This window comes from Micromonospora sp. Llam0, from assembly GCF_003751085.1.
Lineage (GTDB): Bacteria > Actinomycetota > Actinomycetes > Mycobacteriales > Micromonosporaceae > Micromonospora_E.
Genome location: NZ_RJJY01000002.1, coordinates 790,762 through 842,828, shown reverse-complemented (window position 1 = coordinate 842,828; position 52,067 = coordinate 790,762). Strand labels below are relative to the sequence as shown.

The following is a 52,067-nucleotide window of genomic DNA, read 5'->3' as shown; positions in this document are numbered from 1 at the left end:
TCCACCCTCGGCACCCGGTCCGGCGACAGATGACGCCAGTCCGCCAGCACGACGACATCGGCCTCCCCCGCAGCGAGCATGCGGACGACGTCGGGCCACCCTGTAGCGCCATCGTCGACCACGAGACTGATGACGCGGTACTCGGACTCCTCTGCATGATCAACACAGATCCGCTGCCACTCGAGAGCGTCGTCACCAGAGCGTACGTAGATGACGGCCCTCAGCTGCTGTTCGTCCCCCATCACGGGAGGTTGATCGACGGGGCAGGCGAAGATCAAGACTTGACGTGCCCGATTGCGCAGATGACGCCCGGTCAGGCCAGCACATGGCGAGGATTTGCCCCGCAGTGCCGGGCGAGCGCTGCTGCGGCGGCCCGGCCGGTGTGGAACGGGCCGAGCCGGTCTGATTCGCCCAGCTTGTCCAGCCGTGCGGCTGTCCACCCGCCGAGCAGCCGCCCCGGCCCCGACCACAGGTACCCGAGCAGTACGCCGTCGCACGCCACCACCCACCTGGTGGCCGGCTGGTTGACGGCCGCGTACCGCAGCCCTGGGTGGGACATGACGGCGGCCAGCGCCTCGGCCGCCAGCATCCTCGCGTCAGCGTCGTCGACGGCGGCCGAGGCCTCCGCCAGGACCGCCACAATGGCGTCACGATCCACTCTGCTCACCTCCCAGTCCTGATCGGCAGATCGCCGTACTCATACCGCACCCGTCGAGCGTCCGATACCACCTGCAACGCTTCCACCGCCTGGCCGGTGACGTCACGCGTCGTGCGCCACAGCTCCAGGACCCAGCCGACCGCCACCAGGCCGAGCGCGGTCCGTTCAGCCTCCGACGCGGGCCTGGCCGACAGCTCCTCGCTCGCGGTCGCCGGGCGCACGCCAGCAGCCATCATCGCCGCGTACACACCGCCAACGACCTTCCCTGGCTCTGCCAGCACCGTCCCGGCGACCAGAGTCGACGGCATCCACGACTCGTGTACCTGGACCACGTGGCCGTCCGCCAGATGCCGCCGGCGGCGGAGCACCATCGACGTACCGGCCGGCACCTCGAGCCGCGCGGCCACCTGCGCCGGCGCCGGCACGGACTCGACCGCCACCAACTCCACCGATCCGGTGACGCCCTGATCGGCACAGGCCGTCTCCCACGGGCCCAGGTGCGCCCGGGTCCGGCCCGGATCGGTCACCGCCGCGTACCGGGTGAGCGCCAGCCGGACGGGTGGTGTGGCGACGCGCGTGCCGGCGGCCCGAGCCGACTCCAGCACCCCGGCTGCACGCAGCTCGGCCAGGGCGCGACGGACGGTCTCGCGGCTCACGCCGTACGACTCGGCCAGTTCGTGTTCCGTGGGGATGCGGCTGCCGGGTGGGTGGTCACCCCTCGCGATCGCCTCGCGGAGGTCCGCTGCGATCTCCCGATAGCCCGCCATGCGCCCAGTTTAGGCGTACGCAAAGCCTTGACGTCGCGTCGTTACTGCGGTCACACTCAGTCCATCTTTGCGTACGCAAAGATGGCCGGCCCGGTCCTGATCGGCATCCAGCGCGCGGATCCGCGGGGCCGGGCCACCCCGGATCGGCGGCGGTCCGGCCGGGTTCCCCCGTGCTCGCCGGGCCGCCGCCCCCGCTGACTCGAGGAGCGCGAAGATGATCGGGAAGTGGTTCCTCCGCGTCGATGCCGTGGTCGACGTCGTCCGTCCGGTGCCCGGCCGCCGCCGGTACGCCGACCAGCCCGCCCGGCCGACCGACACCCGGCCAGCGACCCGCACCGACCGCGGCGACCAGCGCGGCGGCAACGGCGGCCGCACCATCCTGCCGTGACCGGCACGCCCAGCCCGGCCGGCCCGGCCGCAGAGCCGGCGCACACCCCGCACCGCCCGTCGTGGACGTGCGCGGTCTGCGCGCCCGACACCCCATGGCCCTGCCCACCCGCACGCACCCAGCTAGCAGAGGCGTACGCCGGCGAGCCGATCGCGTTGTCGGTCGACGTCGGCGAAATGCTGACCGTCGCGGCCGGCGAGGCCGGTATCACCGACCCCGCCGAACTGTACGAACGGTTCGTGGCCTGGACGTGGATCTCAGCGGGAGTCGCCCCGTGACCGCGATGGACGACGGACCGATCACCGACCAGGACCGCGACGACGCGGCCGCCAGCGCCGTGCACGCACACGCCGCCGGGTGCCGGTGCCACCTCGAATGCCCCGGCACCGACGCCTGCCCGCAGCTCGCGTGGGCCCGCACCCGCCGGGCCGTATCCCGATGGCGCCTGGTGCGTCGCTCGATATGACCGGTCCGATGGACGACGCCAGGGCGGCAAGGATCCTCGCCATCCACCACGGACCGCCGCCACCGGTCTGGCCACGCTGCCCGGCCTGCCAGCCCGGCGGATGCCCCGACCTGATCCGCGCTGTGCAGTGGCGCGCCGACCGCCGAGACGCGCTCCTCGACGCCGATATACGCCAGCACCCACTGTTCAACTGGCAGCGGGTGCTGTGGACGACGCTGCGGTCCCGGCCTTGGCGATGTACCCGCGTCTCATCCCCGTAACGGTGGGTGTCGCCTGCCCGACGGTCCGATGGCGTGCTGCGGCCGCCGCTGGCACCGTGATCGCGCCCGCCCGTACCCCGACGGCCCCGCCCCGGCCGGCTACAGCGGGCCTACCCCCACGAGACCGAGGAGACGACGTGCGTAACAAGATGCTGATAGCGGCCATCGCGATCGCGGCGGTCACCGCTCTGGGCTGCGGTGCCGGCTCTGATGAGGACGCGGCCACGCCGGCGCCGACGTCGGCAACGGCCGACGACAGCCTTGCCTCCGCCGCTGCGGCCGCCGGTATCCCGCCAACCCCATCGCCCGAGGATTGGGCTGCCTACATCAGCGCTCTGATGGACATCAACCCGGACATCGTCGGCGACAAGGACGAGAAGACGATCGTCGACCGTGGCCGGAGCCAGTGCCAGTCGATCGGCAACGGCGAGGCAGACGAGGCAAAGCTCGTCCAGCTCACGAACTTGCGGTTCTCGGCGCCGGGGTATCCGGACGGGTTCGGGGAGGAGACCGCCACCCAGATCCTGGCTGTGGTGCGGCAGTTCATCTGTCCCGACTTCTGAGCAGAGACAGAGACACAGTGAAGCGGCCCCGCACCGGACTCGGTGCGGGGCCGCTGCTGCGTGCGGGGTCAGCGTCCAGGCGGGACCTCGTGTCGGGGTGCGGACGCCAGCCACGGCGCGTACGCGCGGAGCCAGGCGTCGACGCCAGGGATGGCCATGACCCGGGTGATGGCGCCGGTGACCGCGACGACGCCGGCGACTGCCGGCACGGTGTCGATCCCGGCCTCGCTCGCGGCGAGCGGGATCAGCGGCAGCGCGGCGATCGTCGCGGCGACGGCGGTCCGGAGGGTGGCCCGCCACGGGTGGCGGGACTGGGTGGTAACTGCGGTGGGCACGAGGTTCTCCTCTCTCGCCGGTCTACGCCGGCGATGGGCGGGCAAGGGTGAGTTGCGCGGTCAGGTCTTCGACCTGGCCGCGCAGCTGCACGATGGTGGCGTCCCGGGCGGCTAGGACCTCCCGGAGCCGGTCCCGGTCGCCCTGCGTCCGGCGCAGCTCGTCCGCCAGGCCCGCCTCAGCGGTCGCCAGTTGCGCCAGCCGTGACTCCAGCTCGGTCACCCGCTGGCGAAGCCTCTCCTCTTCAGCACTGGTGAGCCGCAACGCCTCACGCAGGTCGGTGATCTGGCTCCGGGCCCGGTCCAGCGCGTCTCGCAGGTCACTTGTCAGCTGCTGGTAGACGTCCTGGCTGATCCGGGTCGTCTCGGCCTGCAGGTGCTTCGCCTGGGCGGCGGCGTGCTGGGCCTGGGCCTGGCGGAGCCGGCGGCCGACCATTGCGCCGGCGGCCGGCCCGCCGACCGCGGCGCCGAGCACTGCGGCGCCGGCGCCGACCAGCGCGGTGAGTAGGCCTGGGTCCATCAGTTGGTGGCGAGCAGGGCCCGGCCGAGCGCGGCGGCGCGTTCCTCGCCGAGGACCGCGACCAGGGCGGTCGCCGCTTCCTCCGGCGGCCGGGCGCCGAGCCCGGTCAGCACGCCGGACACGATCGCGTCCTCGTCGACCCAGTCCCGGCCGACTGCGGTCCGCAGTTCGGCCCGCAGCGCGGCGATGTCACCGACTGCCCTGGCGGCGTCGGCAGCGGCGTTGCGCGCAGCTGTGTGCAACGCCGGGCCATTCTTCGGGTAGATCCAGCCGTTGACGGCGACCGCGATCTCCCGCACGTCGTCTTTGCTAATGGCCATGGTCGCGTCCCTTCTCTGCAGCGCGTCAACCCGCGCCCTGAACTGGGTCATGTCGATCCCGTGAGGGTCCGACTTTGTGGACGTCTGCCCTTTAGGCGGCGGCCACGGCTGGTGCTCGCGGTGTGCCGCCACCATCCGCGCCGCCACCTGCAGGCGGCCGGAGATCGCGGCCACCCCCCGCTGGTAGCTGTCCAGCTGCACCTGCGGCCAGGGCTCGCCACGGTTGTTGTTCCCCGCCTCCACCCCGAACAGCTCGGCGTTGCCGAGGCCCTTGCACGGCCCTGCCCAGCCGGTAAGCGCGTGGTTGCAGCGGCCGGAGGCGACCACCCACCACACGCCGTCGCGGGCCAGGTAGGTCTGCGCGATCGGCGGCGGCGCTGTCGCTGAGCCGTTGAGTAGAACCCGGACCTCGTCCTCGGCGCGGGCCCCGGTGCCGCCGGCGGTGGCGTGGCAGATGACGCCCCGGATAGGCCCCCAGCTGGATGAGCCGCGATCGCGCCAGCCGTCGACCTCGCGGACGGTCAGCCCGGCACTGCGCAGCACCTCGGGCAGCCAGAGCAGTCGCATGTCAGGACACCTCCGGATAGTCGTCGTCCCAGCCGGCTGCGTAGGCGAGAAGCCCGCCGACCAGTCCGACCAGCGCGGCGGCGGCGAGCACGATGAGCAGAGCCATGTCATTCCTCTCTACAGTGGCCGGCGGTAGTGGACGTACAGCGCCGATGCCGCCTGGTTGGTGCCGGATTGCACGTCGAGCGGGGTGGCGGTGGCTTGCCGGACGCGGACCTCGACGTAGTCGCCGGTCTCCATGCGCAGCAACGGCGCGCGCGCCACCGACAACGCCGTGTCCGACGTCGCCGGCCAGATGACCTCCCGCGAGCCGAGCACGGACACGCCGTTGAGCCACAGCCACGACAGGCGGCGGTCGGCGACGTACGGCTCCCACATGATGTGGCCGGCGACCTCGTACCAGCCGTCGACCTGGCACGTGTATCGGGTCGGCTCGCCGGAGTCCCAGCCGCCGTGCGTGTCCAGCTCCGCCACGTCCCATTCGACGCTCGTATCAGTGGACGCCAGGATCTCCTGCGCGGACGACTTCCGCAGGACGGCGGCCGGCGGGTCGACCAGGGTCGCCAGGTCGTCGCCGGTGACGATCTGGCCGTCGGCGATGGTCATCGGGCGAGCCTCCACGGCGCTACGGGCCGGACCGGTGATCCGGCCAGGATGGTCTTCTCGACCCCGTTGACCGGGGTGGCCGCGATGGTGAACGTCTGCCGGCCCGGCTCGGACAGTTCGGCGTCGTCGATGTAGGTCAGCACCCCCGACGTGGGGGTGCCGGTCAACCGGACCCGACCGGAGACCCGCGCGGCCGACGCTGGCGGGGACGAGGTCGCGCCGAGCTGGGTCCACGTGTCGGCGATGACACCGGCCGTCACCGTGGTGGTGCCCAGCAGACCGCCGCCGTCGTCGTACCACAAGATCTGCATGTCGATGACGCGCGTCGACGCGCACCGCACCCACGCCGACCAGGTCCACGGGTACGCGCCGTCCAGGGCGTGCACCGGGATGACGTCGGTGGCGGCGATCGCCTCGGCGCTGACCCCGTCGGGAGTCAGCAGCAGCGACGCCGACCCGGTGTGCGCCTGCGCGGTCGACCGGCCGACGGTGCCGCCGGTGCCGGACCAGCCCGACGCGTCAACCTCGAACGTCCCGTTGGGGTTGACGGGACCGGCCTGGGCGCAGCTGGTGGCGGTCAACCTGACCCCGGACACCAGCAACTCCATCGGGAAGTCCGCCGGCCGGACGGTCCACAGCGACCGGTTCCCGGCGGCCCTCGCCACCGGCAGCGCGGTGTCGACCCCGGCGTCAACGTCGGCGGTGGTCACCGATCCGCGGGTGCCCGTGCGCGTCGTTGACGCCAGTACACCGACCCGGTACAACGCGCCGGGGCTCGTCGACCACGTGATCCGCAGCGACGACAGGTCGAACTCCTCCGCGTAGCCCTCGACGATCTGCTCGACCGGGTCCGGCGGCAGCCCGAACGCGTCCAGGCCCCGCAGCTGGACCAGGTCACCGACGTCGACGGCGGCGGCCGCGTCGCGGGCGGTGTCGTCCCACGCCTGCGACGTCAGGTCCACCGGGATCTGCGGGAACCGGGTCTCGTCGATCGTGCCGGCCGACAGCATCCACCACGCCGCCGACTCCAGCTCGGCCGCGTCGGCGACGTTACGGTCCAACTCGACCGGCATCCGGCCGACCCCGTCCGGATCATCGGTCGGATCCTGCACGTTCAGCGCACCCTCCTCCTGGACGATGCGTGTCTCGTCGCCGGCCGGGGTCCGCAGGGTGACGTCGTTGACGATCAGCTTGTCATCGTCGACCGGCGTCAACGGCGCCGCCAACCGGCCCGACCCATGCGCCAGCACCAACGGCGTCTGGTTGTACAGGGTGGACCGTAGCCGCATCACCAGCGCCCGGGTGCCGCGCGCCTCGGTGAGGATCGCGTCGTCCGCGTCCGCGCACTCCTGCAGCAGCTCCAGCACCGACAGCCGACGCTGCGGGCCCATCGGCGCCGACGACGCGGCGTCACCGATCAGCGTGTAGCCGGGCACCGACTCCTCGGCGCAGAGCCGCTCGAACCGGTCCCCGGCGGTCTCGCCGGCGTGGCCGGTGGCAGCTGACACGGTGTCCGAGGTGCCCGGGACCGGTGACCAGATCGCGACGTGCCCCAACGACGGCATCAGGTCGTCGCCGTTCTCCCTCTCACGCGGGTTGAGCACCCACTCCGTGACCTGCCCCACCGTGCCGGCAAGCGTGTCGCTGAAGCTGGCGACGGTCGCGGCCAGCAGGCCGTCCACCCAGACTCGGATCCTGATGGTGCCGCCGTCCTGATCGCCGTCGACCCGGTAGTGGTGCGGCAGCCCGTCGGCGATCGTGAACGCGGACCAGCCCGACCCGTACGACGTCGACATCCGGCCGTAGAAGATCGTCATGCCCGACGCGGCCACGTTGGCCTCGTAGCGCATCGTCTCCTCGGACGGATGATCCGTGAACGCGTCGGTCGTCTCCCACCAGATCGGCGTCCGGGAGTCGGCCTGGTCCCGGGGCTGGGTCATCACCCACTCGACACGCCACCCGGACTCGCCCGCCGGCTGAGGCACCAGGCCCCGCAGAGTGCCGCCCCGGGACAGATCCACCACCGGCGCGGACCCCGGCCCGACATCACCGGTGCCGAACTCCGGCAGCCCGGCCGGAGGCAACGGCTCACCAGTGAACGGCGCCTCAAACCGGGAGTAGCCGAACGGCCGCGCCGGCGGGCACCCAGGAATCGGTGACCGGGCCAGCGGCGCCCCCGCCGGATCCTCCAACGGCCAATAACCGGCCGGCCCGGTCGCCGGGATCGCACGCCGCAACGCGGACTGCAGCGGCGCGGCCGACACCGTATGCCGCAGCCCGTACGCGGTCACCTCCACCCACCGCACAGACGCGGTCAGATCCCACTGCGCCGGCCACTCCAGCACATCGCCGACGAACCGCACCGGCGCGCTGGTCAGCTGCGGCACGGTGACCCGGACCGGCACCCGCCGACCGATCACCCCGAACAAGTCGGAGCGCGGATTGCGCCGCGAGTAGCGGCCCACCACCCCGGGCGCGACCAGCGACGCACCGTTGTTGATCATCAGGGTGCAGGTCGCCGCATCCGGCTCGCCGCCCTCGTTCTGCGTGCCCCGGGTGATCCGCACCTTCCGCTTGTTGAACACATCCGCGCTGATGTCATGCCACTCGCCGGCGTAGAACAGCTCGGTCACCGGCGTGTACCGGGTGCTCACCGAGCACCCCGCTGCCCGAACGCCAACTGCACGTTGCCGCGGCCCTTGATCCGCACCAGCTCGCGGATGATCTCCAACAGCAGGGCCATCAACCGGCTGCCGTCGCCCTCGAACAGGACCGTCGTGTCCCCGCCGCCGCCGTCCAGGTCGCGGGCACCGCGTGGCAACGGCACCACCGCCTCGTCGTACCGGCCCTCACCGATCACCGCCAGCCGGCCACCCGGCGTCGCCGGCACGATCCCACCATCGGCCAGGTACGGGATGTTCGGCGTCGACAGAGTCACCGACGGGATGTCCAGTCCGAGGACCGACCCGCCACCCAACGTCAAGCTGAAGTTGTTCCACCGGGCGATCAGCCAATTCAGCGCCGACCGGAACGCCGTCTTCAGCCCGTCGAACATGCCCCGCGCGGCCCTCGACAGTTTCCCGGGCAGTCCTTTGAAGAATGCAACGAACCGGTCGATCCTCGACTGGATCTCGTTCCACATCGCGACCGCGATCCGGCCGACACCCTTCCAGAAGCCGGAGAAGATGCCCCACCACGTTTTGAACAAGGCGATGAAGAACTTCCCGATCGTGATCCAAACGGTGGAGAAGACCGTCCACCACAGCTTGGCGAGGGTGATCACGGTGTCGAACAGCCACGTCCAGCCGGTGACGATCCAGTCGACCGCCCACTTCACGACCGCGACGATCGCTTTCCAGATGACCGACCACAGGTCCTGAAAAAACGTCGTCTGCGTGGCGATCCACACGATCGCTGCGACCAGCAGAGCGACACCGGCGATGATCAGCAGGATGGGGCCGAGGGTCGTCGCCATGACGATGCCCCACGCGGTTTGTACCGCCGTCCAAATCTTGACGGCGAGTACGACGATCCCGATCGCGGCGGCGAGGATGCCGAGGCCGGTCGCCAACGGAACCACCCAGTCGCTGTTGCGCTGCAACCAGCCGAAGGTGGCTTCGATGTACGGCACGGCATCGGCCAGCGTGGTGACCAGGGCCAGTTCGGCCTTCCGGCGGAAGTTGTCGAGTCGCTGGCTGGCCGAGCCCTCCAGCGCGGCGCCGGCCGAGTCGCTCGCCCCGGCCACGTTCTCCAGGCCGTCACCCACCGACGCCATCGACTGCAGAAACTGCGGGATGTCCGACTTGTTGAGGTCCTCCAACGGCGCGCCGAACAGCGCGATCGCCTGCTCTGCCTGCTTGGTCGGGTCCTTGATGGACGCCAGTCCGCCGACGATCTTCTGAAACGCGGCCTGGGCGCGGTCACCACCGGCCAACAGGTCGTTGGACATCTTGTGCGCGTCGAGCCCAATTGACTCGTACGCGGTCTTCGTCGAGTCGGACATCTCGGTGGCCAGGAGCGTCATCTCTTTGATGGCGTCGCCGGTCTTGTCCAGACCCCACTTGCCCTTGGTCGCGGCGTCGGTCAGCAGCGCGAACGTCTGCTCACCGGTGAACCCGACCGACCGGAAGAACTGGCTGTACTCGTCGGCGACCTCCAACACGTCCGGCACCAGTGCCTCCGGTACGCGCCGGCTCGCCGCGGTGATGAGGTCCAGGGCGTGGGTCGCGTCCCGCGCCAGCCCGGACCCGATCAGCGTGGATGCGTACTGCGCGGCGGCTGCGACGTCGACGCCCCACGCCGTCGCGTACGCCTGGGTCCGTACGGTTAGGTCCTCCAGCTTCGCGGCGTCCCCGTCCGGCACCAGTCCGGACGACAGCACGGCCCTGGTCGCGGCCATCGCGTCGGCAGCGCTGGCCGCGAAGCCTCTCCCGTAGACCTCGCCGGCGACATCACCCACCTTCGCCGCGAGCACCGGATCACCCAGCCGGGCCTCCAGCTGTGCGCGGGCCCGGTCCAGGTCCATCGCGCCGGCGATGCCGACGGCGAGGGTGGCGCCGATCGCGACCGCGCCGATCGCGGCGGATTTCTTGACCGCCTGCCACGTCCTGCTGAACGTGGACTTGATCGCTTTGGTGCCTTTCTCAACGCCGTCTGCGTCGACGCCGATCTTGACCATGAGGTCCGCCAGAGTCGCCACCCGGGTCACCTCCTCGTCGACGCGTACGGCCGCCCATCTGGGCGTTGAGTTGTTTGATCAGCCGCAGGTGGTCGTGCTCGTCCTGCGGGCCGGTTTCCATCTCGGGGCGGTCCCATTCCGGGATGAAGTCCTCCGGCCGGTACCGCTTCCCGCGTTTGCCCCGGTTCGAGTTCGCGATGGTCGACGCCACGATGGCGGCTTGGATGTCGCCGCGGGCCGGGCCGAGCGGCCCGGTCACCCGCTCGTACGCCATCCAGCCGCTGATCTCGCGGGAGTCCATCGCCGCGAGCATCACCCCGACCGGCAGACCCAGAGCGAGCGCTAGTCGGTAGCGGAACTGTCGCTCTGGGCGCTGTCGAAATCCGCCGTGAGCTCGTCGACGTCGTCGTCGGACAGGCCCGCGATCCGCTGGCAGGCGTCGTAGATCCGGTCCAACGGCTTCGCGTTCTTCCTGCTCAACGCCGAGATGTCGTCCTCAGTGAACATCTTCCGCCCGGCGTCGTCGACCGCACACAACACGATCAATTTGGCTCTCGCGTTGCGCATGTTGACCTTGCGGTCCCGGCCCCGCTGCTGCAGCAGCGACTGCTCGAAGCTGTCCCGCTCGGCACCGGAGATGGACCGGATGCGGACGGTGCCGCCCCACTCCGGCACGGGCACCTCGTCGAAGGTGCGGTCAGTCGCGCCGAGGATCTGGTCACGGCTCAGGAAAGTCATCGGTGGTCAGCTCCCGGTCGGGGTGAGGGTCGGCTTGCCGCTGATCTTGACGGTCAGACTGCGGCCCATCTTGTCGTCGTACGGGAACTCGTCGCCTAGCTCGGTGAGGATGGCGGCGAAGTCCCACGTGTGTTCGTCGGCCGTGTCGGGCAGGATCACGATCTGGTAGTTGCGCGGGTCGACGTCGTCGAAGTCGTCGTCCAGGTCGTGCGTGGTCTCGGTGGGGTCGTAGTTGATCTCCAACGACACCTCGCCGCCGTCCTTGAGGCTGCCGACGAACTGCATCCACCCGCCGGGCGAATCGTGGGCGGTGACGTCGATCGTCTCCCGGGACCGAGCCGGCCCGCTGATCGACGTGACGTTGGCGATCGCGGCGAACGCCTCGGTCGGCGTCGCCCCGTCCCCGCGCTTGAACTGCGTGCCGAACGCGTCGACTCCGCTCATGACTCCTCCTGCGATGTGATGATCCGGAACCGGATCACGTGATGACGCACCTGCGGATCCGTTGTCGGCACCGCCTGGTCGAACTCATTGCGGATGCTGACCACCCGGTGCCCGGCCGGATGCAGCTCACGTGGCCGGTGGTCCAGCAGCACCCCGATCCGCCGGGCGATCGCCTGCCCGTCGGCGTTGCCCCGGGCCTCGGTCCACACGTGCACGGTGACGGTGATGTTCCGGCCGAACCCGCCATGGTCGTTGTCCGGGATGGACAGGTGGTCGCCGATCCGCACGTACGGCTTCGACGCCGGCTCGGGGACCTGGTCCCACACGCCGGTGACCATGCCCATCAGCACGTTGTCGCCGGTCAGCCGGGCGTGGATCGCGGCCTGCACCGGGTGGATCGGCGACTGCGACCCGTCCCCGGGTGCGGCCTGCACGTCGACGGCGGCCGCCGCGTACGCGGACAGCCCGCCGGCGTCGGTGACCCGGGCCAGGATCGCCTTCACGCCGGACGTGGCGTAGGTGTGGTTCAGGGTGGGCGTCGACCCCGATGACGTCTCGCCGTCGCCCCAGTCCGCCCGGTAGGTGGCGTCGTCCAGGCCGTCCGGGTCGGTCGCGGTGATCGTCACCTCGACCTGCAGACCGTCCGCCGCCACGTCCACCGCGGTGATCGTCGGCGCCGTCCCCGACGCCACACCAAGGTCGTACGCGACGTCGACGCCGTACCAGTTCCCGACCGACAGCGACGGGAACGATCCCGGGTTTTCGTTGTAGACGCCGTTCGGCACCGCAGCGCTGGACAGCGTCGTCACGGCGCCGTCGGCCGACACCACGGCGTCGTCCAGGGCGTCAACGAGCACCCCGTAATTCCCACCCGTCGAGTAGGACACCACGTACTGTTCGCCGGCGAGACGTTCGACCGGCGACGACAGCTCATGCGTCGACCAGCCCACCGGGAGACTGGTCGGCATCACCGCCGAGGCGAGGAGCACCCCGCTCGTGGTCCAGATCTTGCCGACCCGGCCCGGAAAGTCGATCTCGTTCGCACCGGCCCACACCCGCACGTGCGTCAGGGTGATCGGCTCGGACGCCTGCTGCCTGCTGCCGAGCTCGTAATCGGCCGGGTCAGCGGCCTCCTGCGGGTCGGCACCGGACCAGCCGACCGCCATCAGCGGGCCAGCTTCCGCAGCGACACGCCCGTCGCCTGCTTCACCCGGGCCGGGAACCGCCGCCGGGCGCGTTCGGCCGCCGGCTGCGCGAACGGCTGTTCCGGGGTGTCCTCGGTGCCGTGCTCGACGAACGTCGCATGCCGGGCCGTGGCCACCGCCCGGCCGGTCAGCCCGCCGGCGTCGATCTCCTCCTGCACCGACTCGGCCAGGGCGCCGGTGTCCCGCGGTGCGCCCTCACGCATGTCGTCGGCCGTCTCCCGGGTCTCGGCGGCGACCGCCCGCCGGGCGCCTTCCTGTACAGCGGCCGGCATCCGGTCCAGGCGGCGGCCGAGCAGATCCATCCCGGCGACCTGCACCGTCGTGTCACGCGCCACCCGCATCCCCCTCCGGTGATTCGAGTTCGGCGGCCGCGGACCGCAGCGCCTGCGCCAGCACACGGCGCAGCAGTCCGCCGTCGGCGGCCGCGGCCACCTCGTAGGGGTCGACGGTCACCGTGCCGATCTCGGTTTCCGCCGACCCGCCGATCCGGATGTAGACCGGCAACGACACCGACGCCATCAGCGGCGGCCCGTTCTGGGCGCCGTCAGGTGGCGGCGGATGGCGGCCAGGTCGGCGGCGATGGCCAGCAGCGACCACGCCACCGACCCGGCCGGGTCCGACCCGTTCGCGCACTCCTCGGCCCGCACCCGGGCCTGTCCCGGTTCGACCTGCGGCCGCCGGTGCGGGCTATCCACTGTGCGCCTGCCGGTACGCGTCGACCAGGTCGGCCGGGATCTTCCCCCGCCGGGGCACCGGCAGACCCTGCCCGGTGGCCCACGCCCGGATCTTGGCCCGGTCGGCGGCGGTCAGCTCCGACCCGGCCGGCTCCGGTGCGGCCAGCTCGGCGGCGGCCGCCTCGTCCCGGGTGCCGTCGTCGGTTGCCGGGTCGGGCTGGCCGGCATCGACCGGGTCTGGCTCCGGCGGTGTGCCGACCGCGTACGCGTCAGGGTCGTGGCGCAGCACCTCGTCGACCCGGTCCACCGCGTCGGCCACCTCGGCGGGCAGGCCGTCGCGGTGGCCGGCGGCAGCCTCGACCAGGGTGGCCGCGACCGCCGCCAGGTGGTCCCGCATCAGCAGCACCGACCGGGCGTATCCGCGGACCCGTTCCACCTCGGCCGCCGGGTCACCGCCGGCGACCGGATAGTCCACGGTCAGCGGGCCCCACAGTTTCGGGTGTTCGGCCACGATCGGATGGGCCTGGTGGGCGGTGTGCTGCCCTCGGCGGACCATCCGCCGGCTCCCGCCGATCGTCACGGTGCCGGTCCGCACCGCGATCATGATCGTCACGACGTCTCCTCACTCGGTGGCTCTGACTGGACCCACTTACAGTCCGCGCGTAGGTACGCGGGCTCGGACGGGACGACGGTCGACGTCACCCGCCACACCTCGCCGCCGCCGCGCAGCTCGTCACCCCGGGCCACGTCGGCGTCCGGCCGCAGATACAGCGGTGTCGTGTGCGCGGCGCCGGCCTGCGCGGCCGCGACCCGCTCGGCCGTCGACGGCTGCGGCACCCGCGCCCACACCGCCCCCACCTGCACATGGGTGACGGTCTGTCCGCCGGCGCCGTCGTCGACCAGCTGCGGCCGCCACACCGTCAGCTGGCGGGGCAGGTCGTGCGTGCCGATCGGGATCACGAGCCGAGCAGACTCTCTGTGGTGTCGTCACCCGAGTACGGGGACACGAGGGTGACCGACCGGAACGACGACGCGGCCGCCGCCCGGCGCACGGATCGTTTCTCGGCGTCGGTCAGGTACACGGCGTCGCCGCCGTGGACCCGCGCCCGGTCGTACGACTGGTTCAGGTCCGCGATCGTCTTCTGTGTCAGCGCCTTCGGGTTATCGAAGGCGCGGAAGGCGACGGCCAGGCAGATCTTCTCCACCCGGCGGGGGACGTCAACCAGTTCGGTGCCGGCGTCGTTGACCCAGTCCTTCTCCGCCGCGTCGCGGATCAGCTCCGACGCCTCCTGCAGCAGCGCCAGCGCCCGGTCTTCCTCGGCCTGGGTCGGGTACGCGGCGTCCGGGTATCCGATCTTCGTGGCCAGCTGGGTGACGCTGGCCAGCGGCGGCAGATCAGCCACGCCGGCCCCCTTCCTCGTAGCGGGACTGGTCCGGGAACCGTTTCCGTATCCACCGGCCGACCGTGCCCTGCCGAAACGAATAGTCCGACGTGGACACGAACGGTAGTTCGGCGGACGGGATCGCCCGGAAGTCGCGGATCTTCACGTCCTCGACCTGGTCGCCGCCGATCCGCGCGTAGTTGCCGTACAGGGTCCTCTTGCCGACCGGTTCCATCCGCACGGTCCGCACCTGCTCGGCGAGGGCGATGACGTCGCGCATCGCCGCCTGGTCGACCAGCAGCGGCACGTGCAGCTCGTAGTCGAGCCGGCCCGGTACGCCGATCGCGTCGAGCAGCTCGTCGACGCCCAGCCGCCGGTTCAGCAGCCGCCGGTTCCCGCTGCGGCGATGGTTCGCGACCTGCCCGGCGATCGGACCCCGATGCCACACCGGCGGCCGGTCCATCCGGTGCAGCGTGAAGAAGTCGTCATTCATCAACACGAACTGCGGCGACACCTCGGGGTGGTGGGCGGCGGCGCGCAGGTTCGCCCACGTGCTGAAGTGCTTGCCGGGTCGGGGTGGCTGGACCGGGATGTGCAGGTCCGGCCGGCACCACACCGGCCGGTGCCCGACCACCACCAGCCGGTCCACGCATCCCAGGTTGTGCAGCGACCGCAGGCTGTACCGCAGCTCATCGGTCGCCGGGCCGACCAGGTAGACGGCGTCCATCAGGATGTGTCTCCCACCCAGTCCGGCGGCGGTGGCGGTGGCCAGCCGACCGCGAGCGCCCCGCAGAAGATCCCGGCGCCGAACCGGATCGCGAAGTGCGCCCGGTCGACCGGCCGTACGTTGGGGTTGACGTAGCAGGCGGCCAGCCCGCCGGCGGTCGCCGCCAGCCACAGGTGACCGACCATCACGCCGGCGTCCAGGTACGGCATGAACACGGCCTCACCGGCCGCCTTGTACGCCAGCGGGTCGCCGTGCAGCAGCAGCACCACCGGCGCCCGATGCACCCAACCGACCCCGCCCACGAGCAGCCCGCCCAGCAGGGCCTTGTCGTCCCGGTCCCGGACCACCGTCACACCCACCCCACGCCGGTCACACGACGACGGGGCACGCTCGGCGGCGGCCAGGACCGGGCCCAGGTCCTCAGCGCTCACCGGCCGGTCCGCGAACCGACGCGCCGCGTGCCGCTCGGCCAGGACCTCGGCGAGGACCCCGGCCTTACGGCGCTGATGCGCCAGATAGCGGGCCTGGTACGGGTCCGTCATCAGGACTCGGCGGTGTCCATCACGACGACCCGGGGCGTGGTCTCCCCGGACTCGGCGTCCGTCACGACCGCCGCGCCGGCGAACGTCGAGATCACGCTGGCATCGCTGAGCTTGTCGGGCACGTACTGGAAGATCTGCCGCATCCCGACCCCGCCGGACTGCGCGGTCGCCGAGCTGGTCACACCCCGGGGCACCACCGGCACCCGGTTCGCGAACGCGAACCCGGACCGGTGGTACGCGGCCGCCTTGCCCGCGTCCAGCCCGGTCGACTCGACCACGTTGAACCCGCGCCAGCGGGCGATGATCGCGTTCCGCAGCGCGTTGGTGTCGCCCGACGCGTCGACCCGCGACACCTCGTCCAGCGCCAGGATGAACGTGGCGACCTCCGGCGACACGGCCAGGTACCGGCCGTCCAGCGGCGCCTCCGCCCGGCCGAGCATCTCCCGGGCCTGCAGCACGATCGCGTCGATGTTGCCGCCGTCGGCGTCGATCGTCAGATCGGCCGGCAGGCCGTTCATGACCGTCGCCATCTGGTTCTCGGCGCCGGTGGCCACCGCCGCCACCTGCACCCGGGTGATCTGCCGCCCGAAGTCGGCCAGGTCCAGGCTCAGCTCCTGATCCGAGACCAGCTTGGCGTGGTACAGGTGCGACAGGGACACGTCGACCGGCACCTCGTCGACGTCGTCATAGGTGATCGTCGCACCCGGCGACGACTGGGTCCGCGCCGTCGACGGCTGCGGCACCCGCACCGTGATCGTGTCCCCGTTCGACCCGCTGAACTCCGCGCCCGGGATCCGCGACGCCGTCATCGGCAGAACGAGGGTGCGCGTCAGCAGCTCGATCGCGAGCGACGAGATGCCTTGCGCGGTCAGCACAGCCACTGCGCTACTCCTTTGCTAGTGACCCGACCACGGCGCGGACGCCGTGGTCAGAAGTCGGACTTGAGAATCGCCTCGGCCATCTCGGCCGGGCTCTTGTCGGCGGCCGCCGCCGGCACCGCGCCGGACGTCAGCCGCTCCTTCGGCCTGGTGGCCGTGCTCGCCGTACCGGCCGGCGGCATCCGCCCGCCGTCGCCGCCACCGCTGTCGGAGGCCTTGCCGTCACCGCCAGCGGCGGCGGTGCCCGCACCGTCCTTGCCCGCGTCGCCGCTCGCACCGTCCTTGCCGGCCGGTTTGAACGACTCCAGCAGCTCGTCGGCATCCGCCAACAGGTCGTCCCGGGTGTCCCCGCGCAGGCGTGCCGCCTGCTTCGCGGTGAGACCCTTCTCCGCGGCGATGTCGGCGATCAGCGCCCGCCGTTCGGCGTCGCCCGCCCGCTTCTCCATCTCGGCCAGCTTCTCCATCACCTTGTCCATGTCGGACTTGGTGCTGTCGCTGGCCGCCTTCAGCCTCTCCAGTTCGGCGTGGTTGGCCTTGGCCTGGTCCTCGTGCTTACGCGCGAGGGCCTTCCACTTCTCGGCTTCCGCTTCCCAGTCCTTGCCGCCCGTGCCGGCCGGCTTGGCGGTCTGGTCGGTGGTGCCGGTGTTGTCGTCCGCCATCGCGGTCACTCCCGTGTCGGGTCGGTCCGGCCCGTGTCGGGCCGGAGGGTCTGATCACCGGCGAGATACCGCCGGAACGCGTTCAACGCGTCGTTCGACGTGCCCCGGCTCAGTTCGCCGGAGTCACGGGCCTGCCGCTGCGCGGCATCCCATGCCCGGCGTAGCCGCTCGTTGCCGGGCACCGGCCGCGACCCCTCATAGAACGGCTCGGCGGTGCACGCGCAGTGGTCGTGGGCCTGGAAGCGGGCACCCCGCTGCGACGTGAACGCCGGCCCCCGCGAGGCGATCATGGCGCAGAACGCGCACGGCGACCCCGACGTGACCCGCTGCCAGCCGGCCGCCTGCCGGTCCGCCCGCACCGAGTCGGTGACCGTACGCCGGCCGCCGCCGAGCACCATCCACACCGCCGACCCCGACGCCCGCACCAGGCCGGTCCGCGCCGCCGCCTGCGCCGACTGGCCGGCCGCCGCCGCCGACCGCATCCCGGCCAGCCCGGTCGCCCGCAGCACCGCCCGCACCGCCGGCCCGTCCGGTGCCTCGGCCAGCCGCGCCGCCGCCGACCCGGCCACACCCTCGGCCGTCCGGAACCACTCGAAGTACGCGGCCGCCAGACCGGCCGAGTCGCCGTGCCGCTGCCGGATCAGGATCTCCGCCGCCACCGCGAACCGCTCGAAGTCGCCCGGCCCGATGAGCGACCACAGCTGCACCAGGTCCCGCAGCACATCCGCCCGCAACGTCAGCTGCGCCTGCCGGTGCGCCCGGGTCAACGCGGCGCCCTCAACCGTCAGCGCCACCAGCGCCACCCGGATCGTCCGGGTCCCCGTCGTCGGGGCCGGTGGCCTGCCGGTCCAGCAGCGACGTCAGGTTGGCCAGCGCATCACCTTGGGCGGCGGCCGCCTTGAACCGGCGGATGTCCTGCTGGGTGACACCCGGGATGCGATCCCACAGCTCCTGCGCGGGGACGCCGAGCATCTGCGCCAACTTGCCCAGCCCGTCGACGACCGCCGCGAACGCGGCCGCCGACGTGTCCCGCCACACCACCTCGGCGTCGTCGGGCACCGGCACACCCATCAACGCGCCGACGACCTGGAACGACTGCTCGTGGCTTTCGCCCATGCCGGTCTTACGCTCGTCGACCTTGCGGTCCCGGCCGGCCTCGGCCGCCGCCAGAGCCTCGGCGCTGAGGTTGACCAGCTCGCCGATCAGCTCATGCACCGGCGTCTGCGACAGCGTCGCCACGAACTTCGACGTCGACTCCCGCGACGCCAGATAGCCGCTCAGCTCCGTCTGGGAGAACTCGCCGAGCTGCATCTCGTCGGGCATCTGCTCGAACGTCCAGAACTGCGACGCGGCGGACCGCATCTTCGCGCTGGTGTCCTCCGGCGTCCACCCGATCGCCCACCGCTGCCGGAACGCGCTGTACCACTCCGCGCCCTTGAGGCTGAAGCTGGTGAGGTCGATCTGGTCCTGCATCGGCATCAGCGGCGCGACCTGCCCGACCACCACCCGGCACTGCGCACTCAACCCGCCGGAGAGCAGCTCCGGCTCGGCGTCGTCGTCGGCGTCCAGGTCCTCCGCGTCGCGGTAGCGCACCACCGGCACCCGGTCGAACCCGTGCGGCTCCGCACCGGTCACGGCCATCCGGCCGCCCTGCTCGGTCACGGGCCACGCCGTGGTGTCGTCGTAGAGCCGCCACCGGCCCGGCACCGGCAGCTTCTCCAGCGCGATCTCCGCCCAGTCCGGATCCTCGCCGTACATCGCCGTCACCTGCCGGGGAGACCGCGGCCGCATCACCGGATACGGATCACCGGGGGTGATCACCAGGTATCCCGTGCCATACGCCACCGTCGCCCGGTGCAGACCGGCCTGATGCTTGTTCATCCGGTTCGCCAACCACGCCGACCACACCGGCAGCGTCACATCATCGCCGGACTGCGGATCACGAGCCCGCAGCCCGTCGACGAACAACGCCTGCGTCAGCGAGTTGACCACGATGTCGATCACGTTCACCCGGGAGATCCGGGCCATCTCCCGCACCTCACGCGGCGCGTCGGACGGGATCACCGCCGGCAGCCGCTGCTTGCCCGTCCAGTAGCGGCGCAGCACGTCCAGCTCGGCCCGCTCCGACTCGTGCGTGCGCCGCAGCTCACCCGCCCGGGTCGCGGCAGCCTCAGCCGTCAACGCCAATCAGAACACCGCCTTCCCCGCCCCCGCGCGTCGCACGCGCACCTTGCCGCTGTTGAGCGCCAGCCTCCGCCCCATCCGGGCCCCGACCATGCTGACCGCACAGTCCACATGCTTCGTCGACGCCCGGTTGATCTTGCCGAGCGACTCGCCCCACAGGTTGGGGCGACGTCTGGCGTTGTGGGTGTGCATCCGCAGCACCGCGTTCCCGTCGTGCGTCAGCGTGCCGTTCTCGTCGATGTCCTCGGCGCACTGCATCGCGGCCAGCGTGAACTCCTGGTTCCGGCGGACCCCGCCCGGCGTCTTGATCCGCATGTCGAACAGCACACTGTTGCCGGTTCCGGTCCTCGCGCCGCTGGTAGCCCACACCCGCAGCCGCCGGTGGAAGTCGCGGTGCCAGCCGTCGATCAACGCCATCCAGTACAGCGACTCGTCGTCGTCATCACGGCCGGGCCCGGGATCGACGCCGAACCACACCACCCGGTACCGGTCCCACGCCGCGCGGACCGTCGCGTCGACCAGCTCACGCGGCGCCAACCACGTCTTGCCCCGGGCACCGTGCGGCCGCTGCCACACACCGAGGACGAACACGTGCCCGTCCGAGATCCGGCAGCCCACCAACGCCGTGGCGTCCGACGACTTGCTGCAGTCCAGGAACATGGCGATCTGGTCGCCGTCGGCGACGACCGTCCCCGGCCGGGCCAGGTCATCGAACTTGCGCGGATCGATCCACGCGTCCTCACGGGTGCCCAACCCGTTGAAGTAGTAGCGGATGCTGTCCGACATCGGCGTCTCCGGGTCCAGAACCTCACCGTCGAGACGCTGCAAGTCGGCCCACGGCGCGTCCATGTACGCGGCCCGTAGCCCAGCCATCCGCTGCGCGTCGTCGAACAAGTCGAGATCCGGCGGAGCCTCGATCGAGTCGTACAGGATGTCCTGCCGCAGGTTCGGATACTGGCCCGACACCTGTTTCTGCCACGCCTCGTACGCGCGCTCACCGATCGAGTCCGACCCCTGCTCGTGCGCGTTGGTCCCGTCACACACCCGGGCCTGGATACTGGCGGGACTCTTCCCCACGTTCCGGCGGGCCACCTTCGCCGTACGGTGGCCGCCGTTCGACTCGGTCATGTGGTGCGTCTCGTTCAACCAGATGAACGTGGCCGGGTCGCCCTCGGTTGACTGCTCGGACGCGGTCAGCACCTCCAGGCGGCCGCCGCCGTCCGTCAGGATCGTCCGGGTCTCGCCACAGTCGACGCTGTAGAACTCGCGGGTCTCCCGCGACAGCATCGCGTTCGCCACCCGTAAGACGTCCTTGGCTTGGGCCTCGGAGTTCGCGCCGATCTGCACCAGCGGCATCCGGTGCCGCTCGCCGGCCCAGCGGCCGTCTCGGCGCACCAGGTGACACGGCCCGATCAGCTCGATGTCACACATCGCCGCGCCCATCGGGTCCTTACCGGTTCCCTTGGCGCCTCTCTTCACCCCACGCCGCCAGATCCACCGGCCCGTACGCGGGTCGTACGCGTACCACAGATGCAGAAACCGCCGCTGCCCCGGAGTGAACCGCCACTCCTCGCCGGTCTGGTAGTCGATCAGCCCCGGCTCACCGGTCCGGTCGTAGTCGCGCCACTCCGCCCACGCGATGATCTGCGGGCCGAGACTCGGCGGCAGATCCGTGAGATCCCGTGGCCACGGCAACGTGCACCAGGCGCCAGTCCCGTTCCACCTGTCCAGGTAGTAGCCGGGCAGTAGCTCCGGATCAGCCTCCGTAGAGGTCACGATAGGTGTCGAGCTGCACCACGCCGGCGTCCACCGCCGGCTGCGGCACCTCCGGCGGCGGGTCGACGTACCGGATCCGCAGATCCCGGCGGGCGTCGACGGTCGTGCCGAGCGCCTTCTCCCGGATCCGCACCTCCGTCGCCCCGGTCGCCCCTTCAGCGAACCGGGCGTGGACCTCGGCCGTGTCAAGCGCGTACTGCCAGTCCGACGACGTCCACAACCGGCAGTGCGGCATCGTCGACACCGTCTCCCACCACCGCCGGGTCGCGGCCGGCCACGACCCGCGCCGCGTCTCCCACGCCGGCGGCTTGTCGTCGACCTGGACCCGCACCATCCGCACCGGCAGCGACGGACGGTCACCATCGAAGGGGAGGTTCGGCACCTCCACCCAGTCATGCACCGCCGGTACGCGGTGGCGCACCTGACTACGATCCGCCTTCGGTTTCCGGCCCGCGACCGCCATCAATACCACCTCCTAGCAGCGCGGATAATCCGAGTTCTATACAGTGGCCGAGCCGCTAACCCCCACCGCTGAAGGCCCCCCGCCCCGGGGGGCACCCCCCACCCCCGCCGTCACCGTCAGTGACAATCAGGCCAGGATGGGCGCCCCGATCCGGCCGCCGCCGCGTCGGCCGCGCCGCGTTGCTCGCCGCCGCGCCCTGCTGCCCGGTCCGATGCGCGTGGCACCGCGAGCACACCCCGCGAAGGTTGTGGTCGCCGTGATCCTCCGGGTCGCCGATGTGGTCCACCTCGGTGGACTGTGCACCACGACAATGCGTCCGCAGCATGCACGTGCGGTCGCGGCGCAGGATGCGAGGGACGATCCGGGTGCGCCACCCCCGGGGCAACGGGGCGGTACGCCACTGGCTGGGGGAGGTCTTGCGGGGGCGGGGATTCGTCACGCCGCACTCCCTGATTCGGGCACACTGCTGCTACCCGGATTCGACGTTACACCCGCGCCGTCAGCGTGATCAAACTCCCCGGCTCGGGTGTCCGCGCGTCGACGGGCACGTGCCTGTCTCTCTGCTCGGCGTACCGCGTCCGCTCGTGCCCGGTCCAGCACCATGCCCAACCGGTACACAGGACGGCCGTCGACTTCGCCCACCCAGGCGATCCGGCCCCGATGCGCCCACACCCGGATCGACGACGCCGGAATGCCGTACGCGTCCTCAATCTCCCTGGGGGTGTACGCGTACTGGCGGGTCAGCTCGGCCAGCTGCCCGCGCCGCTCGTCGACGTCGACCAGGGCGCCGCACGCCCGGCACCGCACCACCCCGGCCGACGGGCCGGCCCGCAGGTCCACCCGACACACGGTGCCGTCCGGTCGGCGGCCGCCGCACTGGCCGAGCCACCGCCGCCCGGGCGGCCCGTCCGCGATCCGCTGCAGCAGCCGGGCCACCCCGGCGAGATCCCGGAACGCGTCCCGCGCCCACGGCTGACGGCGCATCCACCCCGTGTGTCCGGCCAACGCGGCGGCGAGCACCGCGAGGGGATCCGCGTCCGGGGCCCGCAGCTCGACGCACGATCCGTGCCGGCACGCCAGCCGCGCGCACGCCGCACCCACCAGACGGCCCGGGACACCCAGCGGCCGGCCCGCCGCCCGCACCGCCGCCACCCACCGGCCCACCACCCGGCCGGCCTCGGCCAGCCGCGACGTCGCCGCCAGATCGAGCGGCAACCGGCCGGCGGCCGCACCACCGGCGGTCGCCGGACCCCGGCGGGCCAGAGCAGCCGCGGCCGCCCGCGCCGCCGCCGCCGCGTCGACGATCTCCGCCACCGCCGTGGCCGCCGCCCGCCCGCAGCCGTGGCAGGCGTACCCGGTGTCGGCGGTCGGCCGGGCACACATCACGCAGGCGGCCATGGCTGCTCCTCATCAGGTGGCGGGACGGGGATCGCTCCGGCCGGCCACCGCCAGTCCGGTGGTCCGGGGTCGGGGATCGCGGGGGTGTCGTCGGGTTGCGGGGGTACGCCGGCGAGGTGCTCCGGCAGCGGGCGGGTCGCGCGGAGGTACGGCGATCCGTGGATAGGTCCGCGTGGGGTGTCGGGTGGTCCTATCCGGTGCGCGGTGGGCGGGCCAGGACGTGGAGGACCTGCGCCGTGGGCGGTGCCCGGCCCGCCCCGGCCCCTCCCGGGAGAGCCACGCTCCTGGGTGTCGTCGCTGGTCTGGTCGCGGATCTGGGGATGGACTCCGGCCCTGGTAGCAGGGTTGGGCGGTGTCAGGTCGGGTGGCGGATCTGGACCCGGTTCAGTGGTCGGATCAGTGACCGGATCAGTGACCGGATCAGTGACCGGATCTAGATCCGACGTAGATCCTGACGTTGATTCCCGCTCGCCGGGTGCTGGTCGCAGGGCCATCCCGGCGGCCTCCGGCGTCCTGCGGCGTTTGCGGTTGTTGCAGCCTCGGCAGGCCACCACGAGGTTCGAGAGGCCGTCGGCCACCTCTGGGTCAACGTGGTCGAACGTCAAGCCGGCGTCCGTCTTACGGTCGGAGTGGCGGCAGGTGATGCCGCAGTAGCGGCAGACGTCACCGTCGCGCGCCCTCACGGCGGCCTTCAGCTTCGGGTCCTTCAGCTCCCGCGCCTTGGCCTTGTGGACGTCGTTCTCCGACCTGGACGGGTTCCTGTCCAAGTAGTCGTGGATCAGGTAGTCGTAGCCGTCCAGCCACTCACGGCCCGCCATGCACTCACACCGCTGGCCGTCTTCGCGGCGGTGGATCAGCGGCGCCCGGCCGAACCGGGCGCGTAGCAGGCGCTCATTCGCCTCGGGCCAGCCGAACAGCTCCTCGAAGACGTCCGCTGTCACGAATCCGTCGCTGCGCTCACCGGACGCCCAGGACAGCACCTGAGCCCAGACCCCGAGCGCCTCGGCGCGCTGGCGCTTCGCCCGTAGTCCTTTGACGCCCGGGTCGACCAGGCCGCGGACCTTCACGCTCATGGCCAGCCGGTCGTCGATCCGACCCCACGGCATCAGCTACCGCCCCCGCGTCGCCGACCAATGATCAACATCTATTCGCACCTCGGATACGCCGCAGCCCGGCCAGCGGTACGCCGGCCGGGCCTCCCCAGAACCTCTGTTCTGATTGGCTGATCAGTCAGGGGGCCGATCCGGCTGCCCGGCGGCCGACGCCTCGGCCAACTGGTCCCGCCACTCGGCGACCACGTCGACCGACTCCACGAACACCACGTACTGGCCAGCGACCAGCGTCGCGGGGCCGCACCTGTCGAGCATCTGCTGACACAGCCGGACCAGCGCGGTCCGCTGCCGCGCCAACTGGTCCACCCGTGCCTGCAGGGCCTCCACAGCGGCGGCGGAGGCCGGACCGGGCATCACCGGCACCGGCACGCCGCGCTGCTGCAGCGCCTGGACCAGGTCGCCGACGATCCGGCCGACCTCCGCCCGGACCGCCGCCTGCACATCCTGATCAGTCACTCAGGTCCTCCCTCAGGTGGTAGCGGCCGTACCAGCTGTAGCGGCCTTTCGTGACCGGCATCGGCTCCACCGGTGCCGGCTTGCCCGTCTTGGTGGTCGGCACCACCAGCACGCCGATCGGGGCCAGCTGGGCACGCACCCGGGCGACCGCGTCATGCGAGCCGTGGACCCACACCTCGGTGCCGAGCTCCTGCCGTGGCGTCTTGGTCGGGTCACCCACCAGTACCGCCCATGACGGCGTCGTAGACCTGCATCGCCCATCGGGCGTCGCCGAGTGCGGTGTGGCGGTCCTCGGCGGACAGCGGCGGTACGCCGAGGTCCTCGGCGAGGGTGCGCGGGGACCACGGCGGGGAAGGGGGCGGTTGGCCGAGCGCGCGGCGCATCGTGGTGACCGCGCCGGCCGCGAGCGCGCCGACGTCGACCAGGCGGTGATGCCAGCACGGTGCCTGCCAGTGCCGGCGCAGCCACGGCCCGAGCATCGACACGTCGAACGTCGGGTTGCTGCCGATGATCGTGGCGCCGTCGAGCAGCTCGGCCAGTTCGCGGGCGACGGTCATCCGGCCGCATTCGTAGAACCGGGCTCCGGGCTCGTTCAGCCAGGTTTGCCACGGTGGTCGGATCTGGACGTACGCCTGGGTCTTGCCGTCCGTCAGCAGGGACGTGCGCCGCTCGTAAAAGCGGGAGATCCGCAGCGCGGCCGGGTCGGCCCGGTCGAGCCGGGGTTGGATCTCGATCCGCCACTCGCCGTCACGCTGCGGGTCGCGGTGACCGCGCACGATCGCGCCGATCTCCCAGATGTCGTGTACGGCTGGGTCCAGGCCGGTGGTTTCCAGGTCCAACGCCACCAACGTCGGTTGGGCCTCATTCATCGGCGGCCACCTGCGTGAGCAGGATTTCAGCGACCCGGCCGGCGCGGTCACACGCCGTCGACCACCGCCACGCGTGGCCGGTGACGGTGTGCTCCCCACAGGGCAGGTGGGTGACAGTGGCGTGCCACCGCCAGCGGCGGGCAAGCCAGCCGGCCCGCTCGACACCCGTTGACGCCACGGCGGCCGGCGGCGACACCGGCCCCGGTGTGGCGGCCGGGGCACCGCCGACAGTGGGCGGGACCACCTTGCCCTCCGGCCGCCGGGGCGGTGCCGCCGGCCGGAGCGCGGGCCGCCGGGCCTGGCCGAGTGACCTGCGGACGTCGTCCGGGTAGATGGCCTGGCCCGGACGGTCCGCCAACGCGGCCCGGTACGCCGTCTCGAACTCTTCGTCAGTCGTCATCGTGCTCTCCGAGAATCGCGGCGTCCCGGGCCGCCGCAGCTGCGGCGAGGACCGGAGACACCGGGGTGGTTGGCAGGGTGATCGGGTGGTGCGCGTCGCCCGGCTCGCCGAGCAGCCCGCACACGACACAGACCCGGCGGCCACGGTGGTCCGCCGGCAGATCTCGTGTGGCCTGGTGGAGGTGCGGCGGTACCCGCGACCGGGCCGGGGTGCGGCGGGTCATGGCGGCGACGCCTCCTCGATGACGCCGGACTCGTCGACCAGGCCGGGACCACCCCGGCCGGCGTCGCGGCCGCCACGCACCCTCACCGGGTCGGGGAGCACCGAGGCGGCCGCCGCCTGCTCCTGTCGGCGGGCCTCGGCCCGCCGGCGCCGCCAGCACAGCGATCCGACCCGCCGGGCCCGCGCTTTGGGGTCGGTGAGCGGCGTCGCGCAGTCCAGGCACAGCACCGGCGGCAGGTCCGGCCGGGCCGGCGTGCGCGCGGTCACGCCAGCCCCTGGGCTCTGAGCCGCATCATCCGGTCCGCCTCCGCGCACAGCAGGGCGGCCGCGCGGACCAGGTCGTCGACCCGGTCTCCGTGCTCCGGATAGCCGTCGACGACCGGCCAGTCCATCCAGGACGACTCCGGATCGGCCCACCAGACGGCCATCTCCCACAGCTGCCCGGACGTGCGCTGATCATCGTGGACAGCGTCGTACCGCTTGCGTTCGATCTGCCGCAGCCGCTCCTCCGCCACGCGCAGCAGGGCCGGAGATTGACGGGCCCGGGGTGCGGCCTCCGGCACCATCCGGGCCCGCAGCACCGCCAGCACCCGACCAGCGGCGCGGACCGCCTGCGCGGAGTCGCCCCGGCCGGCCGCCGACGCCCACCCGGCTTCGATCGCGGCCGACAGCTCGTCGAGCAGCTCGGCGCTGTCCAGGGCCTGGCGGGTCTCCGGCGGCACCCGCCACAGGGCGGGCCGGGTCTGGCCGGTCACTGGCTGACTCCCCGAACGGGTGAGGCGGCCATCCGGCGCAGCGTGTCGACGATCCAGTCGACTTCCTCCACCGGGCCGCCCGGCGGCCGCGACTGGTCGACCACGCCGGCCGACCCGATGTGTCCACACCACTCGCTGTAGTAGTGGCCCATCGACCGCAGACGCGGCATCCAGATCAGCCGCCCACCCGGCCGGGTGGGCTGGACTCCGGCGTCCCGCAGGTCCCGGTCCAGGCCGTCGACCTCCCACTCCGACCAGGCCACGACCCGCCGACCGGTCACCCAGGCCGCCACGCCCGGCGCGGCGGCCTCGACGAGCCGGCCGCCGGCCGGCAGGTCCCGCTTGCGTTTCGGCCGCCGGTCCGGGATCAACGTGATGTGCAGCCGGTCCACCGCCGGATCGGCGAGCGACACGACGACGAGTTCGGCGACGGCGGTCCGCTTCACCGTCTGCCCCGGCCCGGCGGGTGCCAGGTCGATCGACCTGGTCGCCACCACCATGGCGGTCGGGTCAGCGAGCGCCTCGGCGGCCCAGGCGGAGGCCTCGGCCCGCTGCTCCGTCCGCAGGGCGCGGAACCGGTCGTAGCGGGCCTCGGCTTCGCAGGCCGGGCACCGGTACGCGCCACGGCCGTTCGACGGCAGCGGCCCGCCGGCGTCCCACCCGCACACCTCGCAGCGCCGGGGGTAGACGCGGCTGGCCTCGGCCGCCGCCCGCTGCCGGGCGGTCAGCGGCCGCATCGCCACGGTGTCGGCGACCGTGAACAGGTGCGTGGTGTCCTTGCCGCGGCTGTAGCGGAGGATGCCGGCCGGGGCCTGGTCGGGTGCGGGCTTGCGGCGCATCCGCCGCAGCATCGTCACCGTGGCCAGGCCGTCCGGGATCTCCCGCACGCCGTACACCGGCAGGTTGGCCGTCATCGGCTCACCTCTGTCTGTGTCTGGGGTGATGGCCAGCAGTGCGGGCACCAGGACGCGCGGTACCGCTCGGCGACCACGGCGGCCGCGAGCACCTGGCCCTGCTCCCGCTCGGCGGAGCTGACGAACCGGCCGCACGCCGTCCGCCGCTGCTGCTTGTCGTCGGTCGTCGGCCGGATCTTGTGGGCGGTGACACCGGCACGGGCGACCGCGATCCACACCTGTGCCCGTGCGCCGGCCAGTTCGGCCGGCGGTGGGGCCGGGGCCCGGGTGGCCGCACGGCGCGGCCACCCGGGCGTACCGGCGGTCACCACGACCCACCACCCGCCGCCGCGCGGGCGGCCGCCGACCGGGCGACGTGCTGCGCGAACCACGGATTGACACCCGCTGTCTGTGGATGCGGGGTGGTCCACTGGCCGGTGCCGTCGTCGGACGGCTCCGCCCGGTGCCGGGCCGCATCCGCGCTGACCGGTACGGGCACGGGGACCGGTTGCGAGCGGTACACCGCGCCGGCCGATGCGGTACGGCCGGTCACCGGCTCCGGCCAGCGCTCCCCGTCGACCGGCTCCGGCCACGGCAACGGGGCCGGTGCGGGCAGGTCCTGCGTCAGCTCGACGCGCAGCGCCGACAGCTCCCCGGTGTGCATGTCCCAGCCCTCGTGCCGGTCCTCAGCGGTACCGAAAAGGACGCGGCGAAGGTCCCCCATGTGCATCTCCCAGCCCTCGTGCTGGTCCTCCGCGGTGCCGATGAGGCTGCGGCGCACGATCGCCGCGAGCGCGGCGACCACCAGGCAGGCTGCCGCGACGATCAGCAGGGTCATCGCTGCTGTCCTCTCTGCTCGGACTGGTCGGTCTGGTCGGGGCGGGCGAGGTCCAGGACGTCGCGGACATCGCGGGTCAGGGACGCCACGCGGGCGGCCCGCGCCCAGGCGTCGCCCCGGCCGGCACCGGCCACGGTGACCGCGATCAGCGCCACCACCGCGCCGATCACCGCGCTGACCGGCGCCGACACCGCCACGGTGATGAGCACGACCGCCCAGGTCGACAGGTCGTGATGGCGCGGCCGGACCGCGAGAGCGGCGGTCACGGACGCCCAGTGCTCGTTCAGGCGGCGGGTCCGACGTCGGCGCACCACCACAGCGGCCCGGAGCACGCCAGCGAACAGCAGCAGCGCGGCCGCCAGCCACAGCGGGTGGATCGGCGCAGCCCACCACCCGGCGGCCCAGGAATGCGATGCGAACACGGTCACCGCTGGCCACCTCCCGCCGGCTGGTGCTCGTCGACGAGCAGTCCGGCCAGGCGGTCACGCCACGCCCGGTCGGCAGCAGCCCGCCGCGCCTGCCGGGCCGCCACCCGGGCCGCCCGATCAGCCCGCCGCGCGGCACCGATCCGCCGGGCCCGACCGGCCAGCACCCGCACCGCGTGCCCGCCAGCGACGATCAGCGCCATGATCAGCAGGCCGCCGGCCTCGGGTAGCGCGGCGACGATCCCCGTGGTCACCGGCGATCACCACCCAGGGCGGTCCGGATCGCGCCGAGCACCAGTCCGGCCGTGTCCGGGGTCTCCCACATGCCCCACAGGGCTTGGCGGAGGCAGGCCGGGAGCAGTCCGCGGCTGCCCAGGCTGCAGGCCAGGGACAGGAGGTGGTGCTGGGCGTCGGTGATGTCGTCGCCCAGGGCGTCATCCAGTGCGGCCAGGTGCAGGGCGTTCCACCCGACGACGCCGGGTGAGGTGATGCGTCGGGTCACGGCCGGGTGGTCGAGCAGGCCGGACCCGGCGAGCAGCTCGACTGCGGCGGCCTCGCACGGGTCCGACACCTCGGCTAGGGCGTGTATCAAAGTCGGCCGTGGGCGGGTGACGAACTTCCGGCGTGTCGCTGCCCGGTAAACAGCGAGGCCTCCGGTAGATGGCTTATCGACCAAGACGAACCATCAACACGGAGACCTCGTGACCAGCGTAGCGGTGACGAGGCGGCACGACCTGACGGACGCGCAGTGGGCAGTCCTGGAGCCTCTCCTGCCCACCGCACGCCGACCGGGCCGACCGCCCGCATCAACGAAACGGCAGCTCATCGACGCGATCCGGTGGCGCACACGGGCCGGCGCCCCGTGGCGGGACATCCCCGACCACTACGGCTCCTGGGCGGCGGCGTACGCCCTGTTCCGCCGGTGGCAGCGCGACGGGACCTGGGCCAGGATCCTGACCGCGTTGCAGGCCCTGGCCGACGCGGCGGGACGGATCGTCTGGGACGTGTCCGTGGACTCCACGATCAGCCGAGCGCACCAGCACGCCGCCGGAGCGCGTAAAAGGGGGATCTGCAGGCCGAACCACCCGGCGGTACCGGGTCGGAACCCGACGACCACGCGTTGGGGCGTTCCCGTGGCGGACGGACCACGAAACTGCACCTGGGCTGTGAACAGGGACAGAAACCGCTGTCGATCGTGCTGACCGGCGGGCAGCGTGGCGACAGCCCGCAGTTCACGACGGTCCTCGACGGTGTGCGGGTGCCCCGGGTCGGGGCCGGTCGGCCCCGGACCCGTCCGGACCGGGTGCTGGCGGACAAGGCGTACACGTCGAAGGCGAACCGTGCCTACCTGCGTCGACGGGGTGTCGCCGCGACGATCCCGTCGAAGGCCGACCAGGACGCCAACCGGCGGAAGAAGGGGTCGAAGGGCGGCAGGCCGCCGGCCTTCGACCCCGAGATCTACAAGCAGCGCCACGCGGTCGAGTGCGGGATCAACCGGCTCAAGCGCAACCGTGCCGTCGCGACCCGCTACGACAAGCTCGCGGTCCGGTACGAGGCGACCGTGCAGGTCGCGGCGATCAACGAGTGGCTGTGACCGACTTTGATACACGCCCTAGCAGCGCGGCGGTGATGTCGGCCGGCTGGACCGGTGCCGGGGTGGCCGGGGCGGGTGGCGGGTCCTGCGCCAGCGGTGCCGGGCCGGCGGCCCGGCCGGCGGCGTACGCCCGCGTGATCAGGCCGATCACGACCTGGACGGTCGCGGTCTCCCAGTCGGCCAGCCATGCCAGCACCCGGTGGTCCAGGTCGCCCAGCTCGACACCGGCATCGACGGCGGCGGCGATCAGCGCAGCCCGGCGCGTTCCGGAGGCCACGCCGTCACCCGGGCGGACACGTCCGGTGGCGTGCAGCTCGGCCAGCTGCCGGGGCAGCGGCGCGGCCAACGCCTCATCCTCCGTCGCGTACGGTCCGATCGGCTTGGCGGTCACAGGTCACCCCCGGTCGGCTGTGCCGGCACCACCACGGCGGCGGTTCCCCGCGCAGGCGGCGAGCCGGCCGGTTCGGGGTCGGCGTAGACGTACATCTCGACGCTGATCGGCGCGGACGACCCGCCGAGGTCATCGGCCGGACCACCGCCGGTCAGCACCTCAGCGACGAGACGCTCACCGACCTGCACGACGTCGGCACCGAGCGCGGCTGCGAACTGGTGCAGGGTGGGCAGGTCAGCGGCTCGGCCGGTCACCTGCAGCCGATCCACCGGCAAGATGTCGATGTCCCGCTCGGCGGCCGCGACCAGCGCACGCAGGCCGTCCAGCATCAGCTGACGGCGGGTCCGCACCCGCAACGCCTCCGCCGCCTCGGCCACGGTCGCCTCGTCGACCAGGCGCACCGGCTGGTCGGCGACGTACTCGGCGTACTCCGGGCCGCTGCAGAGCACGCCGACCAGGCCGGTGTCTCCGATCTCGACGGCGCGGACCTCGACACCGGGCACATCCGGCCGGCCGGTCGCGATCCACATCCCCGGACGGAGCTCGTCCGCGCGCGCCCACAACTCGCCGTCCGGCACCGGCATCGGGACGGGGGCGGCGGCGGTGACGTTCGCAGCCGCGAGCACCGCCAGGCGCGGCCACGCACCGGCCGGCACGTCGGCCAGGTCAACGCCCTCGGCGGAGATCTCGCCGCACCGCACCCGCTCCGGAGCGCCGACCAGCCCGGTGTCCAGCCCGCCGGTCCGGGCCTGTTCCGTCACCACGTCCTCGTGCCCGGTGCAAACCCAGATGGTGCCCGCGTACGTCCGTGGGCCGGTCCAGCGCATCGGGTGTGGCTGCGTCGCCACACCGGCCACCGCCGGCCGGCCGCACCGCTGGACGACGTCGACCGCGACGTCAACGGCCGGGGCGGGGGTCGGGTCGTCGACCGGGCCCGCCGGTGCCGGAGCGGTGGCGGCCGCCGCCCGCTGCAGCGCCTGGTGCTCCGGCCCGCTGTCGGGGGTGAGCACGCCGTCGGCGGCGATCCGCCAGACGTCACCGCACCACGTGCCCGGCGGAGTGGTCGACGTGATCACGTCGACCACGAGTCCGGAGCCGCGCAGGTCGGCGGCGACCTGGTCGCGGTGGACGTCGCAGGCGTGGATCGAGCCGGCGTACGCGCCGGTCCGGATCACGCCGGGCCGGACGGGCGTGGGGTGTCCAGTGTCGTCGGCGGTGGTGACGATCACGGTGTGGGCTGCGGCCGCGCCGCAGATGTCAGGCGTCACCGGTACGCTGCCCGGTTCGGCTTGGGTAGGCTGTTGGTGTTCCACGTCGACCTCTCTCGTCGATCTGGACTGGCGATTAGGTGGCCCCTGCCGATGCCCCGGCGGGGGCCGCTGCCGTGATGGGGGATGGGTGTGTGCGTCGGCCCTCCCCGGCACGGCGCACGCACCCGACACCCGGACCGTGAGGAAGACCGGACCGGGCAGATCAGGGAAGTGGCGGCGAACAGCAGCAGCGCGGCGGTGCCGGCGATCGAGGCAGCGGCGCCGTCATCCACCGTCCGGGACCGCAGCCACCACGCCGTCTGCTCGGACGCGGCCGCTGCGGTGGCGGCCAGGGCGACCAGCGCGGTCACGCGCAGCAGCAGGAGCCAGGGCAGCCGGGCTAGTGGGGATGGTCTCCGGTGGCGGGCCGGTCGTAGCGACCGCTGGCCCCGGGAGGTCCGGTGGTCCCGGCCCGCCACCGGACGTGGGGTTACCCGGCCGGCGGCGCCCTCCCGAGGAGCCGCCGGCCGAGCTGGACCAGCCGGTGCCGGTCCATCCACCAGGGCGGGACGTGCGTACGTCCTGGTGGCCGTCATGCCGCACGTCCAGGACGTGCCGATCGGTTCGGTGCTAGCGGCGACACGATCTCGGCCAGGCGGTTCACCTGGTCATCGGTCAGCCGCCAGCCCTTCACCGCCGCCGCGCCGGCCGCGCGAATCTCTTGCTCGGTGCGCAGCACCCTCGGCGAGCTCATTCGGCCCTGATTTCGCGGTCATCCACGCCGAGCACTGCGGCCAGGCGCCGGAACAGCGGTGGCGACATCGACACGCGGTGGCGTCGTTCCAGCTGCGACAGGTACCCGTACGACATCGGGACCTTGGCTGCCAGCGAGGTGATGGTTTCGCCCATGTCCTTCCGGCGAGCGCGGATCGCGGCACCGTTGACCGGGATGTTTGCCGGCGCAGGCACTTCGACCGCTGGAGAACTGGGGTGCTTCATGAGCAAGACCATACGGTCTTGAGCGATTCTGAGCAAGGATGAAGCTCAAGATCGCGCTAGATCGATCATCCTGACTAAATCTGACAGTGATATTTGCGTCACTTTGCCTTGAGCTAGGCTGAGCTGAAATGATGTGACGATGACCGATGACCGCCGTGCGCAACTTGGCGCCGAGATCCGCCAGCGGCGCATGGAGCTAGGGCTCAGCGTGAGCAAAGCCGCCGAGCGGGCGGGTGGCATCGCTCGAAACACATGGACCGGCATCGAGACAGGCAAGACCCGCACACAGGCACGCCATCATGCGGGGATAGAACGCGCACTACGATGGCGCCAGGGGAGCATCGAGAAGGTCTTGGCCGGCGATGCTCCGATGCCCCACGACGAGACCGAGGCGCGCAGCCAGCCCGCAGACCAGGGGATTGACGTCCAGCGCGAGATTGACCGAATCTACGCACTGAACCTGCCGGCAAGGGTCAAGATCGACCTGATCGGCAAGATCCTCGATCTCCACGACGAGGTAGTGGCCGAACAGCGACCAGCGTGATCACACACGCTCGGTGAGTAGGACCGTCGACGGGTCGAACCCTGGTCCGCGCCGACCACTCGGCAGCAGCGTCACCCGCATCGCCGTCGTCACCGCCGCCCGCCGGCGATGCAGCGGCAGCGCGGTGAAGTCGTCGTAGTTGATGCCCCAGAGGCCATCCAGGGCATGTGGGGTGCGCGCCCGGGCCACGTCGGCCCTCAACTCGGCGATCCGACTGTTCAGCTTGCGTACCGTGACTCGCAACAGGTCCGCCTCGGTCTGCGCGTCGACGTCGGACTCCGCCGCCGCGGCGGCAGCCGACTCCAGCACCGCCTCCTTGCGAGCCTCCAAGCGCCGGAGCTCTCCCAGCAGGTCTCGCGTGACCGGTGTCGCCAGCCGGTCCCGGATCCGGTCATCGGCCAGCAGTTCGACCACCGCGCCCTGCACGTACGGGTCGAGATACCGCGCCGCCCGGTGAGCCTTCTTGCCGCACGCTGGGTTGATGCAGCCGTAGGCGAGCAGGTGAGGCGACCGGGTGTTGTGCCGGATGGCCACCGGCTGGTCACAGGTGCCGCACAGAGCGATCCCCGACAGCAGGTGCCGCCGGGCGTTCGTCGCGTACGCGTAGTCGCCGGCCTTCCCCTCGAGCACGGTGCACACCGACTCCCACACCGACCGGTCCAGGATCGGATCCCACGCCGCCGGTCCGACGATCTGTCCGCTCCGGGCGACCAGACCGGCGAGGCGCGGCCGCAGCATCAGCTTCTTCAGCGATCCGTGGTCCCACGGGTTGCCCGCCGGTGTGGTGACGCCCCGGTCGGCCAGATCGCGGCAGATCGCCCCGATCGGCTCATGGGCCAGCACCCGGTCCGCGACCTCCGTGATGACCTCGACGTCGTCGGCCCGGTGCGTGATGCCGTCAGGCTCGAAGCCGTACGCGCGGCCGCCACGGCCGCCGAGCCGCACCAGGCCGCGTTCGGCCTGGCGCTCGAAGTGGCTGCGGAGCCGTCGGCTGGTGTTGTCCGACTCCCGGCACGCCTGGGCGGCCTCGATCCGCAGGATGTACCGGTCATCGGCGTTGTCCAGGTCCCGCTCACCGGTCGGCGACGCGAGGCGGATGCCCTGTTCATCTGCCAGCCGCAGGAGCACCTCCAGGTCCCACGGCTGCCGGATCAGCCGGTCACCGTGGTACACCACGATCGCGTCCAGCTCGCGTCGCTCGACCGCCGCGAGCAGGAGATCCCAGCCCGGCCGGCGGCGACGGCGCTGCCAGGCGCTGCGGGAGTTGTCCTTGAACACGAGCCCGCCCGGCACGGTCCAGCCTCGCTGCGCCGCAACCTTGCGGCAGAGCAGTTCCTGGTCATCCACCTTCAGGGTGTCGCCGAACCTCGCGAGGGAGATCCTGCAGTAGACGGCGGCACGGACGACGGCGCGGACCGGCCGCAGGCTTCTATCTGTCACGGTCCGGTAGTGTATGCAGAATGACTGACATGAGGCCCGGTGAAGCCCGGATGGACTTCAACCTGCCCGAGGTGCCGGCCGGCTTCAAGGCCCAGCTGGAAGACCTGGTCAACGCCGAGGTCGTCGCCGACCGGGCGGTCGCCGTGCGGGTCCTCGACCGGGACGAGGCGCTGGCCATCCCGGACATCGTCCGCACCCAGGCCAATCTGATCCCCGTCGATGAGCAGGAGATCCGCATCGTCGACATCGTCGGCCTGGACGTGCAGGCCGACGGCGGCACCCACGTCGCCTCCACCGCCCAGATCGGCAAGGTCCAGGTGGTCAAGGTGGAGAGCAAGGGTCGGGCCAACCGCCGGGTACGGCTGCGCCTGGCCGGCTGAGATGATCCGCGCCTTCCTCGACGGTGTCCGGCTGTTCCTGCGTGGCTTCGGTACCTACGCCCGCAACCCGAAGATGGTGCTGCTCGGGCTGATCCCGGCGGTGATCGTCGGGGCGCTGTTCGTGGCCGCGTTCGTCGGCTGGATAGCCGCCGTGGTCGACGTCGCCGGCTGGCTCACCCCGTTCGCCGACGACTGGTCGGCGGGCACCCGGGACGCGGTACGCGGTGCGGTCGCCGTCGCGTTGCTGGCCCTCGGCGGGCTGATCGGCGTGCTCACCTTCACCGCCGTGACCCTGTTCATCGGGGATCCGTTCTACGAGAAAATCTCCGAATGGGTGGAGGAGCAGCACGGCGGCGTGCCGAACGGGGTCGACGTACCGTGGTGGCGGTCGCTGTGGCACAGCCTGCTCGACTCGGCCCGGCTGATCGCATTCGGCATCGTCATCGGGATACCGCTGTTCCTCTGCGGGTTCATCCCGATCGTCGGGCAGACCGTGGTGCCGGTTGTCGCCGCCCTGTTCGGCGGCTGGCGGCTCGCCCTTGAGCTGGTCGGATCCGCGTTCTACCGCCGTGGGCTGCGGCTACCGGACCGGCGGGTGGCGCTGCGCACCAACCGGCCGAAGGCGCTCGGCTTCGGGGTGGCGGTCTTCTGCTGCTGCCTGATCCCGTTCGGCGCGGTGCTGGTCATGCCGGCGGCGGTGGCCGGCGCGACCCTGCTCGCCCGCCAGTCGCTCAACCAGCCCACCGACGGGCCGCCGCAGCTTGCTCCGCCCGCCTAGCGGCGGCTGGCGGCCTGCGCGGCGTCTAGCGGCTGGCGGCCTGCGCGGCGTCGCGAACCTCGCCGACCAGCTCCTCGATCACGTCCTCCAACGCGGCCAGGCCGGTCAACCGGCCGTCGGCGTCCACCACCCGGGCCAGGTGCGCGCCCCGCTGCTGCATGACCGTCAAAGTGTCCCGCATCGGCTGGGTGGCCCGGACCGTGACCAGCGGCCGGATCAGCCGGGAGTCGACCGCCCGGTGCCGGTCCTGCGCCGAGGCCCCGAGCACGTCCTTGACGTGCAGGTAGCCGGTCACCTGTGCGGCACCGTCGACGACCGGGAAGCGGGAGTAGCCGGTGTCGGCGCAGCGCTTCTCCAGCTCGACCGGCGTGCTGGTGGCGGACATTGTGACCAGCGAATCCAGCGGAATCGCCACCCGGACGGTCGGCTGGTCGCTGAACGCCAGCGCGCCGGTCAGCAGCCGGTGCTCGTGCTCGTCGATCAGGCCCTCACGGCGGGACTGGGCGATGAACCCGGAGACTTCCTCCCGGGTGAAGGTGGAGGTCACCTCGTCCTTCGGCTGCACCCGCAGCAGACGCAGGACGATGTTGGCGAGCTGGTTGAGCAGCCAGATCAGTGGCCGCAGCACGGTGACGACGCCGTACAGCACCGGGCCCAGGACCATCGCGGACCGCTCCGGACCGGCGAGGGCGATGTTCTTCGGCACCATCTCACCGATCACCATGTGCAGGAAGACCACGACCGCCAGGGCGATGGTGAACGCGATCGGGTGCACCAGCGCGTCCGGCACCCCGGCGGCGGCGAAGGCCGGCTCGATCAGGTGCGCCACCGCCGGCTCGCCGATCGCACCGAGCCCGAGCGAGCAGACGGTGATGCCGAGCTGGGCGCCGGCCATCATCAGCGACACGCTCTCCATCGCCCGCAGGGTCACCCGGGCCAGCCGGGAGCCGGCGGCGGCCCGTGGCTCGATCTGCGTCCGCCGGGCCGAGATCAGTGCGAACTCGGCGCCGACGAAGAACGCGTTGCCGGCGAGCAGCAGCACCCCGATGAGGATCGCCAACCAGTCGCTCATGACGCCGTCCCCTTCGGACTCCCGGTCGAGCGGCCGTTGCGGTGTCCGGTCCGATCTGCGTTCCGCTGCCCGTCCGGGAGCCCGCCGGACGAGCCGGCCTTGACGGCGGCATCGGCGCGGCGCAGCAGCAGCCGGTCGGCGCGGCGGCCGTCGACCCTGGTCACGGTCAGTTCCACGGGTACGGACGTGGGCAGCCCGTCCGGGTCCGGGTGTTCCCGATCATCGGCGACGACCGTGACGGTGTCACCGACCCGGGGCAGCCGACCGAGCTCCTCGATGATCACCCCGCCGAGGGTGTCGGAGATCCGGCCCTCCGGCAGGTCGAGCCCGGTCAGCCGGGCCGCCTCGTCGGGCCGCAGCAGGCCGGAGAGCTGCCATGAACCGTCGGCGGCGCGCTGGTGTCGGCCGGTCGGCCGGTCCTGTTCGTCGGCGATCTCCCCGACGATCTCCTCGACCAGGTCCTCCAGGGTGACGATGCCGGCGGTGCCGCCGTACTCGTCGACCACCACGGCCATCTGCAGTCCCCGGCTGCGCAGCGTGCCGAGCAGCGGGTCCAGCTCAGCAGTCTCCGGTACCTCGGGCAGCTCGACCATCACGGACCGCACGGTCCGGGTGTCGCGTTCCCCGGTCGGTACGGCGAGGGCATGCTTGAAATGCACGGCGCCGAGCACCTCGTCGACTCCGGTGCCGGTGACCGGGAAGCGGGCGTGTCCGGTGGCGGCGGCCAGCCGCAGCACCTCGGCCACAGGTGCGTCGGCGGTGACGAACCGGACCCGGGGTCGGGGAGTCATCACGTCTGCGGCGGTCCGTTCGCCGAAGTCGATCGACCGGGAGACCAACTCGGCGGTCTCCGCGTCCAGGGTGCCTTCCTCGCCAGAGCGGCTGACCAGCGACGCCAGCTCCTGAGGCGTACGGGCGGACGCCAGCTCCTCGGTGGGCTCGATGCCGAACGCCCGCAGGATCCGGTTGGCCGTACCGTTGAGAAACCGGATCAGCGGCCCGGCGGCGGCGGTGAAGCCGCGCTGCGCACCGGCGACCGCCCGGCCGACCCGCAACGGTTCGGCGATCGCCCAGTTCTTCGGCACCAGCTCGCCGAAGGTCATTTGAAAGCCGGTGGCCAGGATCAGCGCCAGCGTCAGCGAGAGTGCGGTGGTCGCGCCGTCCGGCAGGCCGGTGAGCCCGAGCGGGCCGCGTAGCAGGGTGGCCAGTGACGGCTCGGCGAGAAAGCCGACGACCAGGCTGGTCACGGTGATGCCGAGCTGGGCGCCGGACAGCTGGGTGGACAGCGTCCGCAGGCCGCGCAGCAGGCCCGCCGAGCGGCGGTCACCGGCGGCGGCCTGCCGTTCCACGGTCGCCCGGTCGACCGTCACGAAGGCGAACTCGGCGGCGACGAACACGGCGTTGGCTGCGACCAGCAGCACCGCGACGCCCAACAGCGCCCACTCCATCACCGCCCGGTCACTCCCTCAGGGATGACGGGGCGGCCGGGACTGGGAGGGTCGCTGGCGGTAGGCATGGTTCTCAGCATAGACAGGCGGACGCTGCGCCAACCTGCGAGTTCACTGAGAACAATAGCGAGAAGTATTCGCAAAATTACTTTGCGTACTTGATATCTGCTGTTCAGCAACCTCTCAGGCTGTCCCGCTAGCATCGTCGACAACCCCGGTTCCAAAATAGACATATCTGATCATGTTGTGCGGCAACGATCGGCGCGCCCGGGGATCGCGCCAGCGTACCGCCAGGGAGAGATAGCCACGTGGTCTTCAAACGGATGCTCCGAGCCTTCGGAGTCGGTGGACCGACTGTCGACACCGTCTTGTCCAACGCCAGCACCCGCCCCGGCCTGACCCTGGCCGGCCAGGTCGACATCACCGGCGGCGACCACGAGGTGGAGATCGACCAGATCACCGTCGCGCTGGTCACCCGGGTCGAGATGGAGACCGACGACGAGGAGTACGACGGTACGGTCGAGTTCCACCGGGTGCCGGTCTGTGGCGAGCTGCGTCTCGCCGCCGGGCAGCAGCTGTCGCTGCCGTTCGAGATCGACGTGCCGTGGGAGACACCGGTCACCGACATGTACGGTCAGCGGCTGCCCGGCATGACCATGGGCCTGCGTACCAAGATCTGGGTCCGCGGCGCCATCGACCCGGGCGACCTCGACGACGTGCACGTCTATCCACTGCCGGTGCAGGAGCGGATCCTGGAGGCGTTCGCCGCGCTCGGACTGCCGTTCACCGGTGCCGACCTGGAGCATGGCCAGTTGGCCGGCCTGCCCCAGACGATGCCGTTCTACCAGGAGATCGAGTACGCGTCGGCACCGCAGTACCCGGGGGTCAGCCAGGTCGAGCTGACCTTCGTCGCCGACCCGCACGGGGTGACCGTGGTCCTGGAGTTCGACAAGAAGGCCGGGCTGTTCACCCCCGGCCACGACGCGTACGGCCACTACCGGGTCGAGCACACGGCCGCCGAGAGCATCGACTGGATCGCCCTGGTGGACTCCTGGCTGCGGCAGTCGCTGGAGCAGCGACACGCGCTGCTCGGCGGCTACGGCGGTGGTCATGGCGGGCACCACGGTGGACACGAGGACGGTGGCTCCGGGATGGGCGGCGTGCTCGCCGGTGCGGCCGGCGGCGCCCTCGCCGGTTTCGCCGCCGGCATGGTCGCCGAGGAGGTCTTCGACGTCATCGGCGGCGATGACGAGGAAGACGAACCCGAGGAAGAAGAGTCCGAGGAGTAGCGGCTGTCCGTGCCTCCCGAGTCAGCGCTGCAGACAGCTGATCTCGAGGCCCGGCCCGGCCCGGCCCGGGGTGGGTCGGGTCGTATCCCCCCGAGTAAGGAGAACAAACAGGATGCCGGTCACCGCTGACCTGACCACGCTGGTCGACAAGGCCTACCAGGACAAGTCCCTGGCCGAGATCGTCGCCGCGCCGGTCGCCGCGCTGAAGGGCGTCAGCGAGAGCGACGCCAAGCTGCTCAAGGATGCCTTCGGCATCGTCACCGTCGGCGACCTCGGCCGGAACCCGTACTTCCGGACCGCGCAGGCGCTGGTCAATCTCGGCGGCGAGTAGCCGTACCGGCGGCCTCGGTCGCGTCTCGTCGCCGGAGCGAGTCCGGACGGTGTTTCGGCGGGGCGGCGGGAATCTTCCCGCCGCCCCGCCGAATTGTTTCGTGAAAATGACACATCCTCTTGACCGGGATTGTGTGAGCGCTAACACTGTTCGCATCGAAGATGATGACTGCGAAGGGTGTCGACCATGAGACGATCGCGATCCACGGTCAACTGGCTGGCGGCGGCGACCGCCGCACTGGTGGCCGCAGCCACCACGGCTGTGGTCACCGCCCCGGCTGCCCTCGCGGCTGCGGTCCCACCCACCGTCCAGTTCACCAACCCGATCGTCGAACAGCGGGCCGACCCGCACGTCCACCGGCACACCGACGGCTACTACTACTTCGTCGCCACCGTCCCCGAGTACGACCGCATCGTCATGCGCCGGGCCACCACCCTGCAGGGCCTGGCCACCGCCACCGAGCGGGTGATCTGGCGCAAGCACGCCACCGGCGAGATGGGTGCGCACATCTGGGCACCGGAACTGCACTTCATCGACGGCAGGTGGTACATCCACTTCGCCGCCGGCCGGGCCGAGGACATCTGGGCCATCCGCCCGTACGTGCTGGAGTCCGCCGCCGCCAACCCGCTCGACGGACCGTGGATCGAACGCGGCCAGATCCAGCCGCCGCGCCCCGGCTTCTCCCTGGACGCCACCACCTTCGTGCACAACGGAGTCCGCTACCTGGCCTGGGCCGAGTACGCCGGCAGCAACTCCAGCATCTACCTGGCCCGGATGGTGAACCCGTGGACCTACACCGGCACCCCGGTCATGATCAGCACCCCGACGTACGCCTGGGAGACCCGCGGCTACCGGGTCAACGAAGGCCCAGCGGTGATCATCCGAAACGGCCGAGTCTTCATGACCTACTCGGCCAGCGCCACCGACGCCAACTACGCCGTCGGGCTGCTCACCGCGTCGGCCAGCAGCAACCTGCTGAACGCGTCATCGTGGACCAAGAGCCCGAACCCGGTGCTGGCCAGCAACAGCCGGACCGGCCAGTGGGGCCCGGGGCACAACTCGTTCACCGTCGCCGAGGACGGCAGCGACGTGATCGTCTACCACTCCCGCGACTACGAGCGGTACCTCGGAAACGGCTACGACCCGTTGAACGACCCCAACCGGCGTACCCGGGTCCAGAAGGTCTACTGGAACGCCGACGGCACGCCGAACTTCGGCGTACCGGTGCCGGACGGTGCCACCCCGGTCCGGCTCAGCGCCCACGACCAGCCGGACCGCTACCTGCGGCACTGGGAGTACCGGGTCCGCCTTGAGGCCAATGTAACGAATTTGGCCGACTCGCAGTTCCGGGTCGTCCCCGGGCTGGCCAACTCGGCCGGCATCTCGCTGGAGTCGACCAACTTCCCCGGCTACTACCTGCGGCACCGCAACCACCAGATCTGGGTGGAGGCCAACGACGGGTCCAACCTGTTCCGGCAGGACGCCACGTTCATGGCCCGCGCCGGGCTGGCCGACGCCGGCAAACTGTCGCTGGAGTCGGTCAACTTCCCCGGCCAGTACGTCCGGCACCGTGACGGCCTGCTCTACCTGGAAGCCGTACCGGACGCCGCCGGCCGCACCTCGGCCACCTTCGCCCTCAGCTGACCACCATCTCCGCCCGCGTCCCACGTACCCCCCGGCGCCCACCGTGCCCCGCCCACCGCGTCCTGCCCACCGCCTCCACCGCGAGTTGAAGGTCAGACACCTCAAAACGCTGGCGTGAGGTATCTCAGCTTCAACTCGTGGGCGGTACCGGCTAAAGCCGCGCCGAGGGCGTCTTCGTGAAGGGGCATAGTCGGATAAAACGTGCAGTGTGCGGCGCTGGCACGCTGAGTCGACCGTCGCCCACTCAGTGCCTGGACGAGTTGAAGCTCAGACACCTCAAAACGCCGGTGTGAGGTATCTGGCCTTCAACTCGCGCTGTGGGGCGGCGATGGTTGCCTGTGCGGGCGGCGGCGATGCGCTGTCGCGGGTGGCGGCGGGGTAGGGCTGCCGTACGGTGCTGGCATGGCACAAGCGGAGATCTACGTCAGTACGGACGTCGAGGCGGACGGGCCGATCCCCGGCCCGCACTCGATGCTGAGCCTCGCCTCGGCGGCGTACACGGCAGACAAGGAGCTGGTCGGCACGTTCAGCGCCAACCTGGTCACGCTGCCCGGCGCCAGCGGTGCCCCGCAGACGATGGCGTGGTGGGAGACGCAGCCGGAGGCGTGGGCGGCGTGCCGGGCCGACCAGGAGGAACCGGCGGCCGCGATGGCCCGGTACACGGAGTGGCTGGCCCAGCTACCGGGGCGGCCGGTGTTCATCGGCTACCCGGCGGCGTACGACTTCATGTTCGTCTACTGGTACCTGATCCGCTTCACCGGATCGAGCCCGTTCTCCCACTCGGCACTGGACATCAAGACGTACGCCATGGCGCTGATGGGCACCGGCTACCGGACGACGTCGAAGCGGACCATGCCCCGCGAGTGGTTCGGCGAGCACGAGCATGAGCATGTCGCCCTGGACGACGCGATCGAGCAGGGAGCCCTGTTCTGCGCCATGCTCGCCGCCAACCCCGCGACCCGCTGACGCGGCAGGAGCCGGTGTAACTACCGGAGTGTCCCGGCGGGCGCGATCCACTCACTGCGCGGTCCGCCCGCCTCGGTGATCAGGTCGAAGTCACGGTCGTAGTGCAGGACTGTCGCGCCGTGCTCAGCCGCTGCCGCGGCGGCGATCAGATCGACCGGGCTGGCCGCCCGGTGGTACCCGCGTCTGGTCAGCGCTACCTGGATGTCCCGGGCCCGAGTGGCGACTGCCGAGTTGATTGGCAGATCGGTCATGATTTCGGCCCGGCGGGCGCGGATTGCCATCGCGTCCCGGAAGTTGCGAGCGCTGCGACCGTCTTCGAGGTCCAGCGGGAGACAGGTCGCTGCTGCCCCTTCCTGCAGGATCATGACGAGCCGCTTGTTCACTGCCGGTGCGGACATCCGGGCCCAGGCCGAGGTATCGATCAGGTACAGCCCTCGGGGGATGTTCACGCCGCGTCTCGGCCGCTGGTGGGCGTCTTGTCGTCATCGACGATGCCGTCCCAGTCCCGGTCGATGGACATGAGCTCCTGGATCGCAGCCAGTCGGGCCCCGCGTTCGGCGACCAGACGCAGCGCCTCGTGGATCGTCTCCTTCTTGGTGCTGGTCCCGAGTTCACGACGGGCGCGGTCCAGCAACTCCTCGTCCAGGTCGATCACCGTCTTCAACGTCTACCTCCTTGTGAATGCTGGATGCTCCCGAGTATATACACCTCTACCGGCCTCGGTGCTGATCCCCACGACCATTCCCCGTTCGTCGTCGACCGGCGCTTCCAGCATGCAGGTGCCGCGCCGGAAGTCGATGTTGATCGAGCCGGCGAACTCGGTCGAAGGCGGGACCCGGTCGTCTCCGCAGCCGCCAGCGCGGACACCGAGGACGCCGACAGGCTGCGAGTCGCCCCGCCGGATGCTCGGCGATCAGGCAGGTTTGCAACGCGGGTCAGCAATGATTGCGCTGGCGGTGGTGTTCATCAGCCGTGACGCAACGGCTCGCCGCTGTTCACGTGGAAGTGCAGGTGTTTGGAGTCCTGGTATGCGCCGAGGTTTGTAAGGACGCGAGCTGTGCCGTGTTCGGCGGTGACCTGTGCCGCGATATCGCGGACGACGGCCAGCACTTGGTGAACCTCGGAGATGTCGGCGTCACCCAAGTCTACCAGCGACGGGATATGGCGTTTGGGGACGACTACGATATGGACGGGCCAGAAGGGCCGGGTGTGATGGAAGGCGAGCACGTGGGCGGTCTCGGCCACGACCTGGATCGGGGTCTTGCCGCTGAGTGCCTGTTCGCAGTAGAAGTCGTCGGTCATTGGACCGATGGTAGTGGTGTCCACAGACGAACATGGTTATTCGCGCCGACGACGTCTTTGTCGGTCAGCGGTAGCCGGACGGGGTGGCGGTCGCGGCGTGGCCGCTCTGCCAGCGGCGCAGCGCGTCCTTGATCCGGTCGTTCTGTTCGTACGTGCGGTCGAGCTCGGCGTAGAGGACGCCGAGGTCGTGGGCGACGCGGTCGAAGAACACGGCGACGTCGCCCGGATCGAGCCCGCGTCCGTGGGCGCGCCGGCTCGCTGTGCGGAAGTGCTGGCTGCGGACCTGCCAGGGCCGGATCGGCCGGTATCCGGTCGGCCGCTGGTTGCGGCCATTCGCGGGTACGCGGTACACGCCGTTGCCGCCGGGCCAGTCACGCGGTGGCAGGGACACCGTCCGCCGCCGTTGCCAGCGGACCCGCCACCGTCGCCACGGTTTTCGCATCGCGTTTTCCTCCCCTTGCGTGTCGGGTGGGTGGAAGGGGTGGCCCGGCCGCTTGCCGAACCGGCCGGGCCACCCCGCCCCAATCACCGCAGCCCTCCTCGGCAGTACGGCAACCAGGGCAGTCTTCGATTCACGGCGGATCGATCGGATAGGGGCCCGGGGCGCGTGCGTACTCCATTTCGGTGTTACTTGCGGGAACGCGGTGTCGGCCGCGTCGTGGCCACGGACCAGCACCGGAGCGGCCATGGCACGGGGGTTCCTGGCTGTTCCGGTGTTGACGGACGTGACCGTGAAATGGTTTTCTCGCACGCGCCCCGGGGGCTCGGTCCTCCGTGGATCTTGCTTTCTCAACTTCCTACCCCTCCACCCTGGACTACCCACCCCATGCGATGGAAGATGTGGGAGTCGGAGGGTTCTCGGAGAGTTCCTACGAATCTGATAAGGGGGCCGATAATGATCGACTTGCAGGAGGCCATCCGCAAGGAGCGGACCGCGCGAGGGCTGTCGCAGGAGCAGCTCGGCGCGCTGGTCGGGGTGAGTGGGTCGTCGATCGGCAGCTACGAGGCGGGGCGGCTCATCCCGGTGCCGGCGATCGCCAAGGCACTCGACGGCGTCTTCGAGACCGGCGACCGGATCCAGCGGCTGGCGGCCCAGGCGCGCGGGCAGTCGATCGCCCCGTTCCTGCGCTCGTGGGCCGAGAACGAGGCGCAGGCGAGCATCCTCGCTACTTCGAACTCTCCGTCGTGCCGGGGCTGCTGCAGACCGAGGCATACGCCCGACAGCTGCTCACCGACGTCGGCCCGGTCGACGATGTCGAGACGTCACTGGCCAACCGACTGGCCCGGCAGGAGATCATCACCCGGGCGGACAATCCGGCGCACTTCATCGCGGTGCTGGACCGGTCGGTGCTGCACCGACAGGTCGGCTCGCCGGACGTGATGGTGGAGCAGTTGACCGCGCTCGCAGCCGCCTGCGACCGGCCCAACGTGCGGGTGCACGTCGTGCCGGCCACCGCCGGGGCGTACGCCGGGCTCAACGGTCCGTTCGTGCTCGGCACGGTGCACGACCGGAGGGTGGGCTACCTGGACACCCACTTCGGCGGCGAGCCCATCGATGATCCGCAACGGGTGCGTCGGCTCGAACAGGTGTGGGAAGATGTCCGCAGCTACGCCCTGCCCATCGCGGAGTCCCGCGAGATGATCGAGAAAGCGGCGCTGACATGGAGCTGACCGGCACCCCTCGTTTCCGCAAATCGACCCGGTCCAACGGTGCCGGTGGTGCGTGTGTCGAGGTTGCCGACAGCCTGCCCGGCGCGGTGCTGGTACGCGACAGCAAGGACCAGGCCGGTCCGGTGCTCACCTTCGCCCCCACCGCTTGGTCCACCTTCGTCACCCACCTCGCCACCACCCACTGATCCGAGGCGGATAATCGAGCGCTTCAGTAGCACCATTGAGGATGGTGGCAACATAGATTTTCCTGCCGTTGCCGGCGGGCAAATCTATGTATGGGGAAGCGGGATGTTTTAAACTGTCCAGTTTTCGTTCAAGCGATGGGCGGCCTGGGTGAATTTCTGGCGACTGTCGAAGTTTGCTTCAGAAGAGCGGTGTGCCGGCCGTTGCTGAAGTAGGCTAGCCGATATTCCACCAAGATTTCTCCCACAAGCATTGCACGGTCGCTTTCGACCCTCTCGATGAATTTTTTACCAACGTCTTCCCGTCCATTATTATTGAGCAACTAATTCTGGAGCCGGGGTCTCGGTTGGTAAGTCTAGCTGTTACGGCAAGGCTATCGACCTTTAGTCCCGTTCGCGTCCAGGGTAGCGTACGCGTCTTCTTCTCGGATGTTTCGCTGTCATTCGCCTCGAATTCGATCGAGGCAGCCGGATGTTGGGGAACGGAGACTGAGCGTATCGGCTCGTCTACGCAACCATCTGGATTGGGTCGGAGCAGGCAAAACCCTCCCTCTCCGGGTGTTGTCGTGTGTGGGATCGCGCCTTCGAGTCTTACTGAGACTTCGCTGGGTGTGGAAGAGTTGGGGGCTGCGATTACTAGGATGATGGTGGCGACCAGTGATGCGAAAATTGCCCCTACCGTTCGCTTCATGCTTTTCCTTATGTGGTGATAATAGGCGACATACAATAACGATCGTGTATGTGTTCGATAAAGGAGCTAATGTGCGTCCATTGGTGTTCGCCAGAGCAAGTGGGCTGGTCGAGTGCCAGTCGAGATGAAGTCGCGTACCGCCTGCAAGGTCGCGACAGGGGTGACCCGCAGTTCGTCCGGCTCGGGGAAGACTGGTTGACCGCCGTAGTCGAAACGGAGCCCGTCCGGGCCGGGGCTGAGGCCAGGCTCGTATCCGTACCCGCCGCCGTCGCCCATCCAGCGCACGAACCCCCGGTCTGGGTGGCCGATCCCGACTTCGAGGGAATCAGGAAAGTCGTCGTCGAATGGCGAAAGGTGCTCGCTGCCCGCTGGTAGGACCGTCACCACCACTGGGAGGGACGCAACCGAAGCCGTCGCCGCCTCGTCGAGTGCTGCGTCGACTTCCGCGACTGAGGAGACGACGCGGTTGTTGCCTGTCCAAATGATGCGGTAGGTCATCTTCTGATCGCCTTCCCGGTGCCGTGGTAGGTGCTGTGCAGACGGGGCCCACCCTCCTCGACTACGTACACGGTAAGCCGTGAGCCGGCAGGGATGATGTGTGGGAGGAGCTGGTGACAGCCGAACGGCCGGTCGTCGCAGGGAGGCTTGTTGATGACGAGTGTGACGTCTCGTGGTCCGTCCTCGGCTCGCATCCGCGCCGCCACGTGCCCTTCGACATGATCGGTGACCGTGACTGGCAAACCGCCGCCGCGCACCGGACGTAGCCCGAGTCCAGCAGACTTGATCCGGCCGCTGATGAACGGGACGTCGTTCAGCTGCCTACGGTCGGCTGCGAAGGCGTAGCCCTGGACGTTCTCACCCTGGCGCCAGGGTACAAGGCGGTCGCTCAGGCGGACCACGTCCGCTGGCGCGGATGGTGGTATGGCAGACGCCGCCAAAGGTGGTTCTGCCCCGGCCGCAGGGATCGAACCCGTCAGCGTTACCCCGAGCGCGGCTGCGAACTCCGTCAATCCCGCCAGCGCTGCAGCGAGCAACTGATCCACTTCCCGAAGCCGATCGGCTGCTGCGGTCTGCCGGCGCAGCGTTTCGCCAACCAATTGGTGGCTGGAGGCGGCTGTTGCGGCGCGGAACTGGTCTCGTGATCGATTGAGCACCTCGATGACACCACTGATGTGCTGCCGATGCTGTTCCAGCGTTTTGGCGACCGCCTGCAGGACGGTGCCGACCTCACCGACACTCATTGGATCCGCGACCCTTCGGTCGAGTTCCACTGTAGTTGACCTGAGCTGCGATTGCCTACCCAGAGTAGTTTAGCGTCGATGTCGACGGAAGTCGGTTCTGCTGTTGGTTTGCGGTCAACCAGGTCGCATCACCTGGTCCGCTTGGGTGTGACGGTCAGGTCGTAGAACCCGGCCTCCTCGGCCTCGGCCGCCATCTGGTCTAGGATGCGACGTCGTTCGCGCCGGGCAGATTCCTGTCCAGGCCGGATGTCCAGCTCGGCGCCCCCGAGTTGCGCGAACCGCTCGGTGAGCGCGCTGAAGAGATCCGTGTCGGACCGCTCCTCGGCGACAGCCGCAGTCAGGATCGCACGGGCCTCCGCCTCCATCGACCGACCGTGTCGCGCGGCGCGGAGACGGAGCATTTCCAGGACGGAGTTATCCAGGCCTCGGATGCGTAGGGCTGCCATCTTCTGCTCCAGATCCTGTGTCGTTGCGGTCTGCCAGCAATGATCGCACCGGCTCGTGGTGTCCAGTCCACATGGGGAGGTGATGGCGGTTGGTCGATCGTGCCGCTGGGCGAGCTGGGTGTCGGGCCTCGGCGGTACCCTCCGGCGCATGATCAACCGACCTACCGGAAGCGGCGCCGCGAGGTGCGGGAGCAGGCGGCTGCGGTCGCCTATCGCCGGGGCATTGATTGTGCCGAGCTGGCCGACCCCTGGCGCGACTGGTAGCGATCGACGGACACGGGCTGGGCTGGCGTCGCGCGCTTGACCTCCACCACGGATGAGTTCTTAGCTTGTGGCCGATCACGGGACACTACGATCGAAACCTCGGCACCCAGCGCCTCGGTGTCCGCGCGCAACGTGTCCAGACTGTCGACCTGGCCATGCTCGATCTGGGAGATCCTGGCCTGACTCACCCCGAGCGCCACAGCTACTTCGGCCTTGGTGAGCCCGGCGGACTTACGCATCTCGGCCAACTCGTGTCCCGGATGTGGCTGAGATTCCCGTCACGAATCGCGGCCCGCTGCCCCTGCGCCTCCCTGCTGGCGAGCCATGGCTGCCGGGTGACCGCCTCAGCTTCACGTCGCTCCACCGACGGGCCGTGATGAACCCTCCCCGCTCTTGCGGTCGACCAGGTACTTCTCGTACGGGACCTTCGCGACCGGGACGTTCTCCCGGTACCACTGTTTGTACCGGGCCGCAGGTCGTCAAGCGCTGCTCCATCGACGGACAGCCACCGTGTGGCGGTACCACCACGAGAGCAAAATGTAGTAACATTGCTACTTGCTGGTCGTCGGGAGGTGGTGGCAATGACCGTTACTACGGTGTCGAGTCGTGAGTTCAACCAGGACACGGGTCGGGCGAAGATCGCTGCTCGCAGCGGGCCAGTCTTCATCACCGACCGGGGCCGTCCGGCGCACGTGCTCCTGACGTTCGAGGACTACCAGCGGTTGACCGGGAGTCAAGGGAACATCATTGACCTGATCGGGCTGTCTCCGGACGAAGCGGACATCGAGTTCGAGGTTTCGCCGCAGCGTGATCTCTCCCGGCCGGCGGAACTGGGCTGATGTTCCTGCTCGATACGAACGTTGTGTCCGAACTGCGGAAGGCCAAGGCCGGCAGAGCGGACAAGAACGTTGTTGCGTGGGCGGCCAGCGCCTCGACCGGCAGCCTGTTTGTGTCGGCGATCACCGTCCAGGAGTTGGAGATCGGGGTTCTGCTGGCCGAGCGCCGGGATCCGGCGCAGGGCGCGGTCCTGCGTCGCTGGCTGGAAGCACAGGTGCTGCCTGCGTTCGCCGAGCGCGTTCTCCCGGTCGACACAGCGGTCGCCCGGCGCAGCGCCATGCTCAACGTCCCCGACCCGCAGCCTGTGCGCGACTCGCTTATCGCCGCCACCGCTCTTGTGTACGGGGTTCCGGTCGTCACCCGCAACGTGGCCGACTTCGCGCCCACCGGTGCCGAGATCATCAACCCGTGGCAGCCTGCCGACGACTGCACCTAAGAACTGAGCTGGGGCATCTACCCTGCAGCAGCCCGGGCTGCTGCCACCCGCTCGCCGATGCTCACTGTTCGACTTTAGAACAATCGTGGTAGCCGAGGAGCGGGTCAGGCGACGAACTCGGCGCCGGCGGCCAGTGCCACCTCGGGGCCGAAGAGCCTGGCCGGGGTGTACGCGCCGGGGCGGCCCTCGCCCTTGGCCAGGCGGAGGGCCACCTCGGCGACCGCGTCGGCCGTGAACGTCATGCCTTCGCCGGTGCGCAGCCAGCCCTCGCGTACCCGGCCGGACGGCCATTCGACCCGGGCGCGGCCCCAGGACGACCGGCGTGGCCGCTCCCTGGCCGTGGTCGTCGTGACGCGGGCGAGCCGCCGGGTGGCGAAGCCGGCCAGGCCGGGCAGCCGCAGCAGGCCACCGACCGCCGACGTCGCCGCCCGGGCGGCCGGGGTGGTGGGGGCGAGAGCCGAGGCGCCGATCACCGACGGGGCGCCGCTGGCCTGCCAGGCCGCGAAGAGTTCGCCGCTGCCCATGGCGGCGGTGGTGACCGCGTCGCCGTCGGGGGTGGTCAACCGCTCGGCGGCACCGCCGGCCCGGGTGGGTACCAACCGGCCCTGCCGCACTTCGCGGCCGCCGTCGCGCAACGCGTGCACGATGGTGGCGGCGAGGGCTTCGCCGAGGGCACCGGGTTCGACTGCGACCGACGCGAGCGCGTCGATGCGTACCCGGGAAGGTTGTTCCTCGCCCGCCAGCAGGTGCAGCAGGATGCTCTCGGTCGCGAGCACGCCGAAGCCCGCGCCGCAGACCAGCGTGCGACCGGTCGCCGCCGCCTCCCGGTGCATGGCGTGCAGCGACTCGAACGCGCTCAGTTCGTTGCCGACGTCGATGTAGTGGGTGCCGGCCGGGCAGGCCCGCGCGACCTGCGGCGCGGTGGCCGCGAACGGGCCCACCGTGTTGATCACGACGGCCGGCGACTCGGCGGCGAGCCGCGCGCAGACCTCGTCGAGTGAGCCGGTCACCGCCCGGGTGTCCGGAACCGTCCGGGTCAGCCGCTCCCGGTCGCGGCCAACCGCCACCACCTCGGTGCCTGCCTGCCGCAGGCGCTGCACCGCCTCCCGGCCGACCCGGCCGGTCGCGCCGAGCACCCAGATCTCACCCGCCATGTTCGCCTCCATCAGTCATGGCACGTCGTGTCATCACTATTGCACGGCACGACACGTCGTGTCATCACTAGGATGTGCGGCATGGGTCGATGGCAGCCGGGGGCGCGGGAACGGCTCGAGCAGGCCGCGCTCGATCTCTTCCTCGAGCAGGGCTTCACCGAGACCACCGTGCCGCAGATCACGGCGCGGGCCGGGCTCACCACCCGTACGTTCTTCCGGCACTTCGCCGACAAGCGGGAGGTGCTGTTCGCCAGCGAGGAGTCGATGCCCGAGCAGGTGGCCCGCCTCATGGCCGGGGCCCCGCAGCCGCTCGGCCCGATGGAGTTGATCGCCACGGGCCTGGGCCCCGCCGCGGCCGCGATCTTCGAGGGCCGCAGCCTCGACTACCTGCTCCGCCGACGTGCCGTGATCGGTGCCGAGCCCGCCCTGCAGGAGCGCGAGCTGCGCAAGTTCTCGCTGCTGTCGCAGGCCATGGAGCAGGGCTTCCGCGATCGCGGCATCGACGACCTGACCGCCCGGCTGGCGGCCGAGATCGCCGTGACCACGTTCCGG

At 70.9% G+C, this 52,067-nt stretch carries 75 protein-coding genes and 1 pseudogene (1 of these 76 running past the window's edge); 18 read left to right on the top strand and 58 right to left on the bottom strand.

Annotated elements, in window-relative coordinates; all coding sequences use genetic code 11:
• Positions 1 to 313: 313 nt before the first annotated feature.
• Positions 314 to 667, bottom strand: coding sequence for a hypothetical protein (locus EDC02_RS31160; RefSeq protein ID WP_148083712.1), 354 nt, complete (start codon positions 665 to 667; stop codon positions 314 to 316).
• Positions 664 to 1,425: a GntR family transcriptional regulator gene (locus tag EDC02_RS31155; protein ID WP_123605838.1), complete on the bottom strand. Its 762-nt coding sequence runs from the start codon at positions 1,423 to 1,425 to the stop codon at positions 664 to 666. Before EDC02_RS31155 ends, EDC02_RS31160 begins: the two co-directional genes overlap by 4 nt.
• A 214-nt stretch (positions 1,426 to 1,639) precedes the next feature.
• Here EDC02_RS31155 and EDC02_RS40535 point away from each other — a divergent pair, with 214 nt between their 5' ends.
• From EDC02_RS40535 to EDC02_RS31140, 4 genes are all read left to right on the top strand, one after another.
• On the top strand, positions 1,640 to 1,813 hold the full coding sequence (locus EDC02_RS40535; RefSeq protein WP_158632381.1) for a hypothetical protein: 174 nt from the start codon (positions 1,640 to 1,642) through the stop codon (positions 1,811 to 1,813).
• Positions 1,810 to 2,091, top strand: coding sequence for a hypothetical protein (locus tag EDC02_RS31150; protein ID WP_123605837.1), 282 nt, complete (start codon positions 1,810 to 1,812; stop codon positions 2,089 to 2,091). The genes EDC02_RS40535 and EDC02_RS31150 overlap by 4 nt, the downstream gene beginning before the upstream one ends.
• Complete coding sequence (locus EDC02_RS31145; RefSeq protein WP_123605836.1) at positions 2,088 to 2,279, top strand: hypothetical protein; 192 nt, start codon at positions 2,088 to 2,090, stop codon at positions 2,277 to 2,279. The genes EDC02_RS31150 and EDC02_RS31145 overlap by 4 nt, the downstream gene beginning before the upstream one ends.
• Positions 2,280 to 2,676: 397 nt before the next feature.
• Positions 2,677 to 3,102 carry a hypothetical protein gene (locus EDC02_RS31140; protein ID WP_123605835.1) on the top strand — a complete coding sequence of 142 codons (426 nt, stop codon included), beginning with the start codon at positions 2,677 to 2,679 and terminating at the stop codon, positions 3,100 to 3,102.
• Between the two features lie 68 nt (positions 3,103 to 3,170).
• On the opposite strand, the gene EDC02_RS31135 is transcribed toward EDC02_RS31140, so the two are convergent.
• From EDC02_RS31135 to EDC02_RS30950, 39 genes are all read right to left on the bottom strand, one after another.
• Positions 3,171 to 3,437 carry a hypothetical protein gene (locus EDC02_RS31135; protein ID WP_123605834.1) on the bottom strand — a complete coding sequence of 89 codons (267 nt, stop codon included), beginning with the start codon at positions 3,435 to 3,437 and terminating at the stop codon, positions 3,171 to 3,173.
• Between the two features lie 22 nt (positions 3,438 to 3,459).
• Positions 3,460 to 3,954, bottom strand: a complete 495-nt coding sequence (locus EDC02_RS31130) for a hypothetical protein (RefSeq protein ID WP_123605833.1) — start codon at positions 3,952 to 3,954, stop codon at positions 3,460 to 3,462.
• A complete protein-coding gene (locus tag EDC02_RS31125; RefSeq protein WP_158632380.1) occupies positions 3,954 to 4,841 on the bottom strand; it encodes an N-acetylmuramoyl-L-alanine amidase in 888 nt (295 codons plus the stop codon). Before EDC02_RS31125 ends, EDC02_RS31130 begins: the two co-directional genes overlap by 1 nt.
• A gap of 117 nt (positions 4,842 to 4,958) precedes the next feature.
• The gene (locus EDC02_RS31120; RefSeq protein WP_123605831.1) at positions 4,959 to 5,447 is read right to left on the bottom strand and encodes a hypothetical protein; all 489 of its coding nucleotides are present in this window, start codon (positions 5,445 to 5,447) and stop codon (positions 4,959 to 4,961) included.
• Positions 5,444 to 8,101: a hypothetical protein gene (locus tag EDC02_RS31115; protein WP_123605830.1), complete on the bottom strand. Its 2,658-nt coding sequence runs from the start codon at positions 8,099 to 8,101 to the stop codon at positions 5,444 to 5,446. Before EDC02_RS31115 ends, EDC02_RS31120 begins: the two co-directional genes overlap by 4 nt.
• Positions 8,098 to 10,146 carry a phage tail protein gene (locus EDC02_RS31110; protein ID WP_233606537.1) on the bottom strand — a complete coding sequence of 683 codons (2,049 nt, stop codon included), beginning with the start codon at positions 10,144 to 10,146 and terminating at the stop codon, positions 8,098 to 8,100. The genes EDC02_RS31115 and EDC02_RS31110 overlap by 4 nt, the downstream gene beginning before the upstream one ends.
• Positions 10,091 to 10,426 carry a DUF4035 domain-containing protein gene (locus EDC02_RS31105; protein ID WP_158632379.1) on the bottom strand — a complete coding sequence of 112 codons (336 nt, stop codon included), beginning with the start codon at positions 10,424 to 10,426 and terminating at the stop codon, positions 10,091 to 10,093. The genes EDC02_RS31110 and EDC02_RS31105 overlap by 56 nt, the downstream gene beginning before the upstream one ends.
• Before the next feature lie 41 nt (positions 10,427 to 10,467).
• Entirely contained in the window at positions 10,468 to 10,863 is a 396-nt protein-coding gene (locus EDC02_RS31100; RefSeq protein ID WP_123605828.1) for a hypothetical protein, read from the bottom strand.
• A 6-nt stretch (positions 10,864 to 10,869) separates the two neighbouring features.
• The gene (locus EDC02_RS31095; RefSeq protein WP_123605827.1) at positions 10,870 to 11,307 is read right to left on the bottom strand and encodes a phage tail tube protein; all 438 of its coding nucleotides are present in this window, start codon (positions 11,305 to 11,307) and stop codon (positions 10,870 to 10,872) included.
• Positions 11,304 to 12,473: a DUF4082 domain-containing protein gene (locus EDC02_RS31090; protein ID WP_123605826.1), complete on the bottom strand. Its 1,170-nt coding sequence runs from the start codon at positions 12,471 to 12,473 to the stop codon at positions 11,304 to 11,306. Before EDC02_RS31090 ends, EDC02_RS31095 begins: the two co-directional genes overlap by 4 nt.
• On the bottom strand, positions 12,473 to 12,847 hold the full coding sequence (locus tag EDC02_RS31085) for an HK97-gp10 family putative phage morphogenesis protein (protein ID WP_158632378.1): 375 nt from the start codon (positions 12,845 to 12,847) through the stop codon (positions 12,473 to 12,475). Before EDC02_RS31085 ends, EDC02_RS31090 begins: the two co-directional genes overlap by 1 nt.
• Positions 12,837 to 13,022 (bottom strand): hypothetical protein, encoded by a 186-nt coding sequence (locus EDC02_RS31080; protein WP_148083711.1) that lies wholly within the window; start codon positions 13,020 to 13,022, stop codon positions 12,837 to 12,839. Before EDC02_RS31080 ends, EDC02_RS31085 begins: the two co-directional genes overlap by 11 nt.
• An 8-nt stretch (positions 13,023 to 13,030) precedes the next feature.
• On the bottom strand, positions 13,031 to 13,207 hold the full coding sequence (locus EDC02_RS40530) for a hypothetical protein (RefSeq protein ID WP_158632377.1): 177 nt from the start codon (positions 13,205 to 13,207) through the stop codon (positions 13,031 to 13,033).
• Positions 13,200 to 13,790 (bottom strand): histone-like nucleoid-structuring protein Lsr2, encoded by a 591-nt coding sequence (locus EDC02_RS42000; protein WP_233606703.1) that lies wholly within the window; start codon positions 13,788 to 13,790, stop codon positions 13,200 to 13,202. Before EDC02_RS42000 ends, EDC02_RS40530 begins: the two co-directional genes overlap by 8 nt.
• Before the next feature lie 5 nt (positions 13,791 to 13,795).
• Positions 13,796 to 14,146: a phage head closure protein gene (locus tag EDC02_RS31070; RefSeq protein ID WP_199757981.1), complete on the bottom strand. Its 351-nt coding sequence runs from the start codon at positions 14,144 to 14,146 to the stop codon at positions 13,796 to 13,798.
• On the bottom strand, positions 14,143 to 14,589 hold the full coding sequence (locus EDC02_RS31065; protein WP_123605823.1) for a hypothetical protein: 447 nt from the start codon (positions 14,587 to 14,589) through the stop codon (positions 14,143 to 14,145). Before EDC02_RS31065 ends, EDC02_RS31070 begins: the two co-directional genes overlap by 4 nt.
• Positions 14,582 to 15,295: a hypothetical protein gene (locus tag EDC02_RS31060; RefSeq protein WP_123605822.1), complete on the bottom strand. Its 714-nt coding sequence runs from the start codon at positions 15,293 to 15,295 to the stop codon at positions 14,582 to 14,584. Before EDC02_RS31060 ends, EDC02_RS31065 begins: the two co-directional genes overlap by 8 nt.
• Positions 15,295 to 15,837, bottom strand: a complete 543-nt coding sequence (locus tag EDC02_RS31055) for a nitroreductase family protein (protein ID WP_123605821.1) — start codon at positions 15,835 to 15,837, stop codon at positions 15,295 to 15,297. The genes EDC02_RS31060 and EDC02_RS31055 overlap by 1 nt, the downstream gene beginning before the upstream one ends.
• Positions 15,837 to 16,718, bottom strand: coding sequence for a phage capsid protein (locus tag EDC02_RS31050; RefSeq protein WP_123605820.1), 882 nt, complete (start codon positions 16,716 to 16,718; stop codon positions 15,837 to 15,839). Before EDC02_RS31050 ends, EDC02_RS31055 begins: the two co-directional genes overlap by 1 nt.
• A 47-nt stretch (positions 16,719 to 16,765) precedes the next feature.
• Positions 16,766 to 17,374, bottom strand: a complete 609-nt coding sequence (locus EDC02_RS31045) for a hypothetical protein (protein ID WP_148083710.1) — start codon at positions 17,372 to 17,374, stop codon at positions 16,766 to 16,768.
• Positions 17,375 to 17,379: 5 nt separating this feature from the next.
• Positions 17,380 to 18,168 carry a hypothetical protein gene (locus tag EDC02_RS31040; RefSeq protein ID WP_123607264.1) on the bottom strand — a complete coding sequence of 263 codons (789 nt, stop codon included), beginning with the start codon at positions 18,166 to 18,168 and terminating at the stop codon, positions 17,380 to 17,382.
• Complete coding sequence (locus EDC02_RS31035) at positions 18,152 to 19,561, bottom strand: phage portal protein (protein ID WP_123605818.1); 1,410 nt, start codon at positions 19,559 to 19,561, stop codon at positions 18,152 to 18,154. The genes EDC02_RS31040 and EDC02_RS31035 overlap by 17 nt, the downstream gene beginning before the upstream one ends.
• Positions 19,562 to 21,334 (bottom strand): hypothetical protein, encoded by a 1,773-nt coding sequence (locus EDC02_RS31030; protein WP_199757980.1) that lies wholly within the window; start codon positions 21,332 to 21,334, stop codon positions 19,562 to 19,564.
• Positions 21,315 to 21,755, bottom strand: coding sequence for a hypothetical protein (locus EDC02_RS39860; RefSeq protein WP_148083709.1), 441 nt, complete (start codon positions 21,753 to 21,755; stop codon positions 21,315 to 21,317). Before EDC02_RS39860 ends, EDC02_RS31030 begins: the two co-directional genes overlap by 20 nt.
• Before the next feature lie 477 nt (positions 21,756 to 22,232).
• On the bottom strand, positions 22,233 to 23,195 hold the full coding sequence (locus EDC02_RS31020; protein ID WP_123605817.1) for a hypothetical protein: 963 nt from the start codon (positions 23,193 to 23,195) through the stop codon (positions 22,233 to 22,235).
• Positions 23,180 to 24,301, bottom strand: a complete 1,122-nt coding sequence (locus EDC02_RS31015) for an HNH endonuclease (RefSeq protein WP_199757979.1) — start codon at positions 24,299 to 24,301, stop codon at positions 23,180 to 23,182. Before EDC02_RS31015 ends, EDC02_RS31020 begins: the two co-directional genes overlap by 16 nt.
• Before the next feature lie 120 nt (positions 24,302 to 24,421).
• Complete coding sequence (locus EDC02_RS31010; protein ID WP_148083708.1) at positions 24,422 to 24,763, bottom strand: hypothetical protein; 342 nt, start codon at positions 24,761 to 24,763, stop codon at positions 24,422 to 24,424.
• Positions 24,756 to 24,983, bottom strand: coding sequence for a hypothetical protein (locus EDC02_RS31005; RefSeq protein ID WP_123605815.1), 228 nt, complete (start codon positions 24,981 to 24,983; stop codon positions 24,756 to 24,758). The genes EDC02_RS31010 and EDC02_RS31005 overlap by 8 nt, the downstream gene beginning before the upstream one ends.
• Complete coding sequence (locus EDC02_RS31000) at positions 24,976 to 25,632, bottom strand: 3'-5' exonuclease (protein ID WP_148083707.1); 657 nt, start codon at positions 25,630 to 25,632, stop codon at positions 24,976 to 24,978. Before EDC02_RS31000 ends, EDC02_RS31005 begins: the two co-directional genes overlap by 8 nt.
• On the bottom strand, positions 25,625 to 26,032 hold the full coding sequence (locus tag EDC02_RS30995) for a hypothetical protein (protein ID WP_123605813.1): 408 nt from the start codon (positions 26,030 to 26,032) through the stop codon (positions 25,625 to 25,627). Before EDC02_RS30995 ends, EDC02_RS31000 begins: the two co-directional genes overlap by 8 nt.
• Complete coding sequence (locus EDC02_RS30990) at positions 26,022 to 26,255, bottom strand: hypothetical protein (protein ID WP_123605812.1); 234 nt, start codon at positions 26,253 to 26,255, stop codon at positions 26,022 to 26,024. The genes EDC02_RS30995 and EDC02_RS30990 overlap by 11 nt, the downstream gene beginning before the upstream one ends.
• The gene (locus EDC02_RS30985) at positions 26,252 to 26,521 is read right to left on the bottom strand and encodes a DUF6011 domain-containing protein (RefSeq protein WP_123605811.1); all 270 of its coding nucleotides are present in this window, start codon (positions 26,519 to 26,521) and stop codon (positions 26,252 to 26,254) included. Before EDC02_RS30985 ends, EDC02_RS30990 begins: the two co-directional genes overlap by 4 nt.
• Entirely contained in the window at positions 26,518 to 27,009 is a 492-nt protein-coding gene (locus EDC02_RS30980) for a hypothetical protein (protein WP_123605810.1), read from the bottom strand. Before EDC02_RS30980 ends, EDC02_RS30985 begins: the two co-directional genes overlap by 4 nt.
• A complete protein-coding gene (locus EDC02_RS30975) occupies positions 27,006 to 27,923 on the bottom strand; it encodes a hypothetical protein (RefSeq protein ID WP_123605809.1) in 918 nt (305 codons plus the stop codon). The genes EDC02_RS30980 and EDC02_RS30975 overlap by 4 nt, the downstream gene beginning before the upstream one ends.
• Positions 27,920 to 28,231, bottom strand: coding sequence for a hypothetical protein (locus EDC02_RS30970; protein WP_148083706.1), 312 nt, complete (start codon positions 28,229 to 28,231; stop codon positions 27,920 to 27,922). Before EDC02_RS30970 ends, EDC02_RS30975 begins: the two co-directional genes overlap by 4 nt.
• The gene (locus tag EDC02_RS30965; RefSeq protein ID WP_123605807.1) at positions 28,228 to 28,740 is read right to left on the bottom strand and encodes a hypothetical protein; all 513 of its coding nucleotides are present in this window, start codon (positions 28,738 to 28,740) and stop codon (positions 28,228 to 28,230) included. Before EDC02_RS30965 ends, EDC02_RS30970 begins: the two co-directional genes overlap by 4 nt.
• Positions 28,737 to 29,168, bottom strand: coding sequence for a hypothetical protein (locus tag EDC02_RS30960; RefSeq protein WP_123605806.1), 432 nt, complete (start codon positions 29,166 to 29,168; stop codon positions 28,737 to 28,739). The genes EDC02_RS30965 and EDC02_RS30960 overlap by 4 nt, the downstream gene beginning before the upstream one ends.
• The gene (locus EDC02_RS30955) at positions 29,165 to 29,419 is read right to left on the bottom strand and encodes a hypothetical protein (RefSeq protein ID WP_123605805.1); all 255 of its coding nucleotides are present in this window, start codon (positions 29,417 to 29,419) and stop codon (positions 29,165 to 29,167) included. The genes EDC02_RS30960 and EDC02_RS30955 overlap by 4 nt, the downstream gene beginning before the upstream one ends.
• A complete protein-coding gene (locus EDC02_RS30950; protein WP_123605804.1) occupies positions 29,416 to 29,736 on the bottom strand; it encodes a hypothetical protein in 321 nt (106 codons plus the stop codon). Before EDC02_RS30950 ends, EDC02_RS30955 begins: the two co-directional genes overlap by 4 nt.
• 145 nt (positions 29,737 to 29,881) lie before the next feature.
• Here EDC02_RS30950 and EDC02_RS30945 point away from each other — a divergent pair.
• Positions 29,882 to 30,759, top strand: a protein-coding gene (locus EDC02_RS30945; RefSeq protein WP_370461505.1) for an IS5 family transposase whose coding sequence is annotated in 2 segments (ribosomal slippage) — positions 29,882 to 30,271 and positions 30,274 to 30,759 — 876 coding nt in all. Because the reading frame shifts where the segments join, the coding sequence is not laid out codon by codon here.
• On the opposite strand, the gene EDC02_RS30940 is transcribed toward EDC02_RS30945, so the two are convergent.
• The 4 genes from EDC02_RS30940 to EDC02_RS30930 form a co-directional block, all read right to left on the bottom strand.
• Positions 30,743 to 31,150, bottom strand: coding sequence for a hypothetical protein (locus EDC02_RS30940; RefSeq protein ID WP_123605803.1), 408 nt, complete (start codon positions 31,148 to 31,150; stop codon positions 30,743 to 30,745). The two genes, EDC02_RS30945 and EDC02_RS30940, sit on opposite strands and share 17 nt — an antisense overlap.
• Positions 31,147 to 32,418: a hypothetical protein gene (locus EDC02_RS30935; RefSeq protein WP_148083705.1), complete on the bottom strand. Its 1,272-nt coding sequence runs from the start codon at positions 32,416 to 32,418 to the stop codon at positions 31,147 to 31,149. Before EDC02_RS30935 ends, EDC02_RS30940 begins: the two co-directional genes overlap by 4 nt.
• 574 nt (positions 32,419 to 32,992) lie before the next feature.
• Positions 32,993 to 33,139: a hypothetical protein gene (locus EDC02_RS40525; protein ID WP_158632376.1), complete on the bottom strand. Its 147-nt coding sequence runs from the start codon at positions 33,137 to 33,139 to the stop codon at positions 32,993 to 32,995.
• 11 nt (positions 33,140 to 33,150) lie between these two features.
• The gene (locus EDC02_RS30930) at positions 33,151 to 33,399 is read right to left on the bottom strand and encodes a helix-turn-helix domain-containing protein (protein WP_158632375.1); all 249 of its coding nucleotides are present in this window, start codon (positions 33,397 to 33,399) and stop codon (positions 33,151 to 33,153) included.
• A 139-nt stretch (positions 33,400 to 33,538) separates the two neighbouring features.
• On the opposite strand from EDC02_RS30930, the gene EDC02_RS30925 reads away from it, so the two are divergent.
• Complete coding sequence (locus tag EDC02_RS30925; protein ID WP_148083704.1) at positions 33,539 to 33,943, top strand: helix-turn-helix domain-containing protein; 405 nt, start codon at positions 33,539 to 33,541, stop codon at positions 33,941 to 33,943.
• Here the strand turns inward: EDC02_RS30925 and EDC02_RS30920 are convergent, their stop codons facing one another.
• Positions 33,944 to 35,383, bottom strand: coding sequence for a recombinase family protein (locus EDC02_RS30920; protein WP_123605799.1), 1,440 nt, complete (start codon positions 35,381 to 35,383; stop codon positions 33,944 to 33,946).
• 29 nt (positions 35,384 to 35,412) lie between these two features.
• On the opposite strand from EDC02_RS30920, the gene EDC02_RS30915 reads away from it, so the two are divergent.
• Entirely contained in the window at positions 35,413 to 35,763 is a 351-nt protein-coding gene (locus EDC02_RS30915) for a hypothetical protein (RefSeq protein WP_233606536.1), read from the top strand.
• A gap of 1 nt (position 35,764) precedes the next feature.
• The gene (locus EDC02_RS30910; RefSeq protein WP_123605798.1) at positions 35,765 to 36,541 is read left to right on the top strand and encodes an EI24 domain-containing protein; all 777 of its coding nucleotides are present in this window, start codon (positions 35,765 to 35,767) and stop codon (positions 36,539 to 36,541) included.
• A gap of 25 nt (positions 36,542 to 36,566) precedes the next feature.
• On the opposite strand, the gene EDC02_RS30905 is transcribed toward EDC02_RS30910, so the two are convergent.
• Positions 36,567 to 37,613, bottom strand: coding sequence for a hemolysin family protein (locus tag EDC02_RS30905; RefSeq protein WP_123605797.1), 1,047 nt, complete (start codon positions 37,611 to 37,613; stop codon positions 36,567 to 36,569).
• Positions 37,610 to 39,061 (bottom strand): hemolysin family protein, encoded by a 1,452-nt coding sequence (locus EDC02_RS30900; protein ID WP_233606702.1) that lies wholly within the window; start codon positions 39,059 to 39,061, stop codon positions 37,610 to 37,612. Before EDC02_RS30900 ends, EDC02_RS30905 begins: the two co-directional genes overlap by 4 nt.
• A 308-nt stretch (positions 39,062 to 39,369) precedes the next feature.
• Between EDC02_RS30900 and EDC02_RS30895 the strand changes: the two genes are divergently transcribed.
• The 4 genes from EDC02_RS30895 to EDC02_RS30880 all read left to right on the top strand — a co-directional run bounded on the left by EDC02_RS30895 (position 39,370) and on the right by EDC02_RS30880 (position 43,291).
• A complete protein-coding gene (locus EDC02_RS30895; protein WP_123605795.1) occupies positions 39,370 to 40,350 on the top strand; it encodes a sporulation protein in 981 nt (326 codons plus the stop codon).
• A gap of 112 nt (positions 40,351 to 40,462) precedes the next feature.
• Positions 40,463 to 40,681, top strand: coding sequence for a hypothetical protein (locus EDC02_RS30890; protein WP_123605794.1), 219 nt, complete (start codon positions 40,463 to 40,465; stop codon positions 40,679 to 40,681).
• A gap of 186 nt (positions 40,682 to 40,867) precedes the next feature.
• Entirely contained in the window at positions 40,868 to 42,325 is a 1,458-nt protein-coding gene (locus EDC02_RS30885) for a family 43 glycosylhydrolase (protein ID WP_123605793.1), read from the top strand.
• Positions 42,326 to 42,727: 402 nt separating this feature from the next.
• Positions 42,728 to 43,291: an exonuclease gene (locus EDC02_RS30880; RefSeq protein WP_123605792.1), complete on the top strand. Its 564-nt coding sequence runs from the start codon at positions 42,728 to 42,730 to the stop codon at positions 43,289 to 43,291.
• Between the two features lie 20 nt (positions 43,292 to 43,311).
• On the opposite strand, the gene EDC02_RS30875 is transcribed toward EDC02_RS30880, so the two are convergent.
• The 4 genes from EDC02_RS30875 to EDC02_RS30860 all read right to left on the bottom strand — a co-directional run bounded on the left by EDC02_RS30875 (position 43,312) and on the right by EDC02_RS30860 (position 45,035).
• Complete coding sequence (locus EDC02_RS30875) at positions 43,312 to 43,740, bottom strand: PIN domain-containing protein (RefSeq protein WP_199757978.1); 429 nt, start codon at positions 43,738 to 43,740, stop codon at positions 43,312 to 43,314.
• On the bottom strand, positions 43,737 to 43,946 hold the full coding sequence (locus tag EDC02_RS30870) for a type II toxin-antitoxin system VapB family antitoxin (protein ID WP_233606701.1): 210 nt from the start codon (positions 43,944 to 43,946) through the stop codon (positions 43,737 to 43,739). The genes EDC02_RS30875 and EDC02_RS30870 overlap by 4 nt, the downstream gene beginning before the upstream one ends.
• Before the next feature lie 311 nt (positions 43,947 to 44,257).
• The gene (locus tag EDC02_RS30865; protein ID WP_123605790.1) at positions 44,258 to 44,593 is read right to left on the bottom strand and encodes an HIT family protein; all 336 of its coding nucleotides are present in this window, start codon (positions 44,591 to 44,593) and stop codon (positions 44,258 to 44,260) included.
• 64 nt (positions 44,594 to 44,657) lie between these two features.
• A complete protein-coding gene (locus tag EDC02_RS30860; RefSeq protein ID WP_123605789.1) occupies positions 44,658 to 45,035 on the bottom strand; it encodes a DivIVA domain-containing protein in 378 nt (125 codons plus the stop codon).
• 294 nt (positions 45,036 to 45,329) lie between these two features.
• Here EDC02_RS30860 and EDC02_RS42965 point away from each other — a divergent pair.
• From EDC02_RS42965 to EDC02_RS30845, 3 genes and pseudogenes are all read left to right on the top strand, one after another.
• A pseudogene (locus EDC02_RS42965) lies at positions 45,330 to 45,653 on the top strand (multiprotein-bridging factor 1 family protein); the annotation flags it as partial.
• Between the two features lie 71 nt (positions 45,654 to 45,724).
• Positions 45,725 to 46,264: a DUF5753 domain-containing protein gene (locus EDC02_RS41995; protein WP_233606535.1), complete on the top strand. Its 540-nt coding sequence runs from the start codon at positions 45,725 to 45,727 to the stop codon at positions 46,262 to 46,264.
• A complete protein-coding gene (locus EDC02_RS30845) occupies positions 46,255 to 46,449 on the top strand; it encodes a DUF397 domain-containing protein (protein WP_123605786.1) in 195 nt (64 codons plus the stop codon). Before EDC02_RS41995 ends, EDC02_RS30845 begins: the two co-directional genes overlap by 10 nt.
• A gap of 214 nt (positions 46,450 to 46,663) precedes the next feature.
• On the opposite strand, the gene EDC02_RS42960 is transcribed toward EDC02_RS30845, so the two are convergent.
• The 5 genes from EDC02_RS42960 to EDC02_RS30820 form a co-directional block, all read right to left on the bottom strand.
• On the bottom strand, positions 46,664 to 47,137 hold the full coding sequence (locus tag EDC02_RS42960; RefSeq protein WP_123605785.1) for an MmpS family transport accessory protein: 474 nt from the start codon (positions 47,135 to 47,137) through the stop codon (positions 46,664 to 46,666).
• A 66-nt stretch (positions 47,138 to 47,203) separates the two neighbouring features.
• Positions 47,204 to 47,635 (bottom strand): Imm1 family immunity protein, encoded by a 432-nt coding sequence (locus EDC02_RS30835; protein WP_123605784.1) that lies wholly within the window; start codon positions 47,633 to 47,635, stop codon positions 47,204 to 47,206.
• Positions 47,632 to 48,378 (bottom strand): DddA-like double-stranded DNA deaminase toxin, encoded by a 747-nt coding sequence (locus EDC02_RS30830; protein WP_123605783.1) that lies wholly within the window; start codon positions 48,376 to 48,378, stop codon positions 47,632 to 47,634. Before EDC02_RS30830 ends, EDC02_RS30835 begins: the two co-directional genes overlap by 4 nt.
• Positions 48,379 to 48,506: 128 nt before the next feature.
• A complete protein-coding gene (locus tag EDC02_RS41990; protein WP_233606534.1) occupies positions 48,507 to 48,743 on the bottom strand; it encodes a hypothetical protein in 237 nt (78 codons plus the stop codon).
• 290 nt (positions 48,744 to 49,033) lie between these two features.
• The gene (locus tag EDC02_RS30820) at positions 49,034 to 49,336 is read right to left on the bottom strand and encodes a helix-turn-helix domain-containing protein (RefSeq protein ID WP_199757977.1); all 303 of its coding nucleotides are present in this window, start codon (positions 49,334 to 49,336) and stop codon (positions 49,034 to 49,036) included.
• A 333-nt stretch (positions 49,337 to 49,669) separates the two neighbouring features.
• Here EDC02_RS30820 and EDC02_RS30815 point away from each other — a divergent pair, with 333 nt between their 5' ends.
• On the top strand, positions 49,670 to 49,927 hold the full coding sequence (locus EDC02_RS30815) for a type II toxin-antitoxin system Phd/YefM family antitoxin (RefSeq protein WP_123605781.1): 258 nt from the start codon (positions 49,670 to 49,672) through the stop codon (positions 49,925 to 49,927).
• Positions 49,927 to 50,361 (top strand): type II toxin-antitoxin system VapC family toxin, encoded by a 435-nt coding sequence (locus EDC02_RS30810; RefSeq protein WP_123605780.1) that lies wholly within the window; start codon positions 49,927 to 49,929, stop codon positions 50,359 to 50,361. Before EDC02_RS30815 ends, EDC02_RS30810 begins: the two co-directional genes overlap by 1 nt.
• Positions 50,362 to 50,465: 104 nt before the next feature.
• Here EDC02_RS30810 and EDC02_RS30805 read toward each other — a convergent pair whose 3' ends face one another.
• Positions 50,466 to 51,515, bottom strand: a complete 1,050-nt coding sequence (locus EDC02_RS30805) for a saccharopine dehydrogenase NADP-binding domain-containing protein (RefSeq protein ID WP_123607260.1) — start codon at positions 51,513 to 51,515, stop codon at positions 50,466 to 50,468.
• A gap of 81 nt (positions 51,516 to 51,596) precedes the next feature.
• Between EDC02_RS30805 and EDC02_RS30800 the strand changes: the two genes are divergently transcribed.
• Positions 51,597 to 52,067: the 5' portion of a TetR/AcrR family transcriptional regulator gene (locus tag EDC02_RS30800; protein ID WP_123605779.1), read on the top strand. The gene runs 108 nt beyond the window's last position; only the first 471 of its 579 coding nucleotides appear in the window; it begins with the start codon at positions 51,597 to 51,599; its stop codon lies beyond the right edge, outside the window.

Coding starts and splice junctions, on each gene's coding strand:
- EDC02_RS30865 (WP_123605790.1), bottom strand. CDS start 44,593: ATGACCGACGACTTCTACTGCGAACAGGCACTCAGCGGCAAGACCCCG.
- EDC02_RS30915 (WP_233606536.1), top strand. CDS start 35,413: ATGAGGCCCGGTGAAGCCCGGATGGACTTCAACCTGCCCGAGGTGCCG.
- EDC02_RS30815 (WP_123605781.1), top strand. CDS start 49,670: ATGACCGTTACTACGGTGTCGAGTCGTGAGTTCAACCAGGACACGGGT.
- EDC02_RS30995 (WP_123605813.1), bottom strand. CDS start 26,032: ATGACGACTGACGAAGAGTTCGAGACGGCGTACCGGGCCGCGTTGGCG.
- EDC02_RS41990 (WP_233606534.1), bottom strand. CDS start 48,743: ATGGAGGCGGAGGCCCGTGCGATCCTGACTGCGGCTGTCGCCGAGGAG.
- EDC02_RS30905 (WP_123605797.1), bottom strand. CDS start 37,613: ATGAGCGACTGGTTGGCGATCCTCATCGGGGTGCTGCTGCTCGCCGGC.
- EDC02_RS30885 (WP_123605793.1), top strand. CDS start 40,868: ATGAGACGATCGCGATCCACGGTCAACTGGCTGGCGGCGGCGACCGCC.
- EDC02_RS42000 (WP_233606703.1), bottom strand. CDS start 13,790: ATGATCGCGGTGCGGACCGGCACCGTGACGATCGGCGGGAGCCGGCGG.
- EDC02_RS30880 (WP_123605792.1), top strand. CDS start 42,728: ATGGCACAAGCGGAGATCTACGTCAGTACGGACGTCGAGGCGGACGGG.
- EDC02_RS30990 (WP_123605812.1), bottom strand. CDS start 26,255: ATGACCCGCCGCACCCCGGCCCGGTCGCGGGTACCGCCGCACCTCCAC.
- EDC02_RS30930 (WP_158632375.1), bottom strand. CDS start 33,399: ATGAAGCACCCCAGTTCTCCAGCGGTCGAAGTGCCTGCGCCGGCAAAC.
- EDC02_RS30925 (WP_148083704.1), top strand. CDS start 33,539: ATGACCGATGACCGCCGTGCGCAACTTGGCGCCGAGATCCGCCAGCGG.
- EDC02_RS30830 (WP_123605783.1), bottom strand. CDS start 48,378: ATGAGTGTCGGTGAGGTCGGCACCGTCCTGCAGGCGGTCGCCAAAACG.
- EDC02_RS30805 (WP_123607260.1), bottom strand. CDS start 51,515: ATGGCGGGTGAGATCTGGGTGCTCGGCGCGACCGGCCGGGTCGGCCGG.
- EDC02_RS31015 (WP_199757979.1), bottom strand. CDS start 24,301: ATGCCGTGGGGTCGGATCGACGACCGGCTGGCCATGAGCGTGAAGGTC.
- EDC02_RS31000 (WP_148083707.1), bottom strand. CDS start 25,632: ATGAATGAGGCCCAACCGACGTTGGTGGCGTTGGACCTGGAAACCACC.
- EDC02_RS30900 (WP_233606702.1), bottom strand. CDS start 39,061: ATGGAGTGGGCGCTGTTGGGCGTCGCGGTGCTGCTGGTCGCAGCCAAC.
- EDC02_RS30975 (WP_123605809.1), bottom strand. CDS start 27,923: ATGACGGCCAACCTGCCGGTGTACGGCGTGCGGGAGATCCCGGACGGC.
- EDC02_RS31095 (WP_123605827.1), bottom strand. CDS start 11,307: ATGAGCGGAGTCGACGCGTTCGGCACGCAGTTCAAGCGCGGGGACGGG.
- EDC02_RS30835 (WP_123605784.1), bottom strand. CDS start 47,635: ATGACCTACCGCATCATTTGGACAGGCAACAACCGCGTCGTCTCCTCA.
- EDC02_RS31060 (WP_123605822.1), bottom strand. CDS start 15,295: ATGGACGCCGTCTACCTGGTCGGCCCGGCGACCGATGAGCTGCGGTAC.
- EDC02_RS31155 (WP_123605838.1), bottom strand. CDS start 1,425: ATGGCGGGCTATCGGGAGATCGCAGCGGACCTCCGCGAGGCGATCGCG.
- EDC02_RS31105 (WP_158632379.1), bottom strand. CDS start 10,426: ATGGACTCCCGCGAGATCAGCGGCTGGATGGCGTACGAGCGGGTGACC.
- EDC02_RS31045 (WP_148083710.1), bottom strand. CDS start 17,374: ATGGCGGACGACAACACCGGCACCACCGACCAGACCGCCAAGCCGGCC.
- EDC02_RS31055 (WP_123605821.1), bottom strand. CDS start 15,837: ATGACGGACCCGTACCAGGCCCGCTATCTGGCGCATCAGCGCCGTAAG.
- EDC02_RS31100 (WP_123605828.1), bottom strand. CDS start 10,863: ATGACTTTCCTGAGCCGTGACCAGATCCTCGGCGCGACTGACCGCACC.
- EDC02_RS31090 (WP_123605826.1), bottom strand. CDS start 12,473: ATGGCGGTCGGCTGGTCCGGTGCCGACCCGCAGGAGGCCGCTGACCCG.
- EDC02_RS30845 (WP_123605786.1), top strand. CDS start 46,255: ATGGAGCTGACCGGCACCCCTCGTTTCCGCAAATCGACCCGGTCCAAC.
- EDC02_RS30890 (WP_123605794.1), top strand. CDS start 40,463: ATGCCGGTCACCGCTGACCTGACCACGCTGGTCGACAAGGCCTACCAG.
- EDC02_RS31120 (WP_123605831.1), bottom strand. CDS start 5,447: ATGACCATCGCCGACGGCCAGATCGTCACCGGCGACGACCTGGCGACC.
- EDC02_RS42960 (WP_123605785.1), bottom strand. CDS start 47,137: ATGAAGCGAACGGTAGGGGCAATTTTCGCATCACTGGTCGCCACCATC.
- EDC02_RS30810 (WP_123605780.1), top strand. CDS start 49,927: ATGTTCCTGCTCGATACGAACGTTGTGTCCGAACTGCGGAAGGCCAAG.
- EDC02_RS30965 (WP_123605807.1), bottom strand. CDS start 28,740: ATGACCCTGCTGATCGTCGCGGCAGCCTGCCTGGTGGTCGCCGCGCTC.
- EDC02_RS31125 (WP_158632380.1), bottom strand. CDS start 4,841: ATGCGACTGCTCTGGCTGCCCGAGGTGCTGCGCAGTGCCGGGCTGACC.
- EDC02_RS40535 (WP_158632381.1), top strand. CDS start 1,640: ATGATCGGGAAGTGGTTCCTCCGCGTCGATGCCGTGGTCGACGTCGTC.
- EDC02_RS31130 (WP_123605833.1), bottom strand. CDS start 3,954: ATGGACCCAGGCCTACTCACCGCGCTGGTCGGCGCCGGCGCCGCAGTG.
- EDC02_RS30910 (WP_123605798.1), top strand. CDS start 35,765: ATGATCCGCGCCTTCCTCGACGGTGTCCGGCTGTTCCTGCGTGGCTTC.
- EDC02_RS31020 (WP_123605817.1), bottom strand. CDS start 23,195: ATGGCCGCCTGCGTGATGTGTGCCCGGCCGACCGCCGACACCGGGTAC.
- EDC02_RS30860 (WP_123605789.1), bottom strand. CDS start 45,035: ATGCGAAAACCGTGGCGACGGTGGCGGGTCCGCTGGCAACGGCGGCGG.